Below are 57,671 nucleotides of genomic sequence, written 5' to 3'. Positions count from 1 at the left end.
GCACAGATGGTTATACGAATGATGTGACGGAATCTTATAAGGTGGGAAATGTTATCCACAAGCATCATTTAGCTGATCCAAATGCTGCTTGGGCAGAAATTCCCGCAATGCTGTTTGATAATAATCCGCAAATGGCTAATCGCTATTTTAAAACAAAGCTAGGCGTTTTAGAACCTGATGCAGCAGCAGACGTCATTATTGTTGATTATCATGGCCCGACACCAATGACAAAAGAGAATTATAACATGCACATTTTATTCGGCATGAATGGTGGGATGGTCACTGACACGGTGATTAATGGAGAAATTCGGATGCGTAATCGTGAAGTTCAAGGAATTGATGAAGAGAAAGTTTGGCATGATGCGCAAACGCAAGCACAATCTTTCTGGAAACGAGTAAATCAATAGCTTTCATTATAAATAAAAGGAGTGACGTTAATGAGTGATATTATGCATCCCATCTCAATTGAGGCTTTATTAAATTGGATTTTTAGTGAGTATCAACAAGATGGCACAATTTTTGGCATTCGTAAATTTTATCATGCGGATCCTACAAAAACGATTTCGTTATTTGGAGAAAAAATGGAAACCCCTTGTGGTCCAGCAGCAGGTCCCCATACACAATTAGCACAAAATATTATTGCGGCCTATTTAACAGGTTCTCGTTTTTTTGAAGTTAAGACAGTCCAGATACTGGATGGAGAAGATTTACCAGTGAGTAAACCATGTATCGCAGCAGCGGATGAATGTTACAACGTTGAGTGGTCCACAGAACTGCGTGTTCCCCAAGCTTATGATGAATACGTCAAAGCATGGTTTGTTTTGAAGTTACTTAGTAAAGAGTTCGAGCTAGGTGACCCGAATGGTTTCATTTTTAATATGAGTGTTGGCTATGATTTGGCAGGGATTCAATCACCAAAAATTGATCGTTATATTAACGAAATGCAGAACGCAGAAGGAACGCCGATTTGGGCGGAATGCCAAGCAGCTGCCAAAAAATATCTATCTTCTTTTAAAAAAGTAGATGACTTATATATCGAAGCAATTAGTCCTAAAGTCTGTCATTCTATTACGCTGTCGACTTTACACGGCTGTCCATCAGATGAAATTGAACGAATTGCGGCCTATTTATTAAGTGGAAAAGGGCTCCATTCCTTTATTAAATGTAATCCAACCATGTTAGGTTATGAATATGCGCGTCAAACGATGGATGAGCTAGGGTTTGATTATATGGTTTTTGACGATCACCATTTTAAAGAAGATTTACAATTTGAAGAAGCAGTACCGATGTTACAACGTCTGCAATTATTAGCCAATAGTAAAAATCTAAGCTTCGGAGTTAAAATTACGAACACTTTCCCAGTAACGATTGCAGCAAATGAATTACCTGGTGATGAAATGTACATGTCAGGACGTTCGCTATTTCCTCTTAGTATTTCATTGGCACAAAAATTATCAGAAGCATTTGATGGGAAACTACAAATTTCTTATTCTGGCGGTGCAGATATTTTCAATAGTAAAGAAATATTTGATGCTGGGATTTGGCCAATCACTATGGCAACGACGCTGTTGAAACCTGGTGGCTATCAACGAATGAATCAAGTTGCTAATGTATTGGGCGCAGCAGAATATCCTCAGATGGTTCATGTCAACTTGGATAAATTAGCCCAAGTTGTTGAGAAAGCTAAAACACAAGCGCGTTACCAAAAATCAATTAAATTACCAGAAAGTACCAAACTAAGAAAAACAGTTCCGTTAACAGATTGTTATATTGCTCCTTGTCGAAGTGACGGTGGTTGTCCAATCAATCAGGATATTCCTGCTTACCTTCGTTATGTAAGTGAAGGCAATTATTTAAAGGCCTTGCAAGTAATTGTCGATAAAAATCCATTGCCTTTTATTACTGGAACCATTTGTGCACATCCTTGTATGACTAAATGTACACGTCAATTTTATGAAGAATCTATTCATATTCGGGAAGTGAAGTTAGAAGCAGCTGAACATGCCTATGATGAATTATTGACGACACTAGAAAAGCCACAGCCAAAAGAAAATGCACCTAAAACAGCTGTTGTGGGTGGAGGTCCTGCAGGGATCTCTGCTGGGTATTTATTAGCACGTGAAGGCATGCCTGTTACTGTGTTTGAAAAATCCGAGACAATTGGGGGCGTTTGTAGCCAGATTGTACCAGAATTTCGAATTTCTATGGAATCTGTTCAAAAAGACGTTCAGTTAGCGGAATTTATGGGAGCTGAATTCCGTACAGGACAAGAGGCGCCATCATTGGCAGAATTGAAAAACCAAGGCTATACGAATGTTATTTATGCCATTGGTGCATGGAAACATGGGGTCCTTCGTTTAGAATCTGGGCGAGCATTGAACTCGTTAGAATTTTTAAAAGCAAACCGAGAAAATCCAACGATTAATCCTTACGGGGAACAGATTGTCGTCGTTGGTGGCGGAAATACAGCCATGGACTGTGCTCGTGCAGCCACAACATTGCCTGGTGTTAAAAAAGTCTCAGTGGTTTATCGTCGGAATAAACGCAATATGCCAGCAGATGAAGAAGAACTTTATTTAGCCTTAGAAGATGGTGTTGACTTTTTAGAATTACTTTCGCCAATTAAACATGAAAATCAACAATTAACTTGTGAAAAAATGGTCCTAGGTGAACGAGATGCTTCTGGACGCCGTCGTCCGATTGGTACAGGAGAAATGATTGATATTCCTGCTGATACAGTGATTGCCGCTGTTGGTGAAAAAGTAGATACAGAATTTTACCAAGCATTAGGCATTCACACAGACAACTATGGGAAAGTCGTTTCAAATCAAGAAACATTGGAAACAAATATACCAGGCGTCTATGTCATTGGTGACGCTAATTTAGGACCAGCCACAATTGTTGAAGCAATCGCTGATGCAACCAAAGCGGCCAATAATATTTGTCTTGTCCACAATCATCACTATGAAAAAGATAATTTAAATAGTGATGTCGCATTTGTTAGAAACAAACGGGGTATCCTTGTGACAGACGAGATGTCTTGTAGTCAAGCTAGTCGTTGCTTAGAATGCTCCACAATTTGTGAATCTTGTATGGATGTCTGTCCAAACCGAGCAAATATTGTTGTGTATGTCGAAGGAAAACCACAAATTGTCCATGTTGATCGGATGTGTAACGAATGTGGCAACTGTGAAACATTTTGCCCTTATGCAAGTGCCCCTTACAAAGACAAATTTACCTTATTTAACAGTGAAGCTGATTTTTATGACAGTACTAATTCAGGTTTCTATGTTCAAAATCCTGTGGATAAAATTTGTTTACTGCGTCTATGGGTAACGGTGTCAACGATTCAATTAACAGATCAAGGATTAGATGTACCAGAAGATTTAATCGCATTAATGGTAACTATGATTGAAGAATATGCTTATTGTATGCAAGCATAAAAGGAAATTTACGACTGGGGGATAAATAAATGTCTATTCTGCTCAAAGGTGGAACCGTCGTATCTGCATATAATCGTCGTCAATTGGATATTCGAATTGACGGCGAGCAAATTGTAGAGATGGGGGCAAATTTACCAGTAGAAAATTCTCAGATTGAGGATGTTACGGGGTGTTATGTATTACCAGGCTTTATTGATGCGCACACGCATCTGGAATTAAATAATGGCAAAGGTTCGTTAAGTACGGCGGATAACTTTACTACTGGAAGCCAAGCGGCGGTGGCCAAAGGTACGACTACGGTTATTGATATGGCTACACCTAATAAAGGTGGCTCATTGAAAGACTGTTTAGCTACTTGGAATCAATTGGCTGAAGGCAAGAGTTCATGTGATTATACTTACCATATGTCCATGATTGAATGGAAACCAACGATAGCTGCTGAAATTCAGGAAATGGTTGCTGCAGGTATTACTTCCTTCAAAATGTATATGGCTTATGATAACTTACGGACCACAGATGCGGAAATTTTTGAAGCGATGAAGGAAATAAAAAAAGTTAATGGAATGTTAGGCGTTCATTGTGAAAATGGTGATTTAGTAGATGAATTAATCCAATCATATGTTTCTCAAGGAAAGCTAACCCCGCACTATCATCCGTTATCAAGACCGGCGGCGGTTGAAGCAGAAGCGGTAGCAAGATATTTGATGATAGCGGAAATGGCTGATTTGCCGGTTAATATTGTGCATTTAAGCACAAATCGATCGTTAGAAGCGGTGGAACGGGCTCGTCAAAGAGGACAATCAGTCTATGTAGAAACTTGCCCTCAATATCTTTTACTAGATGATCACTTGTATGATGCGCCTAATTTTGAAGCAGCAAAATATGTCTGCTCACCGCCACTACGCAAACGAGAGGATCAACAGGCTTTGTGGCAAGGGATTAAAGAGGGGGCAATCAATACAATATCGACAGATCACTGTAGTTTTAATTTTCACGGACAAAAAACAGTTGGCAAAGATGATTTTAGTAAAATTCCCAATGGGATGCCAGGTGTTGAAACGAGACCAGAATTAATTTACACGGAAGGTGTGGCGAAGGGCCGAATCACCTTGGAAAAAATGGTTGCTCTGCTTTCTGAAAATATTGCTAAACAATTCTCGATGTATCCACAAAAAGGTGTGGTGCAAGAAGGCAGTGATGCCGATTTAGTTGTTTGGGATCCTAGAACAACCGGCGTGATTGCTGCGAGAACGCAGTTACAAAATGTCGATTATACGCCGTATGAAGGATTTGGAACACAAGGACAGGCTCGAATGGTTTATTTAAGAGGTCAAAAAGTTGCTGAAGCTGGGCAAGTCATCTTGGCAAATCAAGGAAAATTTGTTTTTCGTAAAGCAACTTAAAAATAGAAGGAGGAGAAGTATTTTTGGAAAAAATTAAATGGACAGCAAATGAAATGCCGAAGACGGAGGATAAGTACTTACCTCTGATGTCTAAAGAAAAAATTGAGAAAGCTTTGGCTTTTCACAAAAGTTTTCCACAGTATTCAGAAACACCATTAGCAGAATTGAATCATATGGCCGCTTATCTGGGGTTAAATGATTTCTTTGTTAAAGATGAATCTTATCGCTTTGGTTTAAATGCTTTTAAAGTCTTAGGTGGTTCTTTTGCCATGGCTAACTATATTGCCGAAAAATTAAAGAAAGATGTTTCGGAACTAACATATGATGAATTAACTTCTGATCAATTACGATCAGCTTTTGGACAAGCTACGTTTTTTACAGCAACTGATGGTAACCATGGACGAGGAGTCGCTTGGGCTGCGAATAAATTAGGCCAAAAATCAGTTGTACTCATGCCGAAGGGTTCAACACAGACGAGAAAAGAAAATATTGAAAAAGAAGGCGCAACCGTCACAATTGAAGAAGTTAATTACGATGAATGTGTACGAATGGCTAATAAAATGGCCGAAGAAACTGAAAACGGTGTCATGGTTCAAGACACCGCTTGGGACGGATATGAAAAAATTCCGACTTGGATTATGCAAGGATACGGAACGATGGCGTTAGAAGCCTCTCAACAATTAAGAAAATTTGGCTCTGAACGACCTAGTCATGTTTTTGTTCAAGCTGGTGTCGGCAGTTTAGCTGGTGCGGTGATTGGTTATTTTGCTAATGCTTTTCCAGAAAACCCACCGATTATGGTCGTAGTTGAGGCACAGGCGGCTGACTGTTTATATCAATCAGCAATTAAAAAAGACGGAGAAATTCGCTTTGTCGATGGTGATTTACAGACAATTATGGCTGGCTTAGCATGTGGAGAACCTAATACGATTTCTTTTGATATTCTAAAAAATCATACATCCTTCTTTGTTTCAGCACCAGATTGGGTTTCTGAAAAAGGAATGCGTATGTTGGGCGCGCCATTAAAAGGGGATCCGCAAGTTGTATCAGGCGAATCTGGGGCAGTAGCAATGGGCTTAGTAGCTACAGTGATGCAAGATCCCGACTATCAAGAATTACGTGAGGCATTGCAACTGGATGAGACGTCAAACGTTTTAATGTTTTCTACCGAAGGGGACACTGATCCAGACAATTATAAAAAAATTTTATGGAGGTAAAAGGAATGGATTTTAATGCAGTAAATGCAGCAGCAGAAGGTTACAGAGAAGATATGGTCAAATTTTTAAGAGACCTTGTCAAAATTCCAGGAGAAAGTGCAGAAGAAGGCAACAAAATTGCGCGAGCAAAAGACGAAATGGAAAAATTAGGTTTCGATAAAATTGACATTGATCCTCAAGGGAATTTACTTGGTTATATGGGGTCTGGTGAAAAATTAATTGCTTTTGATGGGCACATGGATACTGTCGGAATTGGTGAAATGAGTAATTGGAAATTTGATCCTTACGATGGCTATGAAACAGAAACTGAGATCGGTGGTCGCGGTACGTCTGACCAAGAAGGCGGGATTGTTTCGGCTATTTATGGCGCTAAAATCATGAAAGATTTAGGTCTATTATCAGAAAAATACACTGCTTTAGTAACAGTTACTGTCCAAGAAGAAGACTGTGACGGTTTATGCTGGCAATACATTATCAAAGAAGACGGTATCCGTCCAGAATTTGTTGTTTCAACAGAGCCAACAGATGGTGGGATTTATCGTGGTCAACGAGGCCGAATGGAAATTAAAGTTGATGTCAAAGGCGTTTCGTGTCATGGCTCAGCACCAGAACGTGGAGATAATGCCATTTACAAAATGGCGGATATCTTACAAGATGTTCGTGCCTTAAACAACAATGGAGATACAGAAAGCACAGCGATTCGTGGTTTAGTTCGTATGTTAGATCCTAAGTACAATCCAGAGTGGCAAGAAGCCCGTTTCTTAGGACGTGGTACGGTGACTGTTTCGCAAATTTTCCATTCTTCACCAAGTCGGTGTGCTGTTGCGGATGGCTGTACCGTTTCACTAGACCGTCGAATGACTGCTGGAGAAACTTGGGAAAGTTGTTTAGAAGAAATTCGCAATTTACCAGCTGTTAAAAAATATGGAGATGATGTGACGGTTTCAATGTACAACTATGATCGTCCTTCTTATACGGATTTAACTTATGAAATTGAATGTTATTTCCCAACGTGGGTAATTCCAGAAAATCATGATGTAACAAAAGCCTTGATGGAAACGCATAAAAATCTCTATGGAGAAACACGGAAAGGCTCTGTAGAAACAGTGGAAATGCGTGAAGAACGCCCATTGTTAGATAAGTGGACCTTCTCAACAAATGGCGTTTCAATTATGGGACGTAATGGTATTCCTTGTATTGGTTTCGGGCCAGGGGCCGAAGCACAAGCACATGCACCAAATGAAAAAACTTGGAAAGATGATTTGGTTCGTTGTGCAGCCGTTTATGCGGCATTACCAACGGTCTATTGTGGTTAAGTAAAGGATTATTAGACAAGAAAAAAGGAGCAGATGGAATGGAAACGTTTAAAGAATATATTGAGAAATTAGATAAATTAGAATTTGAAAAAATGTACGAAAATGACTTTTTCCTAACTTGGGAAAAAACAAGAGATGAATTAGAAGCTGTTTTCACAGTTGCCGATACATTACGCTATTTAAGAGAAAATAATATTTCAACTAAAATCTTTGATAGTGGCTTGGGGATTTCTTTATTCCGCGACAACTCTACAAGAACACGTTTTAGTTTCGCTTCAGCGTGTAATCTTTTGGGCTTAGAAGTTCAAGATTTAGACGAAGGAAAAAGTCAAATTTCTCACGGAGAAACTGTTCGTGAGACAGCAAACATGATTTCTTTTATGGCTGATATCATTGGTATTCGTGATGACATGTACATTGGTAAAGGCAATGCTTACATGCACGAAGTATCAGAATCTGTCCAAGAAGGATATAAAGATGGGGTATTGGAACAGCGCCCAACGTTAGTGAATTTACAATGTGATATTGACCATCCGACGCAAGCAATGGCGGATGCGTTGCATTTAATTCATGAATTTGGTGGCATTGAAAACCTGAAAGGGAAAAAAGTTGCCATGACTTGGGCGTATTCACCATCTTATGGAAAACCATTATCTGTTCCTCAAGGAATTGTTGGTCTAATGACCCGTTTAGGAATGGATGTCGTCTTAGCACATCCAGAAGGTTATGAAATTATGCCAGAAGTAGAAGAAGTTGCGAAGAAAAATGCGGCAGAATTTGGTGGAAACTTTACTAAAACGAATAGTATGGCAGAAGCATTCAAAGATGCGGATGTTGTTTATCCGAAAAGCTGGGCACCTTTTGCGGCAATGGAAAAGCGAACTGAATTATATGGCAATGGTGACCAAGCAGGAATTGATCAATTAGAACAAGAATTACTTTCTCAAAATAAAAAGCACAAAGATTGGGAATGTACAGAAGAATTGATGAAAACAACAAAAGACGGCAAAGCTTTGTATATGCATTGTCTACCAGCTGATATTACTGGCGTTAGTTGTGAAGAAGGCGAAGTGGAAGCTTCTGTTTTCGATCGTTATCGGGTCGAACTTTACAAAGAAGCTAGCTACAAACCGTATGTTATTGCGGCTATGATTTTCTTAAGTAAAGTAAAAAATCCGCAAAAAACCTTAACAGAATTAGCGGATAAAGCGACACCAAGAGAAGTAAAATAATGAATTTGGCATGAAGACAGATGCTTTTTCTTTACACAATGAATCATTAGAAGTTGCCTCTTCAACATGAACAAATAAGACCTTCCCAAGTCTATTCATGAATGTGTGATTGTCTCGAGTCAAGAACGCTTAGTCATGTGCGTTGACTTCATGCAACGACAACAGACAGTTAATACGAAAACTCGTTGTGAAAAAGAAAAAGCATCGTCCTTTTTATAAAACAGAAAATGAGGTGAAGCAATGGGCAAACGCGTCGTAGTAGCTTTAGGTGGCAATGCTTTAGGAAATAATTTGACGGAGCAGATGACTGCCGTAAAACAGACCTCCAAAGCGATTGCAGATTTGATTGAAGCAGGATATGAAGTTATTTTATCTCATGGCAATGGTCCTCAAGTGGGGATGATTCAATTAGCTATGGAAGAATTTTCCTTTAATAATCCACAATATCCAGTTGTTCCGTTATCCATGTGCGTAGCCATGAGTCAAAGTTACATTGGCTATGATTTAGAGAATGCGCTACAAGAAGAGTTGCGTCAACGAAATATAAGTAAAGCCGTCACCACCGTAGTCACTCAAGTGGTCGTGGATGAAAATGATCCGGCGTTCAAAAAACCAACGAAACCAATTGGTCGCTTCATGACAAAAGAAGAAGCAGAACAATTAGTCAAAGAAAAAAATATACAAGTGATGGAAGATGCTGGCCGTGGTTATCGCCAAGTCGTCGCTTCTCCTAAACCAAAAAATATTGTCGAACTTCTCACGATTCAAACATTGGTTGATGCTGGCCAAACAGTCATTGCTGGCGGCGGTGGTGGCATCCCAGTCATTCAAGAAGGGAACCGACTAAAAGGTGTCAATGCAGTCATCGACAAAGATTTTTGTAGTGAACGACTGGCTGAACAAGTGGATGCTGATCTGCTCGTGATTTTAACAGCAGTTGAAAAAGTTTGTATTAATTTTGGTAAAGAAAATCAAGAAGCCTTAGGGAATGTTTCAACAGAAAAAATGAAACAATATGCGCAAGAAGGTCAGTTTGCTCCAGGTTCAATGTTACCAAAAGTTGAAGCAGCGATTAAGTTTGCTGAATCTAAGCCAGGTCGAAAAACATTGATTACGTTATTAGAAAAAGCCAAAGAAGGATTATCTGGAAAAACAGGGACTTTAATTGAAAATAAAGAATCATAGAATGGAGGAAAACGATGACAAACAAAATGATTAATTCTGCACAGGCACCAGCTACTGTAGGACCTTATTCACATTCTGTCTTAGCGGGAAATACGTTGTACATTTCTGGACAACTAGGATTAGATCCGCAATCGGGCGAAATGAAGACTACAGTGGAAGAACAAGCAAAACAAGCTTTTATCAATTTAGGTTCGATTTTAAAAGAGGTCGAGATGACCTATGATAATGTTGTGAAAACAACGGTGTTTTTACAACATATGTCTGATTTTAGCAAAATTAACGAAATCTATGGGAATTACTTTTCAGAAGTTTTGCCTGCACGTTCTTGTGTAGAAGTAGCCAAGTTGCCAAAAGATGGTTTATTTGAAATTGAAGCAGTTGCTGTCAAAGGATAATTTTTAAGATGTTTCTGAGGGAAAAAGGATTGCATTCTTTATTGATTAAGGGGAACAATCCTTTTAGAATAAAAAGAAGAAGGAAACGATCCTATGAATGAAAAAAAAGAGCAAGCATTATTTGAATATGATGCGAAACTATCAATTTCTGAAGCAATTCCGATGGGATTGCAACACGTTGTCGCAGCAGTAGTAGGGATTGTCACACCGGGAATCATGATTGCCAAAGTTTGCCAATTAAGTCCTAGTGATACGACTATTTTGATTCAAACATCATTGATTTTTTCAGCAGTTGCAACGTTAATTCAACTTTTCCCTATTTTTGGAAAAGTGGGTTCACGGTTACCAGTTATGATGGGGGCAAGTTTTGCGTATGTACCGATTTTGATGGCCATCGGAGCTGATTTTGGGATTGCAGCAATTTTTGGTTCCCAATTAGTTGGCAGTATTCTTGTTATTATTGTTGGTTTGTTCATTAAAAAAATCCGTGTGTTGTTTCCGCCTTTAGTAACAGGAACGGTTATTTTAAGCATTGGACTATCCTTGTTTCCTGTTGCGATTAAGTATATGGCAGGAGGAGCTGGTAGTGCTGATTTTGGTTCAGCCCGGAATTGGTTAGTTGCATTATTAACCTTTGCGATTGTCTTTTACTTCAATTATTTTGCAAAAGGATTTTTGAAGTTATCCGCAATTTTAAACGGAATGGTTATTGGCTATTTGATTTCTTTAGCTTTAGGGATGGTTAGTTTTGAGCCAGTTCAAAATGCTAAAATCGTTCAGGTAATTACCCCGTTTCACTTTGGACTGGATTTTCAATTGGTACCAATCTTTACGCTTGTGGTGATGTTTATTGTTGATGCTGTTCAAGCCATCGGTCAATTTACAGCAACAACGGTTGGGGCAATGGATCGGGATGCAACGGATGAAGAATTATCTGGCGGAATTATGGGGAGTGGTTTCACTAACTTTATTGGCAGTTTATTTGGATCAATCCCAGTGGCAACTTTTGGGCAAAATGTTGGTCTGGTTACGGTAACAAAAGTGATTAATAAATATGTTCTGGTTTTCGCTTCAGTTATATTATTAATTGCTGGTTTTGTTCCGAAAGTAGCTGCATTATTAACTACGATTCCTTACGCGGTAATTGGTGGCGCAACGATTTCAGTTTTTGCTTCTATTTCTATGACAGGTATTCGGATGATTGCTTCGCAGGAAATGACTCCTCGAAATACTGGGGTTGTCGGAACAGCTCTAGCATTTGGAATTGGTGTCACATTGTCTACTGGAAGCTTAGCTGGTTTTCCAACTTGGGTAACAACGATTTTCGGTAATTCGGAAGTTATCTTAACCACTTTGGTAGCAGTCCTTTTAAATGTCATTTTAAAACCAAAAAAGCGCGTAGCACTTGAGTGAAGATTGCTTTTTTTGATACGAAAGTGAGTAAGCTTTCGTATCCTTTTTCCCTTACGTTATCTATAAAAAAATGAACGAATAAAGGAGGAGAAGATGTTTACGTATTCCCTAAACTTAAAATTAAAAACAGATCGGAACTTTTTTGGTCCTGGCGTTGTCGAAGTTTTACAAAAAATTCAGCAAACTGGTTCACTAAACTTAGCGGCAAAAGAGATGAAAATGTCTTATAATAAGGCATGGCGGATTGTGCGGGTAGCTGAAGAAGAGCTATCTTTTCCATTAATTATCAAAAGTGTTGGTGGTTGTAATGGTGGCGGGTCAATTGTTACGGACCAAGGAAAAGAATTGATTGATCAATATCTTTTATTTGAGAAAAAAGTGTATCAACAGGTAGAGGCATGCTTTGAAGAAATATTTAAAGAACAGGATGTAGTATCGGAGGAACTGAAATGAGAGAAGTATTTCAGCGTTTGAAACAGGCAATATTGGAAAAGCAAGACACGATGTTATTAACGATTGGTACAAGTTCAGGATCTACACCACGAAGTCAAGGGGCTAGAATGCTGGTTTCCGCCGAAGGTAGAATAGCCGGAACTGTTGGTGGTGGGGCGGTTGAATTTCAGGCTGAACAAGTGGCAAAAAAGCTACTTATTGAGAAAGAAAATGCACAACGTCAATTTATTTTAGCCCCGAATAATATTGCTGATTTAGGTATGGTCTGTGGCGGAAATGTCACGATTTTTTTCCATTATCTTTCATGGGAAACGCCATTTTTAAAAGAGTTGTGTGAGTCCATAGAAACACATTTTCAAAATAATCAACAAGGTTGGTTAATGACTGAACTAGATCAAAACAATTTAGGAAAAGTATCCTTTTATAGTGAAACAGGCGAATTGATTGGTTCCACTTCTTGGGAGGGGGAATTAAGTTTGCTACCTAAAGGTATCCATTGTGTACAAAAAGAGGAAACAACTTTTTTAACAGAAGCGATCCTCCAAGTAGGGAAAGTGTATATTTTTGGAAGTGGACATGTCGCACGCGCATTGGTACCTATTTTAAACTATTTATCGTTTTATTGCGTTGTAGTGGACGATCGTCCAGAATTTTTGACGGCACAAGCTTTTCCACAAGCTGAGGAACTACGAGTTATTCCTTTAGAAAATTTAGCTGCGTTTATTGAAATAACGGCGGACGATTATGGTATAGTAATTACCAGAGGACACAATTTTGATTTCATCGTTGCCAAACAGTTATTGGAAACACCAGCCAAATATATTGGTGTGATGGGGAGCAAACACAAAATTGCTTCACAAGTTCGACGGTTAAAAGAGGTCGGTTATACAATGACTGAAATTGAAAGAATTTTCATGCCAATTGGCTTAGACATTGCAGCCGAAACACCAGAAGAGTTAGCGATTAGCATCGCGGGAGAATTAATTCAACAGCGCTATCAATAATGCGAACCTTTAAATTAAATAAAAAACTTTTTTTGCTAAAAAATAATTTTTAGAACGGAGATTTGTGGTATAATCTAGGTGATTGAACACTAAACTATATCAGAAATCGAGGTGCAAGAAATGTATTCAATTATTGTAAATGGTCAAAGTGAAACCTGTGAAACAAACAAAAAATTAATGGACTTTTTGCGGGAGGATCTGGGCCTAACTGGAACAAAAGATGGCTGTAACCAAGGCTCTTGCGGTGCATGTACGGTGTTAGTAAATGGAAAGGCTTCCAAAGCATGTTTGTTTACTCTAGAAAAATTAGCTGGTAAAGAAGTCACGACAATCGAAGGTTTAAGCCAACGGCAAAAAGATGTCTATGCCTATGCGTTTGCAAAAACGGGTGCAGTTCAGTGCGGGTATTGCATCCCTGGGATGGTTATTTCGGCACAAGGATTATTGAACAAGAAACCCGAACCCACAAAAGAAGACATTCAGAAAGCTATACGAGGAAACATTTGTCGTTGTACAGGATATGTGAAAATAATAGAAGCCATTCAGTTAGCTGCTAAAATGTTTTGTGAAGAAGCGAGCATTCCAGAAGAACATTCAAATGGTAAATTAGGGGAAGACTTCCAACGGGTCGATGCAGTGGAGAAAACCTTAGGAACAGGGATTTATGTAGATGACATTGACATAGAAGGAATGCTTCATGCATCTGCTTTGCGGAGTGCCTATCCTCGCGCAAAAGTTCTATCAATCGATAGTACCCAAGCATTGGCGCATCCTGACTGTGTGGCTGTGTTCACAGCTAAAGACGTTCCAGGAAATAATAAAATTGGTCATTTAGAATTTATTTCCGATTGGGATGTAATGATTCCAGAAGGAGAAATAACACGGTATGTTGGGGATGCAGTAGCACTCGTTGTTTCAAAAAGAAAAGAAACCTTACCAGAGATAAAAAATTTAGTGGAAGTTGATTACGAAGAAATGATACCGCTTACTTCTTGTGAAGCTGCTTTAGCAGAAGGTGCACCAGCTATTCATGAAAAGGGCAATATCTTGTCTCATGAACACTTGGTACGTGGCAATGCAGAGGAAGTGTTAGAAAATTCTGCGTTTGTAGTGACAGAACATTATTCCGTACCAATTAATGAACATGCCTTTATGGAGCCCGAATGTGCGATTGCACAACCTGAAGGTGAGGGCATTTTACTCTTTAGTGCGGGTCAAAGTATCTATGATGAACAACGGGAAGTGGCTCGGATGCTAGGGCTAGACAAGGAAAAAATTCATGTTCAATCAAAACTTGTTGGTGGTGGTTTTGGTGGAAAAGAAGACATGAGTGTTCAGCATCATGCATCCTTAGCCGCTTGGTTATTGAAGAAACCAGTAAAAGTACTGCTAAGCCGTGAAGAAAGTTTGATGGTTCATCCCAAACGCCATGGCATGGAAATGGACTTTACGACCGGCTGTGATGAAGAAGGCAATTTAACTGCAATGAAAGCAGTGATTTATGCGGATACTGGGGCCTATGCTTCTTTAGGAGGACCGGTATTGCAACGGGCTTGTACACATGCGGCAGGTCCCTACAAGTATCAAACGATTGATGTGGAAGGGTTTGCTGTATATACTAATAATCCGCCAGCAGGTGCATTTCGCGGATTTGGTGTTTGCCAAACGGCTTTTGCAATTGAAAGTAATTTAAACTTGTTAGCAGAAAAAGTCGGACTATCACCATGGGAAATACGCTTTAAAAATGCCGTCGCCCCAGGAGATACTTTACCGAATGGACAATTGGTCTCGAAAAATGCAGCGTTAAAAGAAGCCTTGTTAGCGGTTAAAGACGTCTATGAACAAGCGGAAGTTGCTGGAATTTCTAGTTTCTTTAAAAATAGTGGCGTGGGTGTGGGGCTACCTGATACAGGGCGTTGTATTATTTCTGTTGAAGAAGGAAAAATACATGTCCGCACAAGTGCTGCTTGTATCGGTCAAGGGATGGCAACCGTTACGACGCAAATTGCCTGTGAAACATTAAATTTACCACCAGAAATGATTGTTGCGGAAGCCCCTGATACAAGAAGAACACCGAATTCAGGAACGACAACGGCTTCGAGGCAGTCACTCTTCACAGGAGAAGCAACTAGAAGAGCGGCAATGCAATTACGGTATGAGCTTGATATGGGACGTGCTTTAAGCGATTTGGAAGGCGAAGAATTTTATGGGGAATATTCAGCGAAAACGGATCCATTAATTAATGATAAAAAAAGTCCAGTTAGTCATGCTGGTTATGGTTATGCTGCTGAAGTAGCTATTCTAGATGACAAAGGAAAAGTAGCTAAATTTGTGGCTGCGTATGATATGGGGCAAGTGGTGAATCCACGAGCTGCTGAAGGTCAAATTGAAGGTGGGATTGCAATGGGCATGGGGTATGCTTTAACTGAAAAATTTGCCTTAGAAGAAGGCTATGTTAAAGCAAAATATGCAACGCTAGGATTAGTGAACGCCACTCAAGTACCACCAATCGAAACAATTTTGGTTCATGCTGACAATCTTCACGAAGGTTTAGCTTATGGAATTAAAGGCGTAGGTGAGTTAGCAACGATCCCTACCGCACCAGCTTTAGCAGGCGCATATTTTGCCTTGGATGGTCAGCTCCGACCAAGTCTGCCTTTAGAAAATACCCCTTATCAAAAGAAAAAAAGATAAAAGGAGACAACTCATGTCACTCGTTAGTGTCATTATTCTAGCATCGGGCAATTCACAACGGATGGGCCAAAATAAATTGTTCTTAAAATATCAAGGAAAAACATTTTTAGAGCACACGTTAACCTTAGTGAATCAATTAGACGTATTAGAACGGATTTTAGTTGTTTCGCCTGAGAATCAGCCAGCGTTTCCTTTACCTAAGAACATTCAGTTGATTCTCAATCATCAATGGCAAGAAGGACAAAGTAGCAGTATTCGTTTAGGAACCGAACAAGCTCGGGGAGCTGGCTATTTATACTTACCTAGCGATCAACCATTGTTAACACCTAAAATGCTACAACTCGTGTTAGATAAATGTCAGAGAAATAAAATTGTAGTGCCATTACAAAAAGATGGCTGTCCTAGTAGTCCAGTATTATTCGGTAATCAATTTCGACAAGAACTATTAACATTGACTGGTGAAAAAGGCGGACGCATGATTTATGAACGCTTTCCAGAAGCAGTTCAGATGCTGAGAATAGCGACTCCTGGCCGTTTGAAAGATATCGACACGCCAGAAGAGTACCAAAAATTAATTCAAGAAACCAATAGTTAGAGAGGAAAAACGTATGAAGGACTTGGTTTATTTAAATTATGCAGCGACTTCCTATAAAAAATTTCCAGCAACCATTGAGGCTTTGACTGCCTATTTAGCAGAAAATCAGTTCATGAATTACGGAAGAAATGCCCCTTTGCTTAGAGAGGGGCTTGCTCTTTTAGAGACACGTCAATTGTTAGCAGACTTTTTTCAGGCATCCAGTGCGGCTCAGATTACGTTTACGAATAACGCAACAACTTCCTTAAATCTTGCATTAGCGGGGATTTTACAACCTGGCGACCATGTGATTACGACTATGTTAGAACATCATGCAGTAGCCAGACCTCTTCACTTGCTTGAGAAAGAACGAGGCATTTCAGTGACGTATATTGCTTGTCAAAAAACTGGCCTGTTAGATGTAGAAGATATTCAGCGAGCTTGGCGAACGAATACAAAAGCCTTGGTGATGACACACGCATCCAATGTCTTAGGCACCATTTTACCCATTGAAGAATGTTTTCAATGGGCTCAACAGAAAGGATTATTAACCGTTTTGGATGCGGCTCAAACGGCGGGATTTTTACCAATAAAAATGACCCAGATGGCCATTGATGTGTTAGCCTTTACTGGACATAAAAGCTTATATGGATTAGCAGGTATTGGTGGGTTAGCTTTTAGTGAGCGAGGGGCTGAAGCGGTCAAACCATTGATAACGGGCGGTACAGGTAGCCATTCTAATTCCTTTGATCAACCCTCTTTTTTACCAGATAAATTTGAAGCTGGTACGTTAAACAGTTTAGGTATTCTAAGCTTAAATAGTTCTGTTAAAGAGTTGAATAAAATTGGTTTAGCAGCGATTCAAAAGCATGAGCGAACCTTAATGCAGAATTTTTTAAATGGTTTATCAGGGTTACCTGTCACAATTTTAGGAACCAAGGACGTGGCACAAACTGTCCCTGTTGTTTCTATCACACTGTGGAATCAGGAAGAAACAGTAGTGGCACAGCAACTAGCAGAACAATATGGCATTATGACGCGCGCAGGTTTGCATTGTGCACCATTAGCCCATCAAACAGCCGGGACTTTAGCAACTGGCACCTTACGTTTTAGCTTTGGTTGGCAGACAACGCCTGAAGAAATTACTTGGACAATTCACGCTTTACAAGAACTACTAATTTGAGAAGGAGCGGACAGCATGGATTTTTTATCACAATGTACATCAGGTGGCTGCGGGGCAAAAATTGAATCCCGTGTACTGAACCAATTGTTGCAACACTTACCCGAAACACCGGCAAATGAGCGGCTACTCGTCGGATTTGAACATGCCGACGACGCCGCGGTTTACCAAATAACGCCTGAAAAAGCTTTGATTTCAACGGTAGATTTTTTTTCACCAATGGTCAATGATCCGTTATCATTTGGAAAAATTGCGGTCGCTAATGCTTTAAGTGATGTCTATGCCATGGGCGGAACAGTCCTTTATGCGCTAAATCTTGTTTGTTTTCCACAAAAGATGTCAAAAGAATGGTTGGAACAAATGCTCTTGGGTGGCAGTTTAAAATTAAAGGAAGCGGGCGTTTTACTGGCGGGAGGTCATTCGATTTATGACCATGAACCCAAGTATGGCTTAGCGGTAACTGGAGAAGTTCATCCAGAAAATTTGTGGCATAATAATACGCCACAGGTGGGGGATGTCTTGATTTTAACTAAAGCATTAGGTGTAGGAATTATTCAAGCGGCTGTTCGGGGGCAATTGGCGAAGCAGACGGAACAAAAAATCGCACAAGATTCGATGGAACGTTTAAATAAATATGCCGCTGCGAATGCTCGATCTTACGCAGTACATGCTTGTACTGATGTGACTGGGTTTGGTCTATTAATTCATGCAAAAGAAATGGCTGATAATCAGGTAACATTACTGATTGATACAGAAGCGTTACCAACCATTACAGGAGCGTTGGCCTACGCCGGAGAATGTTTAGTCACTGCAGCTGGACAAAGAAACCGCCAAACAATCGGAACGACAATCGATTATTCAAAAATTTCTATGGAAATGCAAGAACTTTTGTTTGATCCACAAACATCTGGCGGACTGTTAATTAGTGTCGCTGCTGACGAAGCGGCAGCCTGTTTAGCAGCTATTCAAAAAGAGGACCCTGTTGCCAAAATTATTGGCGAGGTTCTGCCAAAAGAACAACAAGCAGTAGTACTTTTATAGAGAGAAGGGCCAAATATGAAATTAGTAGATGCGTTGGGAAAACCTTGCCCAATACCTGTGATTGAAACAAAAAAAGCCTTGGCGGAGTTAGGTTTAGCTGGAGGCACTATCGAAGTTTTAGTCGATAACGAAGTAGCTGTTGAAAATTTGAAAAAATTAGCTGCTAAAAAACAGGCCACTTTGACTGCAAAGCAGATAGAAGCCACGGTTTTCTCTGTCAAAATTACGGTACCTGAAGAAGCGACTCAACAAACAAGTCAGTCAGCAACAGATTTAGTAATTACGATTGGCTCCGATCAATTAGGTACTGGAGACGAGCAGCTAGGACGACTATTAATGAAAAGTTATCTTCAATCATTATCAGAAGCAGAAACTGTTCCTACACAGCTATTATTCTTTAATCGAGGGGCGTTTTTAACGAATCAAGCAGCGAATACCTTAGCTGATTTGCAACAATTAGCGGAGAAAGGAACCACGATTAAAACGTGTGGGGCCTGTTTAGATTTTTATCATTTAACAGACACCTTAGCCATCGGCTCTATTACTAATATGTACGAAATTGTTGAAACAATGAATCAAGCGGCTAAAGTAATTACGCTTTAACAAAAAAAGAAGGTGAAAAGATGGAGTATTTGCTAACCTTTCCGAATACACATTATGCTGTTCAGGCGGAACAAGTACTGTTGACAAGAAAGGTGGCTGTTCGCGTCTTTACTTTGCCACCATCATTGACGGATGGCTGTGGGATCGGTTTACTCATTAATGAAGCGGAAATAACTCGCAGTGTATGTTTTTTAGAAGAAGCAAAAGTACGCGTAGCCTCTATTTTTTCTGTGAAAAATGACCTTGGGGAAAGGAGGTACCAACTGTGGAGTCCTTAAAAAAGTGTTTTGATTTACAAGGAAAGGAGATTGTGTCGATTGTTGGTAGTGGTGGGAAAACAAGCTTAATGTGGGCGCTAGCAAAAACATATCGAAAAGAAGCTGTTCTGGTTAGTACAACCACAAAAATTGGGTTTCCCCAACGTCAATTGTATGATTATTTTTATACAAACCATTTTGAAAAAATAACGCCGAATATCTGCGGAATCACTTTAGCAGGAACCGCTATCAACAACCAAACAAAACTAACAATGCCTGCAATGACCTCGTTTCAAACATTGTTTCAGCACTTCACGAAAGTTTTTTTAGAAGCGGATGGGTCCAAACAACGACCTTTGAAAGGCTGGTCCTCTTATGAACCCGTGATATTAAAAGAAACAACCACCACAATTGGTGTGCTTCCGATTTCTGTGATTGGTCAAAAGATAGATGAAACGACCATTCATCGGTTGCCGCTTTTTTTGGAATTAACCGATGCGCAACTACAAGAACCAATCACAGAAACATTGTTAGCTCAACTGATTGCTCATCCAAAAGGATTGTTTAAAGAGAGCCAAGGCCAACGAATTTTATGTTTAAATCAAACCCATACACGAAGAGAGTTCGTTCAAGCGATGAATGTCTGTCTTCAATTACCCAAAAGCTGTTTTGAAAAATTAGACAAGATTATTGCTTGCAATATGGAATTAGAGAAAGGACTTATTTTATGGGAGAAATCAGTCAAAACATCCAAGAAAAATTAGTGATTGTTCGCGGAGGGGGCGATTTAGCGACAGGTGTTATCCAAAAATTATGGCACGTTGGCTTTAAAATACTAGTATTAGAAACAGAATGTCCTCTGGCCATTCGGCGGACTGTTTCAGTTTGTGATGCTATTTTTCAGAAAGAACAAAGAGTGGAAGATTTGGTTGCTGTTCGAATTACTTCATTAAAGGATTGCGCGAAATGTTGGCAGCAAAATAAGCTGCCTGTTTTTGTCGATCAAACAGCAAGTGCTATTCAACAATTGAAACCACTGATTGTTATCGATGCGATTTTGGCTAAGAAAAATTTAGGTACGCATCGAGGAATGGCACCGATTACGATTGCTTTAGGACCAGGCTTTTCAGCACCGCAAGATGTCGATGTTGTGATTGAGACAATGCGTGGCCATAGGTTGGGACGTTTATACTTTGAAGGAACAGCTTTACCTAATACAGGTATTCCAGGTGAAATTGGCGGAAAAAGTGCGGAACGAGTTGTCCATGCCCCTGCTTCAGGACAAGTTACCCACCTTAAAAACATAGGGGATCTCGTGTTGAAAGGGGAAGCATTATTCTTTATCGATCAGGTTCCAGTTTATTCACCTCTGACAGGGACTTTGAGAGGATTGATTTCAGAAAAGGTAACATGTTGTCAAGGGTTGAAGTGTGCAGATGTAGATCCTCGACCAGTTGAGAAAGTCGATTGCTTGACGATCTCCGACAAAGCTCGTGCATTAGGGGGAGCGGTTTTAGAAGCAATTTTTATGATTGGAAGAAGGAAAAACGTTTTATAAAAAAGAACCTAAATAATATTTTTTTTACCTTAAAAATATTGTTAAAAAGGTTTGGAATGTGGTATAGTAAAGACGTAGTAAAAAATACTCTATCTCGAAAGGGGAAGAGTACATACTTATTTAGATTAGTTTGTGAATAAAATCATTTGTAAAAGTTATTTTTTTAGGAATTAATGTAAGGGGTTACAATTGCATTTGAATGCATTGAAATATTTAGGAAAAAGAAAGGAAATGAATGAAGATGGCACTAGTAAAAATTGTTTATGCAAGTATGACTGGAAACACAGAAGAAATTTCCGAGATTTTGGAAGAACAGTTTCAAGAAGCTGGAGTTGAAGTAGAACGTGAAGAGTGTTCAGAAGTTGATGTAGACTTCTTTGATGATGCAGATGCTTGTATTATCGCAACGTATACTTATGGTGATGGGGAACTGCCTTTTGAATTTGAAGATTTCTTTGATGAATTAACTGAAAAGGATTTAACAGGTAAGCCATTTGGCGTTGTTGGTTCCGGTGATCGTGAATATGGTGAATTTTTCTGTAAATCAGCGCATGATTTTGTAGGAGCTTTTGAAAAAGCTGGTGCTAAAAAAGTAGCTGAAACAGTTGAAATTGAAAACAATGCAGAAGAAGAAGACATCGAAATGCTAAAAACATTTGTTAAAAGTGTTGCCACAACTTTATCTGATAGCGTTACCTAAAGGTTTAAGAAAGTAGGAGTCAGAATGAAAAGGAATGATGAAGGTAGGTATTTCAATGTTTAATATTCTTCAGTCGACTCAATTATCTAGTAATACATTTGATTTTTGGCTGGAAGCGCCAAGAATAGCGACACATGCCCAGGCTGGACAGTTTGTTATTTTAAGAATTGACGAAAAAGGAGAGCGGATCCCTTTAACGATTGCGGAGACAAATCCACAAGCAGGCAGTATTCGAATTATTTTCCAAGTAATCGGTAAGACAACAGCTGCACTTTCCCAACTTAAAACTTCAGACTCTTTGTTGGATATCACTGGACCTTTAGGTATGCCCACAGAAGTGAAGCAATATGGAACGGTGATGGTTGTCGGTGGCGGGGTTGGTATCGCGGCTATTTATCCAATTATCAAGGCTTTAAAAGAAGCAGGCAACCGAGTGATTACGATTTTGGGAGCACGAACAGCTGAGTTAGTTCTGTTACAAGAAGAATGCCGTCGTTATTCAGATGAGCTAATCATTACAACGGATGATGGTTCATTAGGTAAAAAGGGCTTAGTAACAGAAGCGATGGAAGAAGTTATTGCACGTGAATCTGTAGCGTGCAGTTGGGCGATTGGGCCCAGCATCATGATGAAATTTTGTACCTTGACAGCTGAAAAACATCAATTACCAATTTATGTTTCCTTGAATCCTATTATGATTGACGGAACAGGAATGTGTGGCGGTTGTCGGGTCACTGTTGATGGCACCATGAAATTTGCCTGTGTTGATGGACCTGAGTTTAAAGGCAATGAAGTAAATTGGGATGAATTCATTAATCGAATGAAGCAATATCAGGAAGAAGAAGCAGTTTGCTTTACAGATCGTTTGAAAGAGAAGGTGGAGAAAAATGGCTAGAAAAAGTCGTATAAAAACACCGATTGCGGAACAAGCACCTACTATCAGAAAGAGTAATTTTGAAGAGGTTTGCTTAGGCTATACATTAGCAGAAGGGCAAGAAGAAGCGGTTCGTTGTTTACAATGTAAAAATGCACCTTGTATTGCTAAATGCCCCGTGATGATTGATATTCCTGGATTTATTTTAGCTATTCGTGAAGGAAACATGGAACAAGCAGCCGATATTTTAAGTAAATATACGAATTTACCTGCTATTTGTGGACGCGTTTGTCCGCAAGAGAAACAATGTGAACAAGTTTGTAAATTAGGGAAAGCCAAAAACTTTGAACCAGTGGCAATTGGCAAATTAGAACGTTTAGTTGCCGATTGGGCATTAGAAAATCACATGTTTCCTAAAAAAACAGCGGAACCAACAAAAGGGAAAATCGCAGTGGTCGGTTCTGGTCCTTCTGGGTTAACAGTTGCGGGGGATTTGGCAAAGCTCGGCTACGAAGTAATTATTTTTGAAGCGCTTCATGAAGCTGGCGGCGTATTAACCTATGGCATACCTGAATTTCGATTACCGAAAAAAATTGTTAAACAAGAAATTGCGAGTATTGAAGCCTTAGGTGTAACAATAGAAACCAATGTGGTAGTAGGTAAAACGATTACGATGGAAGAAATAATGTCAGAGTTTGATGCCTGTTATCTATCGGTTGGTGCAGGGGCACCAAACTTTATGGGAATCCCAGGAACTAGTTTAAATGGGGTTTATTCTTCTAGTGAATTTTTAACACGAATCAATTTAATGCATAGCTATGAGTTTCCAGAATATGATACACCGATTAAACGTGCTAAAAATGTTGTTGTGATTGGCGGCGGGAATGTTGCAATGGATGCCGCTCGTTCAGCCAAACGATTAGGCGCTGAAAATGTGAACATTGTGTATCGTCGTTCGTTAGAAGAATTACCAGCAAGAATTGAAGAATACCACCATTCCCTTGAAGAAGGAATTAACTATTATTGGTTAACGAATCCAATTGCTTATTTAGATGACCAACAAGGAAATCTAGCTGGTGTTGAATGTGTCAAAATGGTTTTAGGTGAACCAGATGTGTCTGGAAGACGACGGCCAGAACCGGTTCCAGACAGCACGTTTACCATTCCTGCTGATGCAGTAATCGAGGCAATTGGCCAAGGGGCAAATCGAGTCTTGTTATCAACATATCCAGAAATAGAACTAAACCAATGGGGTTACATTCAAGCTGATCCTAAAACAGGAGCAACCTCAATACCTGGCGTTTTTGCTGGGGGCGATATAGTCACAGGTGCTGCCACCGTTATTTTAGCGATGGGCGCTGGGAAAATCGCAGCTAATGCAATTGATCAGTATGTCAAAACACAAAAAACAACAGTCACAAGCAATGTTTAGGAAAGATAAAAGGTGAAAAAATGAAAAAAACAATGGATGGAAACACCGCAGCGGCTTATATTTCATATGCGTTTACAGAAGTTGCCGCTATTTATCCTATCACACCAAGTTCAACAATGGCTGAGTTGGTAGATGAATGGGCGGAAAGTGGTTTAAAAAATATTTATGGTCAAAAAGTTCAAGTTATTGAAATGCAATCAGAAGCTGGGGCAGCGGGAGTAGTTCATGGTTCGTTAAAAACAGGTGCGTTAACCACTACTTATACTGCTTCACAAGGTTTACTGTTGATGATTCCCAATATGTATAAAATCGCAGGAGAATTGCTGCCTTCTGTGTTCCACGTGGCGGCTCGGGCAGTAACGACAAGTGCGTTGAGTATTTTTGGTGATCATGGCGATGTGATGGCTACCCGCCAAACTGGTTTTTGTATGTTAGCAGAATCGAGTGTTCAAGAAGTGATGGATTTGTCGGCAGTTGCTCATTTAGCTAGCTTAGAAGGTAGTTTACCTTTTGTAAACTTTTTTGATGGTTTTAGAACGAGCCATGAACTACAAAAAATCGAAGTGATTGATTATGATGACCTGAAAGAAATGGTGAATCAGGAAGCTGTAACTCGTTTTAGAATGGGAGGCATGAATCCTAATCATCCCACTGTTTCAGGGACCGCTCAAAATCCTGACATTCATTTTCAACAAAGAGAAACAGTCAATAAAAATTACGAAGAAATGCCAAAAATTGTTCAAAAATACATGAAAAAAATTAACAATCTTCGTGGAACAACGTATGATTTAACCGATTATTACGGGGTTGAAGATGCAACAGAAGTCATTATTTCAATGGGGTCGGCTTCGCCAGTAATCAAACAAACAGTCGACTATCTCAATCAACAAGGACGCAAAGTTGGTTTTATCAATATTCATTTATATCGTCCATTTCCTACCGAAAACCTTCTTGAAAAATTACCAGCTACAGTAGAAAAGGTTGCGGTTTTAGATCGAACAAAAGAATCAGGAGCCGAAGGGGAACCGTTATTGCTAGATGTTCAAAGCGCTCTCTATCAACATGAAAATCGTCCAATTGTGATTGGTGGACGTTATGGGTTAGGTTCTAAAGACGTAGCGCCTAATCAAATTAAAGCGATCTATGACCATTTGTTATTGCCATTTAAAGAATTAAAACAACGCTTTACGGTAGGGATCGTTGATGATGTAACCTATCAATCATTGCCAGAAGAACCTACTTTAGATTTAACGCCAGATACTACCTTCCAAGCAAAATTTTGGGGCTTTGGTTCTGACGGAACTGTGGGAGCAAACAAGCAAGCGATTAAAATTATCGGAGATCATACCGACCTTTATGCACAAGCTTACTTTAGTTATGATTCTAAAAAATCAGGCGGTTTAACCGTTTCGCATCTGCGTTTTGGTAAAGAGCCAATTACTTCCACGTATTTAATTGAACAAGCAGATTTCATCGCTTGTCATAATGCTTCCTATTTGCATAAATACGACCTGTTAAAAGGTTTAAAAGATGGCGGAACGTTTTTACTGAATACTATTTGGGATCAAGAAAAGGTTCACCGTTTATTACCGGCTAAGTTAAAAAAATATATTGGGGAGCACCAAATCAAATTTTACATTATCAATGCGGTTGAGTTAGCTCGCAAAGTAGGCTTAGGTCGTCGGATCAATACAGTGATGTCTACTGCCTTTTTTGAAGTAACAGATATTTTAACGAAAGAGCAATATTTACCGTTACTTAAAGAAGAAGTGAAAAAGACTTATGGAAAAAAATCAATGGAAATTGTTGAAAAAAATTACCAAGCGATTGATGCTACCTTTGAATCGCTGCAAGAAATCGTAGTTCCAGAAGATTGGGCAACCATTGTTTTAGAACCAGAAAATCAAGAGTCGGAAGCTCCAGCTTTTGTGACAAATATTTTAGAACCAATCAATCGTCAAGAAGGGGATCAGCTGACCGTTTCAGATTTGATTGAAAACGGAATGAAGGGCGGTGCCATTCCTATGGGCACTGCGGCTTATGAAAAACGTGGCATTGCGTTAGAAGTGCCTGAGTGGCAAATGGATAAGTGTACGATGTGTAATGAATGTGCCTTTGTTTGTCCACATGCGGCTATTCGACCGTTTTTAGCGGATGAAGAAGAACTGAAAGAAGCACCTGCAGGTTTTGCCATGCGCGAAATGCGTGGCACAGATGGGTTGATGTATCGTATCCAAGTTTCTTTAGAAGACTGTACAGGTTGTGGTCTTTGTGTTCAGGCATGTCCCGTGAAAGACAAGGCGATTTTAATGAAACCTTATGAAACTCAGAAAGAGCAAGCAATGAATTGGGCCTTTGCGATGACTCTTAAACAAAAAGCCAACCCAGTCAAAAAACTTTCTGTTAAAGGTTCCCAATTTAACCAGCCATTGATGGAATTTTCAGGTGCTTGTGAAGGCTGTGGCGAAACACCTTATATTAAGTTGTTGACGCAACTATTTGGTGATCGAATGATGATTGCTAACGCAACAGGCTGTTCATCAATTTGGGGTGGTTCGTCACCAGTGACACCTTATACAACGAACGAATGTGGCCAAGGACCAGCTTGGAGTAATTCGCTGTTTGAAGATAATGCGGAATATGGTTATGGTATGTATATTGCCAATCGAACGAAACGTCAACATTTAGCTAGTCTGGTTGAAGAAAGTCTTGCTAAAAACGTCGGATCAGATTCACTTCAAGCCTTGTTAAATGATTGGTTGGAACACATGGCTGAAGGGGAAGGAACACAACAGCGAGCCACCAAACTAGCGGCGGCATTAAGTGAAGAAGCCGATGAAGATCCACTTTTAACAAAAATTTACGAACAAAAAGATTTACTAGTGAAAACGAGTCAATGGATTGTCGGCGGCGATGGTTGGGCCTATGATATCGGGTTTAGCGGCATCGATCATGTTCTTGCTAGTGGGGAAGATGTTAATATTTTTGTTATGGATAACGAAGTGTATGCCAATACAGGCGGACAAACATCTAAAGCTACACCAGCTTCAGCCATTGCCAAATTCTCAGCGGGTGGGAAACATACCTCTAAAAAAGATTTAGGGATGATGGCAATCACTTATGGGAATGTCTACGTTGCACAAGTAGCTTTAGGCGCAAACTCAATGCAAACGATTAAAGCAATTGACGAAGCGGAGCGGTACCCAGGCCCATCAATTATCATTGGTTATACCCCATGTATTAATCACGGGGTCAAAGGCGGAATGGTTCGGACGTTAGATCAAGCCAAAGAAGCCGTTGAATCTGGCTATTGGCCACTTTATCGCTATAATCCAGAGTTAGTTAAGAAAGGCAAAGATCCGATGGTCATTGACTACAAGAAAACAGATTTTGACAAAATGCGTGATTTCCTTGAAAAACAAACACGTTACTCTGCGTTGCATACAATTAAACAGAATCAAGAAGTAGTCGAACATTTACTTGATAAAACTAAAGAAGATGCAATTGAACGCTCTGAAAGTTATAACAAACTAGTCACACATATGAAAAAATAAAAAAACAAAGCCTCTTACTTGAGAGGCTTTGTTTTTTTATCCAATAATAATTTTTTCTGAAGGGTATTCGTAGCCTAAGTCACGTGTTTCTTTTGGTACAAAAATCATTAAGGTATAAAGCATACCAATACGTCCAATAAACATTAATAAGGCAATCATTAATTTACCTACTGTTGTTAAATTGTCTGTAATGCCCAAAGAAAGACCGGTTGTCCCAAAGGCAGAAGCGACTTCCACAATGATTGAAATCAAGGGAAGATTTTCAGTGGCTGACAAAAAGACGACAGCGAAAAAGCACATAATCAAAGATAACATGAAGACGACAATCGATTTTTTGACATCATCGTCATCTATTTTACGGCTAAAGACGCTAATATCATCTTCACTTTTTAAAAAAGCTAACAAATACAAACCAATAATCGCAACAGTCGTTGTTCGAACACCACCACCAACAGAACTAGGACTACAACCAATAAACATTAACACAGAAAAAATAATCAACGTTGTAATTTGGAAGTCCCCTAAATCATTAATTTGGAGGCCAGCGTTTCGTGTAGTCATCGAATAAAACATCGAACTTACCCAACGGCCACTTTCATTCATTGTCAAAAATAGGTGATCTTTTTCTAATAAGTAAATCAAAATAGTCCCACCAATAAACAGAACAATAAACGCTAGCAAAGCAATTTTACTAAACAATGAGAAGCGGAAAGGCAAGCCTCGTTTCTTCTTACGAAAGTTCTTTTTCTTAAAATGTAACCACTCATGAATTTCCAGTAAAACGGGAAATCCAATTCCGCCGATAAAAATTAAGAACATAATTGCCAGTAAAAAGAGATAATCATGAGCAAAAGGAATAATTGAATCACCTGAAATATCAAAGCCTGAATTAGTCACTGCAGAAATAGCTTGATAAAAGCCATAAAATATCGCATCTCGCCAGTTTGTATAATAACCACTTATATAAAAATAAAGCGAAAAGAGCGAGCCGAAGATTACTTGGAACCAAATTAAAATCAAAAAAGTGGTGCGGATCAGTCGAACAATTCCGCTCAGTCGCGGCTGATTCATGTCAGTCATAATTAACTGACGTTGCTTTAATGTGATTCGCCGTTTTGATAAAATAAAAAAGACCGTTGAAATCATCATAATCCCTAAGCCACCAACTTGGAAAAGAACCTCCAATAAGACGATCCCACGATCATTAAAAACCGAATTAATATCGACTGTGGTGAGTCCAGTAACACTGACTGTACTGATTGCTAAGAAAAATAAATCAATAAAAGGAACATGCGAGTCAGGTTCTCTGAAAATAGGGAGGCAAAACAATAAATAAGAAATAACCGTCATTAATATGTAGTAAGCGACGATGATTTGAATAGATGAAAAATTTTTGCGAATAAATCGATCGCTTTTTCGCTGTGCCAGCCACAGCAAACGTGTATGGTTCACTAGATAACCTCCCAATTCTAATTAAACTAAGTATACCAAAACTTTTCGCCTCAAACGAATAATTCTGCCAGAAAATCCTTGAAATGACAAATAAAAATAAGAAATTCGTTAGAAATAATTGGAAAACATCCACAAACAAGCGAGAACATGATATTTTATGAAAGAATAGAAAAATAGGTTGTTCCCCAAACAACTTATTGCTAATTGGTCAGTTTGTCTAACGATACAACTTTAAAAAGTAGTGGTAGCTTTTTTATTTCGGTTGATATGTGAATGTGTTCACTTTATGTAACAAACTGTTATTTTTATTCAAATGAAAAATAAGAAATTGTGTTGGTAGAAATCAATAGTTTATAAGGTGGGAAAACAATGAAAAAAGTGTTAATGGGAGTTCTTTCCCTAGGGTTATTATTAGGTGCAGCAACAGGTTGTACAAGCGATCAAGAAAAAGCCGCTGGTAAAACAAAAGCGTCTTCTGAAAAAACAGAAGCAACATCTGGTGCCTCTGCTAATGGTTATACAGATCCAAGTGAACTAAAAGACAGTTATGATGTTGTTATTGTTGGTTCAGGTGGTGCGGGGATGACCGCTGCATTACAAGCCAAAGAAGCTGGCATGAATCCAGTTATTTTAGAAAAAATGCCTGTTGCAGGTGGGAATACAATTAAATCGTCTTCAGGAATGAATGCTTCACAAACAAAATTCCAAGAAAAAGAAGGCATTAAAGATAGCAACGATAAATTTTTTGAAGAAACACTAAAAGGCGGTAAAGGAACCAACGATCAAGAATTACTACGTTATTTTGTTGATCATTCAGCTGAAGCAATTGATTGGTTAGATACAAAAGGAATTACATTGAGCAATTTAACGATTACAGGTGGAATGAGCGAAAAACGCACACACCGTCCTGCTGACGGATCAGCAATTGGGGGCTATCTAGTTGACGGTTTAGTACGTAACGTTCGCGAAGAAAAAATTCCATTGTTTGTTGATGCTGACGTCACAGACTTAGTTGAAGAAAACGGTCAAATCGATGGCGTAAAAGTGAAAATGAAAGATGATAAAGAAAAAACAGTTAAAGCAAAAGCAGTCGTTGTCACAACAGGTGGTTTCGGTGCCAACGAAAAATTAATTACACAATACAAACCAGAATTGAAAAACTATGTTACAACGAACCAAGAAGGCACAACAGGTGACGGTATCCAAATGATTCAAAAAGTTGGCGGTGCGTTAGTAGATATGAAAGAAATTCAAATTCACCCAACTGTTCAACAAAGCGATGCTTTCTTAATTGGTGAAGCAGTTCGTGGAGAAGGCGCAATCTTGGCTTCTCAAAAAGGAGAACGTTTTGTTAATGAGTTAGATACACGTGACAAAGTTTCTGCAGCAATCAATGCCTTACCAGAAAAATCAGCTTATTTAGTCTTTGACCAAGGCGTTCGCGACCGTGCAAAAGCCATTGATTTCTATGATCAAAAAGGTTTCGTGGAAAAAGGTGAAACGATTGAAGAATTAGCTGAAAAAATTGGCATGCCTGCCGATACATTGAAAGCAACGATTGATACTTGGAACCAAGATGTTAATGCCAAAGATGACAAACAATTTGGCCGGACAACTGGAATGGAAGCTGACTTAAGCACAGCGCCTTACTACGCAATTAAAATTGCACCAGGGATTCACCACACAATGGGTGGCGTGAAAATCAACACGAAAACAGAAGTTTTACGTGAAGATGGCACACCAATTAAAGGTCTATATGCTGCTGGTGAATTAACAGGTGGCTTACATGGTCAAAACCGTATCGGAGGCAATGCCATCGCCGATATTATCATTTATGGTCGTCAAGCAGGTACGCAATCAGCAGAATTTTCCTCTGCTCAAAAATAACTAGCATTAAAAAGTCTGAAATTGTAGTCAAATAACTACAATTTCGGGCTTTTTTATTGCATACTAGCAGGATCATTAGTTGGAGTATAAACAGCCCTGCTAAAATGACTTTGGCGTAGATTCTGTTTTTTTCAGAAAAATGCACGACCATTTTAGCTAAAAATACTGCTTTTTTGCTGAAAATATAGTAAAATACGTAAGGAACTAACGGAAAGGTGTAGTGAACATGGCTCAATTATTTTTCAAGTATGGCGCAATGAACAGTGGTAAAACCATTGAAATCTTAAAAGTAGCACACAATTACGAAGAACAAGACAAACCAGTTGTTTTGATGACCAGTGGACTAGATACACGTGATGGTGTTGGGAAAGTATCCAGTCGCATCGGATTACGCAGAGATGCTATTCCAATTTTTGAAGAAACCAATGTTTTTGACTTGATTAATGATTTGTCTTACAAACCTTTTTGCGTATTAGTCGATGAATGTCAATTTTTAAACAAGCATCATGTCATTGAATTTGCACGAATTGTTGACGAATTAGATATTCCAGTAATGGCATTTGGGCTAAAGAATGATTTTAGAAATGAATTATTTGAAGGCTCAAAGTATTTACTTTTATATGCAGACAAATTAGAAGAATTAAAAACGATTTGCTGGTTCTGTCATAAAAAAGCAACTATGAACTTGCACTATATTGATGGCAAACCCGTTTATGAAGGGGATCAAGTCCAAATTGGTGGGAATGAAGCCTACTATCCTGTTTGTCGCAAACATTATTTTCATCCAAAAACAGTGAATGAAGAACAGTAAGGAGAGACACTATGTACGATCAATTACAATCTATTGAAGATCGCTATGAGGAATTGGGCGAATTATTAAGTGACCCAGCAGTCATTAGTGATACAAAACGTTTCATGGAATTATCGAAGGAAGAAGCTAATACACGTGAGACGGTTGAGGTTTATCGCCGATATAAACAAGTTGTTGAAGGGATTAGCGATGCCGAAGAACTTTTAAGTGAAAACTTAGATGCGGAAATGGCCGAAATGGCGAAAGAAGAACTTTCTGATTTGAAAAAAGAAAAAGAAGTGTTAGAAGACCGCATTAAAATTTTATTATTACCAAAAGACCCAAATGATGATAAAAATATCATCATGGAAATCCGTGGTGCAGCCGGTGGCGATGAAGCCGCACTTTTTGCTGGCGACTTATTTAATATGTACCAAAAATATGCAGAAGCACAAGGGTGGAAAGCGGAAGTTTTAGAAGCGAACGTCACTGGAATCGGCGGATATAAAGAAGTAATTATGATGATTTCAGGAGATAACGTCTTTTCAAAATTAAAATACGAAAGTGGCGCTCACCGCGTGCAACGAGTTCCTTCAACAGAATCACAAGGACGGATTCATACATCGACAGCAACCGTTGTAGTTATGCCAGAAGCCGAAGAAGTCGAAATCGAATTAGCTGATAAAGATATCCGTGTCGATATTTATCATGCAAGTGGCGCTGGTGGACAGCACGTCAATAAAACCGCTTCGGCTGTTCGTTTAACCCATTTACCAACAGGAATCGTGGTCGCAATGCAAGATGAACGTTCACAGCTAAAAAACCGTGAAAAAGCAATGAAAGTTTTGCGTGCTCGTGTGTATGACCAAATTCAACAAGAAGCACAAAGTGAATATGATGCTAACCGTAAATCGGCGGTGGGGACCGGAGATCGTTCAGAACGAATCAGAACGTATAACTTCCCACAAAATCGAGTAACGGATCATCGTATTGGTTTAACCATCCAAAAACTAGACCAGATTCTTGCTGGTAAATTAGACGAAATCATTGATGCATTAGTCTTATATGATCAAACATCGAAATTAGAAGAGATGCAAAATGGCTAAACGTTACTTTGAAGTCCTTAACTGGGCTTCTTCTTTTTTAGAGGCGCAAGGCAAAGAAGGCTATGCTATTCACTATGTTTTTTTAGAACGTAAAGGTTGGGATAAAACGCAGTGGCTCCTGCATATGCAAGAAGAAATGCCCAAAGAAGAAGAGGAACAATTAAAAACGGATTTAGCCCAATTATTGACAGATTACCCAGCACAATATTTACTAGGACAAGCTGAATTTTATGGACATTCCTTTATTGTTAATGAACATACTTTGATTCCTAGGCCAGAAACAGAAGAATTAGTCGAGCGTTGCTTAAAAGCCAATCCAGATATTCCTTTGACGGTCGTGGATGTCGGAACAGGGACAGGTGCCATTGCGATTAGCTTGAAACTGGCACGGCCCAACTGGCGAGTTATTGCCATTGATCTTTCAGAGGAAGCGTTGACTGTCGCTAAACAAAACGCGCAAGCATTAGGTGCTGGCATCGAATTTTATCATGGGAATGGCTTACAGCCAGTTGCTTCTGAAAAAATTGATCTGCTTATTTCTAATCCGCCCTATATTAGTGAACAAGAATGGCATTTAATGGATGCAAGTGTCCGAACGTATGAACCTAAAACCGCTTTATTCGCTGAAAATAACGGTTTGGCTTTATACCAACAATTAATTCATGAAAGTCAAACGATGCTTAAAGCAGACGGTAAAATTTATTTTGAAATAGGGTTTCAACAAGGCGCGGCCCTCCAAGAATTATTGAGCGCCGCCTATCCACAAAAAACAATTAAAATTGAAAAAGATTTATCTGGCAACGATCGCCTCGCGATAGCCGAGTAACTAAGGTTCTTCGTCGCCACTTTTCTAGAAGGAGCGATTTGCAATGGAAACAAAAAAATTAACCAAACAAGAAATAGCCCAAGCAGCAGCAGCCATTCAAGCAGGCGAGCTAGTGGCTTTTCCAACAGAAACTGTTTATGGCTTAGGTGCCGATGCCTTAAATGAAGCGGCAGTAAAAAAAGTTTACCAAGTAAAAGGCCGACCCAGTGATAATCCATTGATTGTTCATGTGAACAACGTTGAGATGGTCAAAAAATACGTAGCGACCTTACCAGAAGTCGCTACAAAATTGGTGTCTGCCTTTTGGCCGGGACCATTAACTTTAATTTTTAATGTGCCTAGCGATACATTTTCTAAAACAGTAACAGGTGGTTTAGAGACAGTCGCTTTTCGTATGCCAGATAACCAAGCGACCTTAGCTTTGATTGAACAAGCCAATGTTCCATTGGTCGGACCAAGTGCGAACACTTCTGGCAAGCCTAGTCCAACATCTGCAGAGCATGTTTATCATGATTTGCAGGGGAAAATTGCTGCCATATTAGATGATGGCCCAACGCAGATTGGGGTGGAGTCAACGGTCTTAGATTTAACGGCGGAAGATGGTGTGCCAGTTATTTTACGACCAGGAGCAATTACCAAAGAGCAGTTGGAAAGCATTATTCCTCAAGTGAAAATCGATACACATTTGATTAGTGAAACTGCAGCACCCAAAGCGCCAGGGATGAAATACAAACACTATTCTCCTGATGCGGAAGTTTGGATTATAAGCGGTCAAACAGCAGAATGGCAAGCGGCGATTCAGCAAGCAAAAGAGCAACAGGAAAAAATCGGCTTATTTTTAAGTGATGAACAGGCAGCACAACTAGATACAGAAAATGTATTTGTTTATTCTTATGGTGCAGAAACGGTTGAAAATGCCACAAAAGAACTATTTGCAGGGTTAAGAGCGTTAGATGAGCAAGGAGCTACCACGATTTTTGCACAAGGATTTGCAGAAACTGGTTTAGGCACTGCTTACATGAATCGCTTGAAAAAATCAGCTAATCAAAAATTTTTTGAAAAATAAGAGGTATTTGTAACGAAGCTGACACAGAAGTATGATACAATCAGACAAAAGAAAACAAAATGGAGTGTTGTTTGAATGGATTACAAAACGTATGACCCAGATTTATGGAATGCAATTGCAAGAGAAGAAGAGCGCCAAGAAAATAACTTGGAACTAATCGCATCTGAGAATGTTGTGTCAAAAGCGGTTATGGCTGCCCAAGGAAGTATTTTAACGAATAAATACGCAGAAGGTTACCCTGGCAAACGGTACTATGGTGGTTGTGAATTTATCGATATCGTAGAAAATTTAGCTATCGATCGTGCCAAAGAATTATTTGGTGCAAAATTCGCGAATGTACAAGCCCATTCAGGTTCTCAAGCCAATACAGCGGCATACCTTTCATTGGTTGAACCAGGTGATACCATTTTGGGGATGGATTTATCAGCTGGTGGTCACTTAACACATGGTTCGCCCGTTAACTTTAGTGGAAAAACCTATAATTTTGTCAGTTATGGAGTGGATCCTTCAACAGAAGTAATCGATTACGATGTCGTGCGAATTTTAGCAAGAGAACATCGTCCAAAACTAATCGTTGCAGGCGCAAGTGCGTATTCACGAACGATTGACTTCAAACGTTTCCGTGAAATCGCTGATGAAGTAGATGCCAAGTTAATGGTTGATATGGCGCATATTGCAGGCTTGGTAGCTTCAGGGTTGCACCCAAATCCAGTTCCGTATGCTGATATCGTAACAAGTACGACCCATAAAACATTGCGTGGTCCTCGTGGCGGTTTAATTTTGACAAATAGCGAAGAATTGGCGAAAAAAGTAAATAGTAGTATTTTCCCAGGCATTCAAGGTGGCCCATTGGAACATGTGATTGCCGGAAAAGCCGCAGCTTTTAAAGAAGCATTGGATCCAAGTTTTGCTGAATATAGTCAGCAAGTGATTGCAAATGCACAAGCGATGACGAAAGTTTTCAATCAAGCGCCAGAAGCTCGTTTAATTAGTGGGGCAACAGACAACCACTTATTACTGATTGAAGTGACAGGTTTTGGTTTAAATGGAAAAGAAGCAGAAGCTATTTTAGATAGTGTAAATATTACTGTCAATAAAAATTCAATTCCGTTTGAACAATTAAGTCCATTTAAAACAAGTGGTATCCGTATTGGAACGCCTGCGATTACTTCACGTGGTTTTAAAGAAGAAGATGCGGTAGAAGTTGCTAAATTAATCGTTCAAGTTTTAAAAGATCCAGAAAATACAGCAGTTCATGATGAAGTCAAAGCAGCTGTAGCAGCGCTAACTAAAAAATATCCATTATATAACTAACATCAGGGATAGCTGAAGCGCGATTCTCTGTACAAATAAGAGTCGGAGCTTAGGATTTAAGGAATTCAACTTGTGTCCTAGGCTCTTTTGTTTTACAATAAGAAAGAATAAAATAATGAAGGAGAATAGATATGGGAAAATTTCAAGTAATTGATCATCCGCTAATTCAACACAAACTAACAATGATTCGCGAAAAGAACTGTGGGACAAAGGTTTTCCGCGAAGTTGTCAACGAAATTGCTATGTTAATGGCTTATGAAGTATCACGGGATATGCCTTTAGAGGATGTTGTCATCGAAACACCGATGGGTAAATCAACACAAAAAACACTTTCAGGGAAAAAAGTAGCAATCATTCCTATTTTACGTGCCGGCATTGGCATGGTTGATGGGATTTTAGAATTAATTCCAGCAGCGAAAGTTGGACACGTTGGACTTTACCGTGATGAAGAAACATTGCAACCACATGAATACTTCGTGAAATTACCTGAAGACATTGCAAGTCGTCAATTATTTGTTGTTGACCCAATGCTAGCAACAGGTGGTTCCGCAATTATGGCCATCGATTCATTAAAAGAACGTGGTGCTAGCAACATTAAATTTGTATGTCTAGTGGCCGTTCCAGAAGGTGTGAAAGCTTTACAAGAAGCGCACCCAGATGTAGATATTTATACAGCAGCTTTAGATGAGCGCTTAAACGAAGACGGCTATATCGTTCCTGGTTTAGGGGATGCTGGTGACCGTTTATTCGGAACAAAATAATAACAAAAAACCGTTAGATAACCGATTATGGTTACTAACGGTTTTCTTTTGCTTAAAGAACTTTTCTAGGTGTATAATAAAAAATAAAAAAACAAAGGAGGAGCTATGAAAAAGAATAAAAAAGTCTTACACGCTATCGCTGTGATTGCTAGTGTGATGTCAGTTTTGATGTATGTTTCATATATTCCACAAATTTATGGAAATTTACATGGGGAAAAAGGCAATCCGACGCAACCATTAGTGGCAATGATTAATTGTATTTTTTGGACGATTCATGGGTTATATGGAGACGATGGAGAAACACGAGATAAGTCCATTATTTTTGCTAATGTGCCCGGAATTATTTTTGGTTTTTTTGCTTTTATTACAGCATTATAGTTTCCGACGAATTGGAAAGTATTCCAATTCTGTACATAAAAAAGAGCGGGGGAAATTTCCCACGCTTGAAGAATTAAATCTTTTTCAATTGTTTGTAATTAATAACAATCACACCATTGCTATGCACCATTAAGTGATTGTTTTTTTGCGTTTCGTCAATTTCGACGACAGCGGCATTTTTTAATTGTTTCGTAACAACGCCTGTTTGTGGCTGTCCGTGAACAAGAAAAGTAACATGGGTGTCAACGGCGAAATCCTTACCAGCATCCGATGGAACAACAGGAGTAACCATACCATTAAAATTTGACATACAAAAAACCATCCTTTCTTGATATCTCTATTATACCACATTTTCAGAAAAAAGTTTGTAAAGTCGCTATTTGGCTTATTTTAAAGAGATTTTGTATAAATAAATAACAAACAGACTTTACAAATAAAGTAGAAAGTCCTATAATAGATTTGTTTCAGGCCAGCTTAGCTCAGTTGGTAGAGCAACGCACTCGTAACGCGTAGGTCACAGGTTCGATCCCTGCAGCTGGCATCTAAAAAAACAGACAGGCACTACCAGATGGTAGTGCCTGTCTGTTTTTTTAGATAAAATATTGGATTAGTGCAAATGAAGCAATGCCTACCAGTACAATAAGCAATAAGTTTTTAGTAAGTATTGCGGCTAAAATGGTAGGAAATGAAGCGAATAAATAAGGAAGATTGAGGCTTGGTAAATGCCCTATTCTTTGTTCAAATAAGCTACTAAACCATAAGGCGGACATAATCACAATGGGAACAAAACTTAGATATTCTAATAATTTCTGTGGCAGACTGATTTTTTTTAAAAGTAAAAATGGCAGTATTCTTGAAAGCCAGGTTGCAACGGTACAGCCTAAAATTGTTAAAAAGAGATACTCAGAAGAAGGCATGTTTTATCATCACTCCTATTCCACAACCGATTAACGTGACAACTAAGACAATTAAATTACTGGGAATAAAAATTAGACCAATAGACATCAACCCAAAAGTAATCAGGACCATGATGAGTTGTAAAGCGATTTTCATGGAACGATCACTAATTATCTGCAGATAAAGTAAACCAATGAACATAGCCACAACCGCAAACTCAAGACCTAATGCTTGAGGGTTTGCAATAAAGCGCCCTAGATAGGCACCGATGATCGTCGAAAAAACCCAAGTCGCATAGGAAATCAAATTGGCAGCATTAAACCACTCAAAACTTAAACGTCCTTTGGTGTGGTTTAATTTATTCATTCCTAGTGCAAAACTTTCATCCGTCAGTAAGGTTCCCAACCAGAGATTTTTACCAAGAGATTCGGCTTTAAAGTAAGGCGCAATGGTCATTCCCATAAGAATCATACGCGCATTTACTAAGAAAGTCGCTAACACAATAGATAAGATAGGGCTGCCGCCAGTCAACATACTAACTGTTACAAACTGAGCAGATCCTGCAAAAATAAAAAACGACATCGCACTAACAATAAGAGGGGAAAAACCTGCTGCTTGTCCTACGATACCAAAAGCAATGCCAATACCAATATAGCCAAAAACCGTTGGCAAGGCTTCACGAATGCCAGTGCGTGCATCTAATTGGTGGTTCATTCTCTTTTTTTCCTTCTTTCTGTATAAAATTTAAACACGTGTGTCTGAAAATCTAGACCTTCGATAATGAGACACAACGAGCGAATGAGCGTTTTCATTATTAACCACTCCTTTTGAACAACTAAGATATATATTGTATAATACAATAAAGAATACTTTTGTTCAATATATTAAACTTTTAGATAATAAAAAGAAACAGAAGGAGCAACTATTTTGGAGATTAATACAATTATTGGCAATAATTTAAAAAAAATTAGACAAGAAAAAAAACTTACGTTAGATGAACTAGCTGGGATAACCGGAGTGAGTAAAGGGATGCTTTCGCAGATTGAAAAAGGAACCACCAATCCTACCATAAATACAATTTGGAAAATAAGTAATGGACTCAATGTTCCGTATACGTATTTATTAGAAGATGACTATGTTAAAGAAAATCCCGTGGTAAAAAAAACTGAGACGGTAACACAACATTCTGAAGATCACTCCTATCGAGTCTTTAATTACTACTCAGACAACCAGGAAAGAAATTTTGAACTCTTTCAGTTTGAATTAGATCCAGGGAAAAAGTATCAAGCTGTTGGGCATTCAAAACGTTCGACAGAATATGTCATGGTTATTCAAGGAACATTAGCTATTGAAGTGGGCGGTCAGAGATATCTTCTTCCAAAAGACGCTGCTATGTATTTTGATGCTAATCAAGTACACACGTATATAAATGACGGAACAGAGAAAGTCCAAGCAGTCGTCATTAACTATTATACGTAACAGTGGAAAATAGACATTAGGAAATTGCTACATCTGTTATTTTATGGACAAAAAAAGTAAACAATGCTACCCTAAAAATAATAGAAAATGAAAGATAAAAGAAGAGGTCAAAATGAATAAAAAAATTGAAAGTCTTGGTAATACAGCATTAAGTTTACTAAGTAATACGATTATTGTTGTGCCTTATTTACTTTACATTCAATTGAGTGATGGACACAACCTTCTAACAATTTTACCATTTGTCTTATTTTATACATTGCGTATGACAGGCATTTTTCTGGTTCGAGGAATTAATTTGTCTTTGACTAGTCTAGGTCTACTAAAGATTTCTCTATTGTTAGGCTTGGCAGGCTCCTTAATTGGGATCGCCGGCGCTTTTTCTTTCCCGCTTTATAGTATTTCAGGAATGTTGTTAGGACTTAGTGGGGCGTTGTTGCCACCAAGTAATCAATCAATTCGCTTTTTCTTGAAAGAAGAAGGTCAAAAAATCAGTCATAGCAATCTTTTAACGACAGTCTTATTGACCGCTGTTTTATTTGGCGCTTTATTTTTTAAAGCGACTGAGATTGGACTGGCGTTATTGGTGTACGCGCTCTATTTTCTGGTTGCTTTAGTAGCAATCAAGAGCTATCCTGTTTCATTAAACGAGCTAGAAGAAGAATCAGCAGAAGTTTCACGAAAAGAATTAATTCTGTTTGTTATCTTTTTTGTGTTATTACTTTTATTAAGAAGTGGTCGCTTATTAACGAATGCGGTGGAATTTGATTACGCGATTGTTGGCGCCTGCTGTTTCTTTGTGGTGGCTGTCCTTTTCGTTAGTCATTATGGCAAACGCGGTGCGTATAAAGTATCATTAGAAATGAATCTTGCGACCTTGATTAACGGGATTGTCGGGAACTATTTATTTTTATTTGGTTCCATTTATGTTGCAGGGGTTTATGGCAGAGCTCATATGGGCATCTATCTCTATTTACCTTATGTTTTAGGGATGATTTTTGCAATGATTGCAGCTAGTAAAACGAAACAATGGTCAAACAACATACCAATGGTTGGTCTGGCGGGAAGTTTGGGAATATTACTTCTTACCTCGTGGACTATTTTAGGCCTGTTTCTCTTGAGTTTTTTCAAAAGCACATTGAACAGCTTTTTAGCTAGGCGATATTATCAAGAGACAGATTTGCCAAAAGATAGCCGCATCCTTATCAAATATACAACACAAACAAAAGGGAGTTTATTCCATCAATTTATTTTGATGGCGCTTATGTTAGTCACTGTAGTAGGCAAAGGTGGCACGACACAATTTTTATTAGAATTGACTGGCGGCAAAGGCATTTCAATGCAAACAAGTCAATTTTTAACTTTCATTAAAAATAGTAACTCGCTCTTAGTGTTATTGTTTATTGCAGTTTATTTCGTGGTCGTTTTTCGTCAAAAGAAACGATAATTTACAAATATTAATAAAAAAATACTTGGAAAAACAGTGATTGTGGCTGGTTTTCCAAGTATTTTTTTATGAAAAGATGTTTTTTTTTTTCGAAGATTCAAAAAAAATTAATCAATTGTTTCATTTTTAACAAGCTATTATTAGGTTATATGAATTTTATTGAAAGGGGATTAGTATGAAGAAAAAAACTTTTTCTTTTGTGATGTTAAGTATACTTCTCGCACAAAATTTCGGTTTTGCCGTAAATGCCTATGCTGTAACAACGACAGAAGCACAAACAGAGACCACTGATACAGCAAAAAAAGAGGCAGAGTTATCGAACTCAACACCATCTTTACCTTTAGAAACAACGAATACTTCAGAAATGAATCAACCAACTGCAACAACTGAATCGCAAACCACAGAGGCGAGCACAACAGCTTCCAGTGATGCTGCTACACCATCTGAACAACAAACAACGGAGGACAAGGACACCTCACTTAATGAAAAAGCCCTACCAGATGTTCAAGCGCCAATTACAGATGAACTACTTGACAGTATGAGTCTTGCGCCGATTGGTGGAACAGAATATAGCCAAACAGAGGTTCACCGCGAATTAAATACAACACCAGTAACCGCTACGTTCCAATTTGCTGTTGGAAACACAGGTTATGCACCTGGATCAGTTTATACAGTTCAATTACCAGAACATTTAGGTTATTCAACTGTCAGCGGAGAAGTGACAGGCATTGGCGCAACTTGGGCAGTCGATGCGGCAACCAAAACATTAAGTATTACGTTTAATCAGCGAGTTTCGGATACCTCCTTTAAAGTAGAACTAAAAAGTTATCTAACAACAGAGGCGGAACCATTAATCAAAATTGAAACTCCAGGAAAAAATAAAAAAACCTACTCGTTTGATTTATATGAACAAGTAGAACCAATTCAATATAACGAACGAACCAGAACGACAGGGTTAGATGGCGAAATTTTTTATAATTTAGACCGGACGTTAACTGGCAATCAAACATTAGAATTATTAACAACAGAGACGCCAGGCGCTTTCTTTGGAAAACAAGATAACTTGGAACCTCAAGTTTTCAGTTACGATGTCGACATTAATGGTCAAATTTTACCAGAAACGCAAACCCTGTTAACACCTGGCAAAGATTATACATTAAGCGATAATTCGCTAGGGCGGATTGCTGTAACCGTTCCAAACATGAATCAACAAAAAGCCTATTCCTTATCGATTAATCGGACAATTTATTTAGAGAGTGCTTCGGACTATAACTACTTATATTCGCAGCAGTATCCAACCACAAAAATTGGGTCAATTTCCTTGAAAAGTACGACAGGAACTAAACAAACAACCGATTTTACTGCTAAGACGAGTCAAACAAGTAAAGTAATTGCTGATCGTGAAATGCGTAGTATGTCCTATATCAGTTTTCAAAGCAAAGGGAAATATTATGTAACAATTTATGGCACGTTAACAGAAACAAAAGTGGGTCAACAAATCGTATTAGAGAGTACAAACGGTCAAGAAATTAAGAATCCTAAATTTACGGCGTATGGTCCTTTATATGAAAATGTAAAATTGGAAGACTATTTTGATATTAAAACTGAAGGTGGCAAGCTCACTTTAACGGCCACAAAAGATAGCTATTTAAGAATAAATATTTCTGATTTAACAATGGATTTTGACAAGAAAGATATCAATCTATCATTAAGTACACCTGTAATTGGTCCCAATAAAGCCATTCAGTTACTATCTGATCAATACGTGGAGCCAATCGCTATGTTAAATCCTACGAATGCGGAAGCGACATGGGGAAATTATGATCGAAACGGTGCTTATATGAGTGATACCGAAATTGCTGTAGCAGGTAGTAAGGCCAACCCCATTGAAAATTTAGAGATTAAAATAAAACATCCGCAATATCTATCTGTTAGAGCCACAAAAGATATTTATTTTTCATATTATGTTTTAGGGAAAGATTATACAGTCACACCAACCTTAGATGGTTCGATCATTAAGTTCACTACGCCAATTACAAATGAGCTTGAAATTCCAATTGGCTTTAATTACGTGCCAGATAGTTTACCAAAAGATAAAAGTATTCCTTTTGATAAAATTCCTGTGACAATGAGTGCTGATGGCATTTCCCCTATCGAAACAGAAGTAAATACCAATCGACACATTGGTTCTGAACGAACACTTCAAAGTAGTAAAAATCAATTCCTTGTCAATGCACGAAATGATTCTTTTGACTCACTAAGCGTCCGTACAAAAATTCCAGCTGGCGCCGATGTTCTTTTTGACATTTATGATGTTTCAAACGATCAGGTAGATTCAATTTATCCACAATACTGGGATCGTGGCTATTATTTTGATAAACCAATGTCACCAGACAGTCCTGGATACCCAACGATTACTTTTGACGAAAATACCAATAGTTACACGTTTGATTTTGGAAAAACCAACAAACGTTACATTATTGAGTATAAAAACGCCAATGGCTGGATCGACGTGCCAACTCTTTATATAACAGGGACAGCGAAAGAACCACAATCGAATAATAATGAAGGGTCTGCTTCGGTTTCTGTTCAAAATGAAGCGTTAGACATTTTGAGTGCAACACAAGCGGCGAATCCAACATTAAAAAATGTAACAAAAACGACAGTAACAACAAAAAATATTGATAATAAAACACATCGCGTGAAAAATCCAACGATTGAATTAACACCAAAAGGCACAACCAATGCTCAAATCGATTTGAATTCTATTACCGTGAAAGGCGTGCCAGAAGATGCTTATTCATTAGAGAAGACTACAAACGGTGCGAAAGTCATTTTTAAAGACTATACATTGACAGAAAACATTACGATTGAATACAATACTGTCTCTGCAAACGCTGGACAAATCTATACAGAAACAACAATCGACTCTGAAACATTGAACCAGATGTCTGCTAGCAAGAAAAAAGTCACCACTGCGCCAATCACATTGAAATTCTCAGAAGGTGATGCGGAAGGTATTGTTTATTTAGCAACTGCCACATTCTATACGCATAACATAGAGGATGAAAACCAAGCAATTGCGAAGGTTTCTTTTGAACTAATTGATAATGTCACGCATACAGCAACCGAATTTACAACAGATGAAAAAGGTCAATACTCCTTTGATGCCATCATGACAGGTGATTATACTTTGCGAGTAACGAATGTACCGCAGGAATATTCCGTGGATGAAGAGTATTTGACAGGAAAAGCCATTAAGCTAGTCAAAGGAGACAATCAACTAAAAATTCCATTAACTAAAACAATTGATCACAGTCGCTTACAAGTCAAAGATACAACGATTTATGTCGGCGATAAATGGAAACCTGAAGATAATTTCGTTTCAGCAACAGATAAAACAGGTCAAGACGTTCCCTTCGAAAAAATCACTGTTTCAGGTCAAGTTGATAACACCAAAGCAGGCGTTTATCCAATCGTATACAGTTACGAAGGTAAAGAAGAAACAGCCCATGTGACCGTCAAACCCGACCAATCTAAGTTAGAGGTCAAAGATACAACGATTTATGTGGGAGATTCATGGAAACCTGAAAATAATTTCGTTTCAGCAACAGACAAAACAGGTCAAGACGTTCCTTTTGAAAAAATTGACGTTCAGGGAACAGTGAATGTCGATAAAATAGGCGATTATGAAATTGTCTATAAAAATGGTACAAAAGAAGCGAAAGCAATCGTTCATGTTCGTGATGACAGTTGCTTACAAGTCAAAGATTCAACGATTTATGTCGGTGATTCATGGAAACCAGAAGAGAACTTTGTTTCAGCGACAGATAAAACAGGTCAAGATGTCCCATTCGAAAAAATCACTGTTTCAGGTCAAGTTGATACTAGCAAAGCAGGCGTTTATCCAATCGTATACAGTTACGAAGGTAAAAAAGAAACAGCCCATGTGACCGTCAAACCCGACCAATCTAAGTTAGAGGTCAAAGATACAACGATTTATGTTGGTGATAAATGGAAACCTGAAGATAATTTCGTTTCAGCAACAGACAAAACAGGCCAAGACGTTCCGTTTGAAAAAATTGACGTTCAGGGAACAGTGAATGTCGATAAAATAGGCGATTATGAAATTGTCTATAAAAATGGCACAAAAGAAGCGAAAGCAATCGTTCATGTCCGTGATGACAGTCAGTTAGAGGTCAAAGATACAACAATTTATGTGGGTGATAAATGGGAAGCAGAAGATAACTTCGTTTCCGCGACTGACAAAACAGGTCAAGACGTTCCCTTCGAAAAAATTGACGTTCAGGGAACAGTGAATGTTGATAAAATAGGCGATTATGAAATTGTCTATAAAAATGGCACAAAAGAAGCGAAAGCAATCGTTCATGTCCGTGATGATCGTCGTTTACAAGTCAAGGATACAACGATTTATGTCGGCGATAAATGGAAACCAGAAGAGAACTTTGTTTCAGCAACAGATAAAACAGGCCAAGATGTCCCATTCGAAAAAATCACTGTTTCAGGTCAAGTTGATACTAGCAAAGCAGGCGTTTATCCAATCGTATACAGTTACGAAGGTAAAGAAGAAACAGCTAATGTGACTGTCAAACCCGACCAATCTAAGTTAGAGGTTAAAGATACAACGATTTATGTTGGTGATTCTTGGAAACCAGAAGATAATTTCGTTTCAGCGACAGATCGTGATGGTCATGCTATATCCTTTGATAAGGTTCAAGTAAAAGGGGAAGTTGATACAAAGAAAACAGGAGAGTACCAGATTTCCTATACCACTGAGCCAGTTAATGAAACCAAACCAGCTGTGCAGTCACGACTTTTCTCAATATTTTCAAACGAAACACCTCGTCAATTAACGACAGTAGCAACTGTTCATGTGATTGATCGTAATCCTACACCGCTACCAGATAAAAATGAGAACAACCAGACTAGTTCTTCAACGAATCAAACCACGATAAAAAGTAGTCAGTATGTCACACATATTGTGAAACCTGACAAGCAAGGACGTTATCCAAAAACGGGAGAACAAACTAATGGTCTATATCGTGTGCTAGGACTTGTTGTGTTACTTATTGTGATTATTAGTGGTATAGTCATCAAGAAGAAACGAAAATAATTAAATGAGCGTGGGGCAAAAGTTTAAAGTAACTTTTGTTCCACGCTTAAAAGATGAATAAGTGCATGAATGAGGGTAGCTGTTTCCTTGGAAAATAGGAAGTTTTACAAGTGACTTTTATTTTAAGAACACCTATTAGCAGGTTTTTCTGTTAAGATAGTTATTTTTATGAAATAGTTTGGAGGAATAATAAACGAGATGAACCAGCGAACTATTTATTATGGTAGTATCGGCACAGCCTTATTTCTTTCTTCAGGAATGTTGATTGCTTCAGTGAATAGCTATGCAAACGAAGCGACAACACCAGGCAAATACACCGTGACTTATGAAGTGGATGGCAAAATTGAAACAGCAACCATTACGGTCAAAGAAAATCAAACGGAACTTAAATTAAAAGACACGTTTTTAGGAGTTAATCAAGCATGGTCACCCTTAGACAATGTCGTTTTTCTAAAAGATAAAGAGGGTCGTCCTTTAAATTTAGAAAATGTAATTATAGAAAATAATGTAAATACTCAAAAAGTAGGCCTTTATTTTGTAACCTTCCGTTACGAGTCATACCTTTCTATTGCGAAGGTGTATGTCAACCCTACTAATTTTGCTGCAGAGGGGAATATGCTTGCAGAGCTTCCTTATAGTCAAGCAATGATTGGCCCAGAAAGACCAATTATTGCCTCGAGACAGGACAAGGAGCAACAAACAAAACAGGAGAAAAAGAAAAATAAAATTGAACAGGAACGAGTAAATAAAAAGGTGCTGTTAAATGATGAGTTGTTGAAAAAAATAGATACGATAGCCCCAGTGGAAATTACTGGAGGAGCGGCAAGTGGGTCCTCTCAATTTGGCACCACTTTAAGCTTCCTGTCAGGCTCACTTTTGTATGGAACAAGGAGAGTTTAAATGGAATTCTTGTTATTAGATGATCGGGAAAATTTAAAATTAGCGATTATTAGAAAGTTAGAGCAACAATATTCATTTTCTGAACGAAAAGATCGTTTATGTAAGCAATTAGCTATTTCTCCTTATTTGCTAGAACGGAACATAACAGAAATCAATGCAGATTTGCAACGCTTTGGTCTGATTAATGAGATGGAAATCAGTGAAAAAAATAATGAAATTTTGTTATCTCAAAGCCTTCGTATTTCTTCAAGTATTATTGAAGAATATTATTTAAAAGACTCGTTAGAATTTAATCTATTAAAAACGATTTTCTTTCATCAGTTTACCTCAATCAAAAAATACGGTGAAAAGCACGGGATGAGTCGAACGGTTGTGTACAAAATTGTTGACCATATCCGGAAAGAATTAGGTCAATACGGTATCAAGTTATCCAAAAATTTACAACTTAGCGGCAATGAAATGGCGATTAGACAATATTTTACTATGCTTTATTACCGAATTTACAAAGATTCTGAAGAAGTATATAATCAAACAGATCTTCGCGCAGTGAACCAATTATTGGCTCAATTGAAAGGCTCTTATGAAAATATCACTAATTTTCATTTATTTAAACATTATGTATTGGTGGCGTTAGAACGAACGCAAAGAAAAGCTAATTATTTTTTATCCCAAGAAGAAAATCCATTCGCTTTTGATGAAGAAAGTTCGATTTATCAAGAAATTCAAAGTTGGATCAACGAAGTGATGAAGGCGACTCATGCAGAGAAAAACGCAGAAATTCAAGGAATTATCGGCAATTTATCGGTCTATCAAAGTGAACTCATTTCGGAACATTTGCTGAGTTCTCACAATGAGGCAATTACGGCTACGAAAACATTATTCTTTTCTTATATGCCGTTTACAATTTCGGACGAAGAATTTTATCAAGAAATTGTTCCGATTATTTATCAACATCGTTTTATTACGCCGTTCATCGATATCACCTTACGAATTATGGATTTAGAATTTTTTCAGGAACGCTACCCAATTGTTTTTAATAGCTGTCGTCAGTTTTTATTTGCGTTGGATTGCTCGGCGTTTGAGTTTAGTAAGCTTTCTTTATTTTTTGATTTGCTATTAGTGTTATCCCGTCTTTATGACCAAAGGAATGAAAAAAGCACGATCAATCTTTATGTGAATTTTACGCAAGGAGAAAAATATACTCAGTTTATCAAAGAACAAATCAAAATATTCGAATCTTTCAGCATTCACTTTCATTCAGCGATTCGACCAGATACTGATTTAGTAGTTTCGGATTATTTACCAAAAACGTTATTTTCAGTAAAATGTTTAATTTGGTTAGCGCCCCCGCGAGCCAGTGACTGGCAAAATTTTGGCAACGAAATTGTCCGAATTAATAAAGAGCTACAACAAACGAAACAAAGAAAAAGCGAATAACAGACGAGGGCGGGACAGAATTGTTTAGCTTCGAGGACCAAGTTGTACGCTGATTTTATCTGTTCGTATTTTACAGAGAAATATCGAAGCGTGTAGTGTTGATGCTATTCCCGCCGTTTATCAGGTTTTGAGTGTGGAACAAAAATCCAAAGGGATTTTTGTTCCACACTCGTTTTTTACGAGTAAGAATTGAGAATCAAAAAAAATATCGATATAATTAAAAATAGATGAGTTTTTATTTCCGATAATTCTCATTTAAAAAAGAAAAAGGAGTGTATTTTTATGAAAAAATTTTTAAAAATTAGTCTCGTCTCAGTCATATTATTGTTGATTCTAACTAGTTGTGTCATTGTGAGGATGTGAGAAAATGAAAAAAAATATCTGGTTATCTATACTGGCATTATTAATTTTGACTGGTTGTAAAATTAACATTAATAGTCCACAATCTGCCAGAGATGATAATTACGGTGAGACAACCCAGGCAAGTACTAGTATTAATGAAGTAGATGATAAGCTAGCTGGAACAATGTTTTCAAAAAAAGGAAGCGGTGATGATGTATTTACAAACTTAGCTTTTAAAAAGGGGCCAGTTATAGCAAATATTACTTTCAAAGGAACGGAAAAAATAGTTGTTCGGATCGTGGACAGTGATGGACAAGAAATTGCAAAGTTAATTGATACGCAAGGAAATTACATTGGAAAAACAATGGCTCAAATTCCTAAAGACGCAGATACGTATATTTTAGAAATTAAAGCAGAAGGAAGTTGGTCCATTCAATTTTCAGAAGCAAATACGAAAGCTAATCAATAGCTATTTTGGAAAGAAAGCAGTCTATACCTATCTGAAGTGGAAGAAACGTAATTTTTGTAGAAAAATTAAGCATGAATAAATGGCGATCGAAAAGAAAAATTTTTATTGAATTCTCTAAAGTTTTTCTCAAATATAGTAGAATTCCTTTCTTTTCTTCTGTGAGAAAGATATAATAAAAAACGTATGAACAAAGGAAAAGGGATGACGAATGAATAGAAAAGAGAAAACAAATTTAGATAGTCGAATTGATTACGGCGTGATATTACCAGTTTTTCTTTTATCACTAATTGGTATGCTATCGCTTTACGTAGCGCTTTACAATGATCCAAGCAAACCTAAAATTGGTAGCTTGTTAATGAAACAAGGACTGTGGTATTTAGTCGGAGGATTAAGTATTGTCATTATTATGCATTTTAGCTCAAAATTACTCTGGCGGTTAACGCCCGTTTTTTATGCACTTGGATTAGTCTTAATGGGATTACTACTGAAATTCTATGATCCAGTGCTAGCAGAGCAAACAGGTTCTAAAAACTGGATTCGCTTTGGTGGCACCACATTCCAACCATCGGAATTGATGAAGATTGCGTTTATTTTGATGTTGGCCTATATAGTGACCATGCATAATGTTAAATATGTGGACCGAACACTCAAAAGCGACTTTTGGCTAATCGCTAAAATGCTATTAGTGGCGATTCCGGTAATTGTTTTAGTCCTTTTACAAAAAGACTTCGGGACGATGTTAGTTTTCTTAGCCATTTTTGGGGGAGTTTTCTTAATGTCTGGCATTACTTGGAAAATTATTGTGCCCGCCTTTATCATAGCTGCTCTAGTCGGAGCTGGAACCATCTACTTGGTAACAACAGAAACAGGAAGAGACTTATTGTCTAAAATTGGCATTAAAGCTTATCAATTTGATCGGATTGATTTATGGCTAAATCCTTTCCATACAGATCCAGATCGCTCATTCCAACCAGCGCTAGCATTAACAGCAATTGGTTCTGGGGGCCTTTTCGGAAAAGGCTTTAACGTGAGTGATGTGTATGTCCCTGTTCGTGAGTCAGATATGATTTTTACAGTTGTTGGTGAAAACTTTGGCTTTATTGGTGGCTGTTTCATTATTTTGTTGTATTTTATTTTAATCTACCGCATGATTCGCGTTTGTTTTGATACAAATAATGAATTCTATGCCTACATTGCCACAGGAATTATCATGATGATTTTGTTCCATGTTTTTGAAAACATTGGAGCGAATATTGGTTTACTACCATTAACTGGGATTCCATTACCGTTTATTAGTCAAGGTGGTTCTTCCATTTTAGGTAACATGATTGGGGTGGGCTTAATTATGTCCATGCGTTACCAACAAGAAACGGTTCGTACCAGAAGTGGTCGTTAAAGAAAGAAGAAAGAAGGGGTAGAAATGTACACACTTTATGAATATCCTAAATGCTCAACTTGTAAAAAAGCGAAAGCGTGGTTAGACCAACAAGGCGTTAAATACCAAGCAATTGATATTAAAACAACACCGCCTAGTAGTGAACAACTAGCAAAATGGATGAAAGAAACCGGCTTGCCTGTTCGTCGTTTTTTTAACACAAGTGGGGTTTTATATAGAGAACAAGGCTTAAAAGATCTTGTTGACAGTTTTTCTATTGAAGAAGCAAGTCAGCGTTTAGCTGCGGATGGCATGTTGATTAAGCGTCCAATTCTCTTAAAAGACAATACATTTCTAACGAATGGTTTTAAAGAAGCAGATTACGAAGGAGTGCTTGGAAAATGAGTGAAATGAAACAAATTGATCAATTATGGATCTTACCAACAGAAGCAGGTTATAAAATTGGTTTAACCGCCGAAGCCCAAGAGGATTTAGGAAAGATTACTTTTGCAACGTTTCCAAAAGTCGGACAAACATTAGCTAAAGGTGACTCTTTAATTGAATTAGAAGCAGAAAAAGCAGTCAGTGAATTCAGTAGTCCATTATCTGGTAAGGTAGTCGCGATTAATGAAGCGGCTGATCAAGAGCCAAGTGCGTTAGATGAAGAAAATGCCTGGATTGCTGTTTTAGCAGATGTTGAACCAACAGAATTTGAAAATCTTTAGTCTTACGTTGACAAGGCCAATGTTTATTGCTATAATTTTCTCAATCTAATCAAAAGAAAGCTTTGAAAAGAAGAGTACATGTTAAGGACGTTTGAAGAGAGCCCTGTTTGCTGAGAATGGGTAACAGATTTAAGATGGAAGATGGTCTTTGAGCAGAGTAAGTGAGCGAAGCAGTGAACTTACTACGGGGCGCCCGTTACAGCCAACGGTATGCGAAGAATCAAGTACCGTATGAGGTTATTATTGAGAAATAATAGCGAATTAAGGTGGTATCACGAAATGACAAACTTTCGTCCTTTTTGCTGTAATAGCAAAAGGATGGAAGTTTTTTTGTTTTTATTAAGCAAATTCGTTTCATAAAAAGTGCGAAACCTTCAAAATAAGAAAGTAGAACAGAAAGAAGAGGAGAACAAAATGGCATTAATTGAATTACGTCATGTAAAAAAAGAGTTTTCCGGTAAAGCGGGTAAAGTCACGGCTTTAAAAGATATTGATTTAACGGTTGAATCAGGTGATATTTATGGCATTATTGGCTATTCAGGTGCAGGAAAAAGTACGTTGGTTCGCCTATTGAATGGGCTTGAAACACCTACAGAAGGTGAAGTAGAAATTCAAGGACAAGATATTGCATTGTTGCCAAATAAAGAACTACGAAACTTCCGTAAAAAAATTGGGATGATCTTTCAGCATTTTAATTTATTATGGTCACGGACGGTCCTAGAAAATATCATGCTCCCATTGGAAATTGCTGGTGTTCCAAAACAAAATCGGAAAAGCCGCGCAGAAGAGTTAATCAAGTTGGTTGGTTTAGAAGGACGGGAAAATGCCTACCCAAGTCAACTCTCTGGTGGGCAAAAGCAACGAGTGGGGATTGCCCGTGCCTTAGCTAACAATCCTGACATTTTGCTTTGTGATGAAGCAACGAGTGCTTTGGATCCGCAGACAACCGATGAAGTGCTAGAATTACTACTAAAAATCAACCAAGAATTAAATTTAACGGTTGTATTAATTACCCACGAAATGCACGTGATTCGTAAAATTTGTAATCGCGTAGCCGTGATGGAATATGGTGAAATTGTTGAAGAAGGTAAAGTAATCGATATTTTCAAAAAGCCTCAAACAGAAATTGCGAAACGCTTTATCCAACAAGAAGCGGATAAAAACATTGAAGAAACGGAACTGGTTGTCGAAGAAATGTTGGAACAATATCCGAATGGAAAAATTGTTCGCCTACTTTTCCACGGCGAACAAGCGAAATTGCCAATTATCTCGCATATTGTCCGAGAATATCAAGTAGAAGTCAGTATTATTCAAGGGAACATTCAGCAAACAAAGCAGGGTGCAGTGGGTTCTCTTTATATTCAATTATTAGGCGAAGAGCAAAATATTCTAGCAGCCATTGAAGGATTACGTAAACTTCGTGTAGAAACAGAGGTGATTGGAAATGAATAATCGTGGCTTAGCAAGTTTCTTTGATTTTTCGCAAATTGATATAAGTAAACTACAAGAAAAAACGATTGAAACACTCTATATGACAGGGATTTCAATCATAGTGGTCGCCATTTTAGGGCTGATTTTAGGACTACTACTTTTTGAAACGTCAGGCAGAAAAGGGATTTTGAGCCGATTACTGTATTGGCTAGTGGCCATTTTTGTAAATATTTTCCGTTCGATTCCGTTTATTATCTTAATCGTTCTGTTAATTCCTTTTACAAAAATTATTTTAGGGAGTATGTCTGGTGTCAAAGGCTCCTTACCAGCATTGATTATTTCCGCAGCACCTTTTTATGCTCGCATGGTCGAAATTGCTTTTCGTGAAGTCGATAAAGGCGTGATTGAAGCAGCCAAAGCAATGGGGGCCAACCGTTTCCAAATTATTTGGAAAGTTTTATTACCAGAAAGTCTGCCAGCGCTTGTTTCTGGCTTAACCGTTACAACCATTTCCTTAGTGGGCTACACTGCAATGGCAGCTGCTATTGGAGCGGGTGGTTTAGGAAGTTTGGCGTATCAAGATGGCTTCCAACGTGGTCAAAATACAGTTACCTTAGTAGCAACGATTTGTATCTTAATTATTGTCTTTGCGATTCAATGGCTTGGGGATACAGTCGCTAAAAAAATAGATAAACGATAAATGGAGGGAATAAGATGAAAAAACGTACATTATGGTCAGTAATTACTGTAGCAATAGCTATCTTAATTTTAGGGGCGTGCGGCAATAAAAAGAGTGATGACTCGGTCTTGAAAGTTGGGGCTTCGCCAGTTCCACATGCAGAGATTTTAGAACATGTAAAACCTTTATTAGAAAAAGAAGGCGTAAAACTAGAAGTGACGACTTATACAGATTACGTGCTACCTAACAAGGCGTTGGAAAGTGGCGATATCGATGCCAACTATTTCCAACATGTGCCGTTCTTTAATGAAGCGGTTAAAGAAAATGATTATGACTTTGCGAATGCAGGTGCGATTCATTTAGAACCAGTTGGGCTTTACTCGAAAAAATACAAATCGTTACAAGAAATTCCTGATGGTTCAACGATTTACGTTAGCTCTTCCGTTTCAGATTGGCCACGCGTATTAACTATCTTAGAAGATGCTGGTTTAATCACGCTGAAAGAAGGGGTAGACCGGACAACTGCTACTTTCGATGATATTGATAAAAATACTAAAAAGTTGAAATTCAATCATGAAAGTGATCCAGCAATCATGACCACTCTTTATGACAATGAAGAAGGGGCTGCGGTTTTAATTAACTCAAACTTTGCCGTGGATCAAGGATTAAATCCGAAAAAAGATGCGATTGCCTTAGAAAAAGAAAGTTCACCTTATGCCAATATTATTGCGGTTCGTAAAGAAGACGAAAACAACGAAAATGTAAAAAAATTAGTCAAAGTGTTACGTAGCAAAGAAGTCCAAGATTGGATTACGAAAAAATGGAACGGTGCCATTGTTCCAGTCAATGAATAAAGAGAAAAAGACAATAGAATAAAAACTTGAGGTCGGGACAGGCGTGTTAAGCTTCAAGAAATAAGAAGAAAGTTCTGAAAGATGCTTTTTGTCTCTCAAGGACGTTCAGCTTATTTCCGAAGAAGCTGCTCCTGTCCCGTTGTTTATTTAAAATTTTAAAGCTAGGCAGATACATCATGTTGATTTACTTGCCAAGTCTAAGTTTTTTTCTTTTAAAAAAGGACTATAAATGATAAAGTTACAAGGAATTTCTTAATTATCAGGAAAATTCAGGGACTATGCATAGGCATTTGCATTAGTTATTGTTATAATAATTAAGATAGATTTTTTGGAATGGAGGGAAAAAGATGTTACGTTTTTTTCCGCAAAAAAATAAATATGTAGAAGAAGCAAGCCAGTACGCCTTTGATAAAGAAGGCCAAATTCCGCAGCACATTGCCATTATTATGGACGGAAATGGCCGGTGGGCACAGAATCGAAGACTGCCGAGAATTGCTGGACATAAAGAAGGCATGGATACGGTCAAAAAAATAACGAAGCATGCTAGTCATTTAGGCGTTAAAGTTTTAACACTTTATGCATTTTCAACGGAAAATTGGAAGAGACCAACAGATGAAGTCAATTTCTTAATGCAATTGCCTGTTGATTTTTTTGATACATTCGTGCCTGAATTAATTAAGGAAAATGTTAAAGTCAATGTAATGGGCTACCAAGAGTTTCTACCAAGCCATACGCAAGATGCTGTTAAGCGCGCCATTGAGCAAACCAAGGACAATACGGGCATGGTTTTGAACTTTGCTTTGAATTATGGGGCGCGTGCGGAGCTACTAACTGCCATGAAACAGATTGCTGCAGAGGTTTCAGAAAAAGCATATACGGCAGATGAGATTACAGAAGAAACGATCGCAGATCACTTAATGACTGGCTTTTTACCCACGGAACTTCGCGATCCAGAATTGTTGATTCGAACAAGTGGGGAAGAGAGAATTAGTAATTTCTTGCTATGGCAAATTGCTTATAGCGAGTTGTTTTTTACAAAAGCATTATGGCCTGATTTTTCAGGGGACACTTTAGAAACCGCGATTGCTTCTTTCCAAAATCGTAATCGTCGTTTTGGAGGTCTAAAAGAAACTACAGAAACAGAAGGGAGCGATCCGCAGTGAGACAACGTGTCATCACAGCTATCGTCGCATTAATCATCTTTATTCCAATTATCTGGTATGGTGGTTTTGCAATTGAGATTGCCGCTGTTGCTTTGGCAGTAGTCGGCGTGTACGAGTTATTCCGTATGAAAGGATTAACGTTATTAAGTTTTGAAGGTGTTTTATCAGCATTAGGGGCCGTTTTTTTAGTTATCCCAACAATTAAGTGGTTAAACTTTTTGCCGGAAATGCAAACAAATTTCATTTTATTTTATGTCACTGTGATGTTGTTGTTAGGTGCTTCGGTAATTTCTAAAAATACATATACGATTGAAGAAGCTGGCTTTCCAGTTATTGTCAGTTTATATGTAGGGATGGGGTTCCAGAACTTTATTAGTGCCCGTTCCGCAGGTTTTGAAGTCTTGTTATTTGCTTTATTCATTGTCTGGGCAACGGATATTGGTGCATATCTATTTGGACGCCGATTTGGTCGTCATAAATTGATGCCAGATGTTTCACCCAACAAGACAATAGAAGGTGCACTTGGTGGTATTTTATCAGCCGTGGTTGTAGCAGCGTTGTTTTTAGTTTTCACAGCTAATAAAGGGCTATTTCCTTATCCAATGCCGGTGATGCTCGTATTGACGGTTCTATTTTCTATAGTAGGGCAATTCGGTGATTTGGTTGAATCTTCTATCAAACGTCATTATGGCGTGAAAGACTCTGGTAACATCTTGCCAGGACATGGCGGTATTTTAGATCGTTTTGATAGTTTATTATTTGTTTTCCCAATTATGCACTTATGTGGATTATTTTAAATTGATTAACAAAATTTAAAAAAGTATCGTCAAATAAGCAAAAATCCAGAAGATAGACTCTTCTGGATTTTTGCTGTTTATAGGGTTAGTTTAGGTAACTTTTGAGTTATTTAATTTCTAAGAGTAATTGTATAAAGGCGACTAAAGTTTCTAAAAATTAAATAGGTGATCGGATGTTAAATATCTGAACATTTAGAGGAAAATTCGATTGTTAAAAATTAAATTATAACAATCGAATAACACTGGAATGTTTATTTCAATAAAGCCATTGACGTTTAGCATAGATAAATTTATACTTAAAAGAAGAAAAGCAAAATAATGTATTTTATAAGCTTGTTCAATCGTGGTGAGAGTTATTCATAAATTTAAACAAGTAAAGAGAAGATAATTTATAGATTTGTGAACGCGTTCTTCATACAAGGTTATAGATTAGGATTATATTTTTGATAATCTAATGTAAAGGATTAATTCAATGAAAAAATTTTTAGAGAATAGTATGCACCAAGCCGTAAAAGCTTGTTTTTTCTTTTTAGGTAAACTACCTAAAAAGAAGTTATTTATTTTTGAAAGTTTTCATGGAAGACAGTATAGTGATAATCCACGTGCAATTTTTGAGTACATAAGAGATAACTGTCCTGAATATCAATGTATTTGGGCAGTCAAAAAAGGATATGAGATGCCTTTTGTGGAAGAGAATGTTCCTTTCGTCAAACGATTAAGTTGGAGATGGCTATGGTTGATGCCAAGAGCTCAGTATTGGGTTTTTAACACGCGGATGCCAGCTTGGATGTATAAGAATCAAACAACAATCTATATACAGACGTGGCATGGGACCCCTCTAAAGAAACTGGGCTTAGATATTGAAACAGTCAAAATGCCAGAGCATGAAACAGAGAGCTATAAACTAGAAGTCCTTCAAGAAGCAAATCGTTGGGATTATCTCATCTCACCTAATGCATATAGTACGAGAGTATTTCGACAGGCCTTTCATTATGGAGGGGAAATATTAGAAGTAGGATATCCGCGAAATGATTTGTTAGTTTGTGAAAATAAGGACAAAATAGCTTTTTCTGTTCGCAATCAGTTAGGCCTTTCAGCCAATCAAAAAATTATTCTTTATGCCCCCACGTGGCGTGATGATGAGTCTATTCGAAAAGGAGCCTATCGTTTTACCAATCATTTGCCAGTTGAACAACTTTTAGCAATTGATTCTTCTGTTGTTATACTTACACGACTACATTATTTAATTGCAGAAAGTTTTGATATAAGTGCATTTGGTTCACGTGTAATCGATGTTTCTTCTTATCCAGATATCAATCAACTTTATTTAATCGCTGACTTATTAATTACAGATTATTCATCGGTTATGTTTGATTTTGCATTAACAAAAAAACCGATGCTATTTTTTATGTATGATAAGGAAAAGTATCAAAATAG

50 protein-coding genes, 1 tRNA gene and 1 other annotated feature (2 of these 52 cut by a window edge) are annotated in these 57,671 nt (G+C 38.1%); of the genes, 47 read left to right on the top strand and 4 right to left on the bottom strand.

The window, feature by feature from the left end:
• The 23 genes from ssnA to nifJ form a co-directional block, all read left to right on the top strand.
• Positions 1 to 407: the 3' portion of a putative aminohydrolase SsnA gene (gene ssnA / locus IGK54_RS09990; RefSeq protein ID WP_048737938.1), read on the top strand. The gene continues 928 nt to the left of window position 1, outside the view; 407 of the gene's 1,335 nt are visible here — the last part of the coding sequence; its start codon lies off the left edge, out of view; its stop codon occupies positions 405 to 407.
• A 30-nt stretch (positions 408 to 437) separates the two neighbouring features.
• Positions 438 to 3,443: a putative selenate reductase subunit YgfK gene (gene ygfK / locus IGK54_RS09985; protein WP_430602950.1), complete on the top strand. Its 3,006-nt coding sequence runs from the start codon at positions 438 to 440 to the stop codon at positions 3,441 to 3,443.
• A gap of 29 nt (positions 3,444 to 3,472) precedes the next feature.
• Complete coding sequence (gene hydA, locus IGK54_RS09980; RefSeq protein ID WP_142957427.1) at positions 3,473 to 4,846, top strand: dihydropyrimidinase; 1,374 nt, start codon at positions 3,473 to 3,475, stop codon at positions 4,844 to 4,846.
• Between the two features lie 23 nt (positions 4,847 to 4,869).
• Positions 4,870 to 6,063: a diaminopropionate ammonia-lyase gene (gene dpaL / locus IGK54_RS09975; protein ID WP_002356589.1), complete on the top strand. Its 1,194-nt coding sequence runs from the start codon at positions 4,870 to 4,872 to the stop codon at positions 6,061 to 6,063.
• Positions 6,054 to 7,379, top strand: a complete 1,326-nt coding sequence (locus IGK54_RS09970) for a YgeY family selenium metabolism-linked hydrolase (protein WP_192456020.1) — start codon at positions 6,054 to 6,056, stop codon at positions 7,377 to 7,379. Before dpaL ends, IGK54_RS09970 begins: the two co-directional genes overlap by 10 nt.
• A 38-nt stretch (positions 7,380 to 7,417) precedes the next feature.
• On the top strand, positions 7,418 to 8,611 hold the full coding sequence (ygeW, locus tag IGK54_RS09965) for a knotted carbamoyltransferase YgeW (protein WP_002379712.1): 1,194 nt from the start codon (positions 7,418 to 7,420) through the stop codon (positions 8,609 to 8,611).
• A 240-nt stretch (positions 8,612 to 8,851) separates the two neighbouring features.
• Positions 8,852 to 9,796, top strand: a complete 945-nt coding sequence (arcC, locus tag IGK54_RS09960) for a carbamate kinase (protein WP_002367131.1) — start codon at positions 8,852 to 8,854, stop codon at positions 9,794 to 9,796.
• A 14-nt stretch (positions 9,797 to 9,810) separates the two neighbouring features.
• Positions 9,811 to 10,191, top strand: coding sequence for a RidA family protein (locus IGK54_RS09955; protein ID WP_002379711.1), 381 nt, complete (start codon positions 9,811 to 9,813; stop codon positions 10,189 to 10,191).
• A gap of 93 nt (positions 10,192 to 10,284) precedes the next feature.
• Positions 10,285 to 11,604, top strand: coding sequence for a nucleobase:cation symporter-2 family protein (locus tag IGK54_RS09950; RefSeq protein ID WP_002356594.1), 1,320 nt, complete (start codon positions 10,285 to 10,287; stop codon positions 11,602 to 11,604).
• A gap of 93 nt (positions 11,605 to 11,697) precedes the next feature.
• Complete coding sequence (locus tag IGK54_RS09945; RefSeq protein ID WP_002356595.1) at positions 11,698 to 12,057, top strand: winged helix-turn-helix domain-containing protein; 360 nt, start codon at positions 11,698 to 11,700, stop codon at positions 12,055 to 12,057.
• Positions 12,054 to 13,061 (top strand): XdhC family protein, encoded by a 1,008-nt coding sequence (locus tag IGK54_RS09940; protein ID WP_002378593.1) that lies wholly within the window; start codon positions 12,054 to 12,056, stop codon positions 13,059 to 13,061. The genes IGK54_RS09945 and IGK54_RS09940 overlap by 4 nt, the downstream gene beginning before the upstream one ends.
• A 120-nt stretch (positions 13,062 to 13,181) precedes the next feature.
• The gene (xdh, locus tag IGK54_RS09935; RefSeq protein ID WP_002356597.1) at positions 13,182 to 15,755 is read left to right on the top strand and encodes a selenium-dependent xanthine dehydrogenase; all 2,574 of its coding nucleotides are present in this window, start codon (positions 13,182 to 13,184) and stop codon (positions 15,753 to 15,755) included.
• 13 nt (positions 15,756 to 15,768) lie between these two features.
• The gene (mocA, locus tag IGK54_RS09930) at positions 15,769 to 16,350 is read left to right on the top strand and encodes a molybdenum cofactor cytidylyltransferase (protein WP_002362242.1); all 582 of its coding nucleotides are present in this window, start codon (positions 15,769 to 15,771) and stop codon (positions 16,348 to 16,350) included.
• Positions 16,351 to 16,363: 13 nt separating this feature from the next.
• A complete protein-coding gene (gene sclA / locus IGK54_RS09925; RefSeq protein WP_430602948.1) occupies positions 16,364 to 17,512 on the top strand; it encodes a selenocysteine lyase SclA in 1,149 nt (382 codons plus the stop codon).
• A gap of 15 nt (positions 17,513 to 17,527) precedes the next feature.
• Entirely contained in the window at positions 17,528 to 18,550 is a 1,023-nt protein-coding gene (gene selD, locus IGK54_RS09920; RefSeq protein ID WP_002379708.1) for a selenide, water dikinase SelD, read from the top strand.
• Positions 18,551 to 18,565: 15 nt separating this feature from the next.
• Positions 18,566 to 19,153, top strand: a complete 588-nt coding sequence (gene yedF / locus IGK54_RS09915; protein WP_002374269.1) for a sulfurtransferase-like selenium metabolism protein YedF — start codon at positions 18,566 to 18,568, stop codon at positions 19,151 to 19,153.
• 20 nt (positions 19,154 to 19,173) lie between these two features.
• Complete coding sequence (locus tag IGK54_RS09910; RefSeq protein WP_002362598.1) at positions 19,174 to 19,431, top strand: DUF3343 domain-containing protein; 258 nt, start codon at positions 19,174 to 19,176, stop codon at positions 19,429 to 19,431.
• Positions 19,419 to 20,174: a selenium cofactor biosynthesis protein YqeC gene (gene yqeC / locus IGK54_RS09905; protein WP_002384172.1), complete on the top strand. Its 756-nt coding sequence runs from the start codon at positions 19,419 to 19,421 to the stop codon at positions 20,172 to 20,174. Before IGK54_RS09910 ends, yqeC begins: the two co-directional genes overlap by 13 nt.
• Positions 20,138 to 20,968: a selenium-dependent molybdenum cofactor biosynthesis protein YqeB gene (yqeB, locus tag IGK54_RS09900; protein WP_185938119.1), complete on the top strand. Its 831-nt coding sequence runs from the start codon at positions 20,138 to 20,140 to the stop codon at positions 20,966 to 20,968. The genes yqeC and yqeB overlap by 37 nt, the downstream gene beginning before the upstream one ends.
• A gap of 235 nt (positions 20,969 to 21,203) precedes the next feature.
• The gene (locus tag IGK54_RS09895) at positions 21,204 to 21,668 is read left to right on the top strand and encodes a flavodoxin (protein WP_185938117.1); all 465 of its coding nucleotides are present in this window, start codon (positions 21,204 to 21,206) and stop codon (positions 21,666 to 21,668) included.
• A 37-nt stretch (positions 21,669 to 21,705) separates the two neighbouring features.
• The gene (locus IGK54_RS09890) at positions 21,706 to 22,563 is read left to right on the top strand and encodes a sulfide/dihydroorotate dehydrogenase-like FAD/NAD-binding protein (RefSeq protein WP_185938125.1); all 858 of its coding nucleotides are present in this window, start codon (positions 21,706 to 21,708) and stop codon (positions 22,561 to 22,563) included.
• On the top strand, positions 22,556 to 23,974 hold the full coding sequence (gene gltA / locus IGK54_RS09885) for an NADPH-dependent glutamate synthase (protein ID WP_142957418.1): 1,419 nt from the start codon (positions 22,556 to 22,558) through the stop codon (positions 23,972 to 23,974). The genes IGK54_RS09890 and gltA overlap by 8 nt, the downstream gene beginning before the upstream one ends.
• 20 nt (positions 23,975 to 23,994) lie before the next feature.
• Positions 23,995 to 27,528: a pyruvate:ferredoxin (flavodoxin) oxidoreductase gene (nifJ, locus tag IGK54_RS09880; RefSeq protein WP_010707253.1), complete on the top strand. Its 3,534-nt coding sequence runs from the start codon at positions 23,995 to 23,997 to the stop codon at positions 27,526 to 27,528.
• A 36-nt stretch (positions 27,529 to 27,564) separates the two neighbouring features.
• Here the strand turns inward: nifJ and IGK54_RS09875 are convergent, their stop codons facing one another.
• Positions 27,565 to 28,980 carry a TrkH family potassium uptake protein gene (locus IGK54_RS09875; protein ID WP_142957414.1) on the bottom strand — a complete coding sequence of 472 codons (1,416 nt, stop codon included), beginning with the start codon at positions 28,978 to 28,980 and terminating at the stop codon, positions 27,565 to 27,567.
• A gap of 369 nt (positions 28,981 to 29,349) precedes the next feature.
• On the opposite strand from IGK54_RS09875, the gene IGK54_RS09870 reads away from it, so the two are divergent.
• The 8 genes from IGK54_RS09870 to IGK54_RS09835 all read left to right on the top strand — a co-directional run bounded on the left by IGK54_RS09870 (position 29,350) and on the right by IGK54_RS09835 (position 37,108).
• On the top strand, positions 29,350 to 30,867 hold the full coding sequence (locus IGK54_RS09870; protein WP_430602944.1) for a flavocytochrome c: 1,518 nt from the start codon (positions 29,350 to 29,352) through the stop codon (positions 30,865 to 30,867).
• A gap of 226 nt (positions 30,868 to 31,093) precedes the next feature.
• Complete coding sequence (locus IGK54_RS09865; RefSeq protein WP_002356618.1) at positions 31,094 to 31,678, top strand: thymidine kinase; 585 nt, start codon at positions 31,094 to 31,096, stop codon at positions 31,676 to 31,678.
• An 11-nt stretch (positions 31,679 to 31,689) separates the two neighbouring features.
• Entirely contained in the window at positions 31,690 to 32,763 is a 1,074-nt protein-coding gene (gene prfA, locus IGK54_RS09860; protein ID WP_002356619.1) for a peptide chain release factor 1, read from the top strand.
• A complete protein-coding gene (gene prmC, locus IGK54_RS09855; RefSeq protein ID WP_142957412.1) occupies positions 32,756 to 33,589 on the top strand; it encodes a peptide chain release factor N(5)-glutamine methyltransferase in 834 nt (277 codons plus the stop codon). Before prfA ends, prmC begins: the two co-directional genes overlap by 8 nt.
• A gap of 43 nt (positions 33,590 to 33,632) precedes the next feature.
• Complete coding sequence (locus IGK54_RS09850) at positions 33,633 to 34,655, top strand: L-threonylcarbamoyladenylate synthase (RefSeq protein ID WP_010820196.1); 1,023 nt, start codon at positions 33,633 to 33,635, stop codon at positions 34,653 to 34,655.
• 75 nt (positions 34,656 to 34,730) lie between these two features.
• On the top strand, positions 34,731 to 35,969 hold the full coding sequence (gene glyA / locus IGK54_RS09845; protein ID WP_002356623.1) for a serine hydroxymethyltransferase: 1,239 nt from the start codon (positions 34,731 to 34,733) through the stop codon (positions 35,967 to 35,969).
• Positions 35,970 to 36,100: 131 nt separating this feature from the next.
• Positions 36,101 to 36,730, top strand: a complete 630-nt coding sequence (gene upp, locus IGK54_RS09840) for a uracil phosphoribosyltransferase (RefSeq protein WP_002356624.1) — start codon at positions 36,101 to 36,103, stop codon at positions 36,728 to 36,730.
• 105 nt (positions 36,731 to 36,835) lie between these two features.
• Positions 36,836 to 37,108 carry a membrane protein gene (locus IGK54_RS09835; protein WP_002356625.1) on the top strand — a complete coding sequence of 91 codons (273 nt, stop codon included), beginning with the start codon at positions 36,836 to 36,838 and terminating at the stop codon, positions 37,106 to 37,108.
• 73 nt (positions 37,109 to 37,181) lie between these two features.
• On the opposite strand, the gene IGK54_RS09830 is transcribed toward IGK54_RS09835, so the two are convergent.
• On the bottom strand, positions 37,182 to 37,418 hold the full coding sequence (locus IGK54_RS09830) for a hypothetical protein (RefSeq protein WP_002381528.1): 237 nt from the start codon (positions 37,416 to 37,418) through the stop codon (positions 37,182 to 37,184).
• A 158-nt stretch (positions 37,419 to 37,576) separates the two neighbouring features.
• Between IGK54_RS09830 and IGK54_RS09825 the strand changes: the two genes are divergently transcribed.
• Positions 37,577 to 37,649, top strand: a tRNA-Thr gene (locus IGK54_RS09825).
• A gap of 49 nt (positions 37,650 to 37,698) precedes the next feature.
• On the opposite strand, the gene IGK54_RS09820 is transcribed toward IGK54_RS09825, so the two are convergent.
• Positions 37,699 to 38,025 (bottom strand): AzlD domain-containing protein, encoded by a 327-nt coding sequence (locus IGK54_RS09820; RefSeq protein WP_002359670.1) that lies wholly within the window; start codon positions 38,023 to 38,025, stop codon positions 37,699 to 37,701.
• Complete coding sequence (locus IGK54_RS09815; RefSeq protein ID WP_002356628.1) at positions 38,012 to 38,719, bottom strand: AzlC family ABC transporter permease; 708 nt, start codon at positions 38,717 to 38,719, stop codon at positions 38,012 to 38,014. Before IGK54_RS09815 ends, IGK54_RS09820 begins: the two co-directional genes overlap by 14 nt.
• A gap of 213 nt (positions 38,720 to 38,932) precedes the next feature.
• Between IGK54_RS09815 and IGK54_RS09810 the strand changes: the two genes are divergently transcribed.
• From IGK54_RS09810 to IGK54_RS09740, 15 genes are all read left to right on the top strand, one after another.
• The gene (locus IGK54_RS09810) at positions 38,933 to 39,484 is read left to right on the top strand and encodes a helix-turn-helix domain-containing protein (RefSeq protein WP_002376638.1); all 552 of its coding nucleotides are present in this window, start codon (positions 38,933 to 38,935) and stop codon (positions 39,482 to 39,484) included.
• A 112-nt stretch (positions 39,485 to 39,596) separates the two neighbouring features.
• Positions 39,597 to 40,928, top strand: coding sequence for a hypothetical protein (locus IGK54_RS09805; RefSeq protein ID WP_002407190.1), 1,332 nt, complete (start codon positions 39,597 to 39,599; stop codon positions 40,926 to 40,928).
• 175 nt (positions 40,929 to 41,103) lie between these two features.
• Positions 41,104 to 46,062: a fibrinogen-binding MSCRAMM adhesin Fss2 gene (gene fss2, locus IGK54_RS09800; protein WP_430602940.1), complete on the top strand. Its 4,959-nt coding sequence runs from the start codon at positions 41,104 to 41,106 to the stop codon at positions 46,060 to 46,062.
• 198 nt (positions 46,063 to 46,260) lie between these two features.
• Positions 46,261 to 46,962 carry a bacterial Ig-like domain-containing protein gene (locus IGK54_RS09795; protein WP_002356634.1) on the top strand — a complete coding sequence of 234 codons (702 nt, stop codon included), beginning with the start codon at positions 46,261 to 46,263 and terminating at the stop codon, positions 46,960 to 46,962.
• A complete protein-coding gene (locus IGK54_RS09790; protein ID WP_002388348.1) occupies positions 46,963 to 48,399 on the top strand; it encodes a helix-turn-helix domain-containing protein in 1,437 nt (478 codons plus the stop codon). It begins immediately after the preceding gene.
• Positions 48,400 to 48,766: 367 nt separating this feature from the next.
• Positions 48,767 to 49,210 (top strand): hypothetical protein, encoded by a 444-nt coding sequence (locus IGK54_RS09785; protein ID WP_142957408.1) that lies wholly within the window; start codon positions 48,767 to 48,769, stop codon positions 49,208 to 49,210.
• 208 nt (positions 49,211 to 49,418) lie between these two features.
• Complete coding sequence (locus IGK54_RS09780; RefSeq protein WP_002367107.1) at positions 49,419 to 50,606, top strand: FtsW/RodA/SpoVE family cell cycle protein; 1,188 nt, start codon at positions 49,419 to 49,421, stop codon at positions 50,604 to 50,606.
• A 24-nt stretch (positions 50,607 to 50,630) separates the two neighbouring features.
• Positions 50,631 to 50,990 carry an arsenate reductase family protein gene (locus tag IGK54_RS09775; RefSeq protein ID WP_002376650.1) on the top strand — a complete coding sequence of 120 codons (360 nt, stop codon included), beginning with the start codon at positions 50,631 to 50,633 and terminating at the stop codon, positions 50,988 to 50,990.
• 5 nt (positions 50,991 to 50,995) lie between these two features.
• The gene (locus tag IGK54_RS09770) at positions 50,996 to 51,310 is read left to right on the top strand and encodes a glycine cleavage system protein H (RefSeq protein ID WP_011109554.1); all 315 of its coding nucleotides are present in this window, start codon (positions 50,996 to 50,998) and stop codon (positions 51,308 to 51,310) included.
• A 53-nt stretch (positions 51,311 to 51,363) separates the two neighbouring features.
• Positions 51,364 to 51,611, top strand: a binding site (T-box leader).
• Between the two features lie 113 nt (positions 51,612 to 51,724).
• Entirely contained in the window at positions 51,725 to 52,762 is a 1,038-nt protein-coding gene (locus tag IGK54_RS09765; RefSeq protein WP_116593205.1) for a methionine ABC transporter ATP-binding protein, read from the top strand.
• The gene (locus IGK54_RS09760) at positions 52,755 to 53,441 is read left to right on the top strand and encodes a methionine ABC transporter permease (protein ID WP_002356640.1); all 687 of its coding nucleotides are present in this window, start codon (positions 52,755 to 52,757) and stop codon (positions 53,439 to 53,441) included. Before IGK54_RS09765 ends, IGK54_RS09760 begins: the two co-directional genes overlap by 8 nt.
• A 14-nt stretch (positions 53,442 to 53,455) precedes the next feature.
• Positions 53,456 to 54,274: a MetQ/NlpA family ABC transporter substrate-binding protein gene (locus IGK54_RS09755; RefSeq protein ID WP_010712702.1), complete on the top strand. Its 819-nt coding sequence runs from the start codon at positions 53,456 to 53,458 to the stop codon at positions 54,272 to 54,274.
• 347 nt (positions 54,275 to 54,621) lie between these two features.
• Entirely contained in the window at positions 54,622 to 55,437 is an 816-nt protein-coding gene (locus IGK54_RS09750) for an isoprenyl transferase (RefSeq protein ID WP_002362225.1), read from the top strand.
• Positions 55,434 to 56,234, top strand: coding sequence for a phosphatidate cytidylyltransferase (locus IGK54_RS09745; RefSeq protein WP_002359680.1), 801 nt, complete (start codon positions 55,434 to 55,436; stop codon positions 56,232 to 56,234). Before IGK54_RS09750 ends, IGK54_RS09745 begins: the two co-directional genes overlap by 4 nt.
• 472 nt (positions 56,235 to 56,706) lie before the next feature.
• A protein-coding gene (locus IGK54_RS09740; RefSeq protein ID WP_002395351.1) for a CDP-glycerol glycerophosphotransferase family protein crosses the window boundary here: on the top strand, positions 56,707 to 57,671 show its 5' portion. The gene runs 205 nt beyond the window's last position; the window shows 965 of its 1,170 coding nt (coding positions 1–965); its start codon is at positions 56,707 to 56,709; its stop codon lies off the right edge, out of view.

Source organism: Enterococcus sp. DIV2384 (assembly GCF_050534975.1).
Lineage (GTDB): Bacteria > Bacillota > Bacilli > Lactobacillales > Enterococcaceae > Enterococcus > Enterococcus faecalis.
This window is presented reverse-complemented; position numbering and strand designations above follow the sequence as displayed.

Bases quoted from the DNA above. Each gene is read 5' to 3' on its own strand.
- ygfK (WP_430602950.1), top strand. From the start codon at position 438: ATGAGTGATATTATGCATCCCATCTCAATTGAGGCTTTATTAAATTGG.
- hydA (WP_142957427.1), top strand. From the start codon at position 3,473: ATGTCTATTCTGCTCAAAGGTGGAACCGTCGTATCTGCATATAATCGT.
- IGK54_RS09970 (WP_192456020.1), top strand. From the start codon at position 6,054: ATGGAGGTAAAAGGAATGGATTTTAATGCAGTAAATGCAGCAGCAGAA.
- ygeW (WP_002379712.1), top strand. From the start codon at position 7,418: ATGGAAACGTTTAAAGAATATATTGAGAAATTAGATAAATTAGAATTT.
- arcC (WP_002367131.1), top strand. From the start codon at position 8,852: ATGGGCAAACGCGTCGTAGTAGCTTTAGGTGGCAATGCTTTAGGAAAT.
- IGK54_RS09955 (WP_002379711.1), top strand. From the start codon at position 9,811: ATGACAAACAAAATGATTAATTCTGCACAGGCACCAGCTACTGTAGGA.
- IGK54_RS09950 (WP_002356594.1), top strand. From the start codon at position 10,285: ATGAATGAAAAAAAAGAGCAAGCATTATTTGAATATGATGCGAAACTA.
- IGK54_RS09945 (WP_002356595.1), top strand. From the start codon at position 11,698: ATGTTTACGTATTCCCTAAACTTAAAATTAAAAACAGATCGGAACTTT.
- IGK54_RS09940 (WP_002378593.1), top strand. From the start codon at position 12,054: ATGAGAGAAGTATTTCAGCGTTTGAAACAGGCAATATTGGAAAAGCAA.
- xdh (WP_002356597.1), top strand. From the start codon at position 13,182: ATGTATTCAATTATTGTAAATGGTCAAAGTGAAACCTGTGAAACAAAC.
- mocA (WP_002362242.1), top strand. From the start codon at position 15,769: ATGTCACTCGTTAGTGTCATTATTCTAGCATCGGGCAATTCACAACGG.
- sclA (WP_430602948.1), top strand. From the start codon at position 16,364: ATGAAGGACTTGGTTTATTTAAATTATGCAGCGACTTCCTATAAAAAA.
- selD (WP_002379708.1), top strand. From the start codon at position 17,528: ATGGATTTTTTATCACAATGTACATCAGGTGGCTGCGGGGCAAAAATT.
- yedF (WP_002374269.1), top strand. From the start codon at position 18,566: ATGAAATTAGTAGATGCGTTGGGAAAACCTTGCCCAATACCTGTGATT.
- IGK54_RS09910 (WP_002362598.1), top strand. From the start codon at position 19,174: ATGGAGTATTTGCTAACCTTTCCGAATACACATTATGCTGTTCAGGCG.
- yqeB (WP_185938119.1), top strand. From the start codon at position 20,138: ATGGGAGAAATCAGTCAAAACATCCAAGAAAAATTAGTGATTGTTCGC.
- IGK54_RS09895 (WP_185938117.1), top strand. From the start codon at position 21,204: ATGAAGATGGCACTAGTAAAAATTGTTTATGCAAGTATGACTGGAAAC.
- IGK54_RS09890 (WP_185938125.1), top strand. From the start codon at position 21,706: ATGAAGGTAGGTATTTCAATGTTTAATATTCTTCAGTCGACTCAATTA.
- gltA (WP_142957418.1), top strand. From the start codon at position 22,556: ATGGCTAGAAAAAGTCGTATAAAAACACCGATTGCGGAACAAGCACCT.
- nifJ (WP_010707253.1), top strand. From the start codon at position 23,995: ATGAAAAAAACAATGGATGGAAACACCGCAGCGGCTTATATTTCATAT.
- IGK54_RS09870 (WP_430602944.1), top strand. From the start codon at position 29,350: ATGAAAAAAGTGTTAATGGGAGTTCTTTCCCTAGGGTTATTATTAGGT.
- IGK54_RS09865 (WP_002356618.1), top strand. From the start codon at position 31,094: ATGGCTCAATTATTTTTCAAGTATGGCGCAATGAACAGTGGTAAAACC.
- prfA (WP_002356619.1), top strand. From the start codon at position 31,690: ATGTACGATCAATTACAATCTATTGAAGATCGCTATGAGGAATTGGGC.
- prmC (WP_142957412.1), top strand. From the start codon at position 32,756: ATGGCTAAACGTTACTTTGAAGTCCTTAACTGGGCTTCTTCTTTTTTA.
- IGK54_RS09850 (WP_010820196.1), top strand. From the start codon at position 33,633: ATGGAAACAAAAAAATTAACCAAACAAGAAATAGCCCAAGCAGCAGCA.
- glyA (WP_002356623.1), top strand. From the start codon at position 34,731: ATGGATTACAAAACGTATGACCCAGATTTATGGAATGCAATTGCAAGA.
- upp (WP_002356624.1), top strand. From the start codon at position 36,101: ATGGGAAAATTTCAAGTAATTGATCATCCGCTAATTCAACACAAACTA.
- IGK54_RS09835 (WP_002356625.1), top strand. From the start codon at position 36,836: ATGAAAAAGAATAAAAAAGTCTTACACGCTATCGCTGTGATTGCTAGT.
- IGK54_RS09830 (WP_002381528.1), bottom strand. From the start codon at position 37,418: ATGTCAAATTTTAATGGTATGGTTACTCCTGTTGTTCCATCGGATGCT.
- IGK54_RS09820 (WP_002359670.1), bottom strand. From the start codon at position 38,025: ATGCCTTCTTCTGAGTATCTCTTTTTAACAATTTTAGGCTGTACCGTT.
- IGK54_RS09815 (WP_002356628.1), bottom strand. From the start codon at position 38,719: ATGAACCACCAATTAGATGCACGCACTGGCATTCGTGAAGCCTTGCCA.
- IGK54_RS09805 (WP_002407190.1), top strand. From the start codon at position 39,597: ATGAATAAAAAAATTGAAAGTCTTGGTAATACAGCATTAAGTTTACTA.
- fss2 (WP_430602940.1), top strand. From the start codon at position 41,104: ATGAAGAAAAAAACTTTTTCTTTTGTGATGTTAAGTATACTTCTCGCA.
- IGK54_RS09795 (WP_002356634.1), top strand. From the start codon at position 46,261: ATGAACCAGCGAACTATTTATTATGGTAGTATCGGCACAGCCTTATTT.
- IGK54_RS09790 (WP_002388348.1), top strand. From the start codon at position 46,963: ATGGAATTCTTGTTATTAGATGATCGGGAAAATTTAAAATTAGCGATT.
- IGK54_RS09785 (WP_142957408.1), top strand. From the start codon at position 48,767: ATGAAAAAAAATATCTGGTTATCTATACTGGCATTATTAATTTTGACT.
- IGK54_RS09780 (WP_002367107.1), top strand. From the start codon at position 49,419: ATGAATAGAAAAGAGAAAACAAATTTAGATAGTCGAATTGATTACGGC.
- IGK54_RS09775 (WP_002376650.1), top strand. From the start codon at position 50,631: ATGTACACACTTTATGAATATCCTAAATGCTCAACTTGTAAAAAAGCG.
- IGK54_RS09770 (WP_011109554.1), top strand. From the start codon at position 50,996: ATGAAACAAATTGATCAATTATGGATCTTACCAACAGAAGCAGGTTAT.
- IGK54_RS09765 (WP_116593205.1), top strand. From the start codon at position 51,725: ATGGCATTAATTGAATTACGTCATGTAAAAAAAGAGTTTTCCGGTAAA.
- IGK54_RS09760 (WP_002356640.1), top strand. From the start codon at position 52,755: ATGAATAATCGTGGCTTAGCAAGTTTCTTTGATTTTTCGCAAATTGAT.
- IGK54_RS09755 (WP_010712702.1), top strand. From the start codon at position 53,456: ATGAAAAAACGTACATTATGGTCAGTAATTACTGTAGCAATAGCTATC.
- IGK54_RS09750 (WP_002362225.1), top strand. From the start codon at position 54,622: ATGTTACGTTTTTTTCCGCAAAAAAATAAATATGTAGAAGAAGCAAGC.